Source organism: Achromobacter sp. D10 (assembly GCF_035282245.1).
Lineage (GTDB): Bacteria > Pseudomonadota > Gammaproteobacteria > Burkholderiales > Burkholderiaceae_B > Achromobacter > Achromobacter insolitus.
Genome location: NZ_JAYJLE010000012.1, coordinates 57,672 through 115,342 on the forward strand (window position 1 = coordinate 57,672; position 57,671 = coordinate 115,342).

Here is a 57,671-nt window from a genome sequence, read left to right on the forward strand (position 1 = left end):
CCATGTATGGTCTCGATGCCATCAAACCCCGCATCGGCCAGCGCGCGGCGCAACAGATGAACCTGGCTGCGCAACGCATCCGAAGAAGGTGGTTCGTTGCCCCACAGCGTGGACTCCAGCTCTTCACGCGACACCACCCTTCCGGGCTCGCGCAATAGCGCCTCGATGATGAGGCCCGCCTTGCGCGTGAGGTGCACAGGGTTGCCGTTGACGGACACCTCGCGGTTGCGGGTGTCGAATGACAACGGGCCAAAGGCCCGAACCGAATCCACGGTCGCACCCTTGGCGCGTTGGATCAGCGCGATCAGGCGCGCCTCGACCTCCAGCAACGCGAAGGGCTTGGTCAAGTAGTCATCCGCGCCATGCGAGAAACCCGCCAGCTTGTCTTCGAGGCTGTCGCGGGCGGTCAGCATCAGCACGGGCACGTCCGCCCGCATGTCGTTGCGCAGCGTGTGCAGCACCGCATTGCCGTCCATGCCCGGCAGGCCGATGTCCAGGATAAGCGCGTCGAAGCGCTGCTCTTTCAGGCGCGCCAACGCGGCCGGACCGGAATAGGCGGCATCCGGCAGGAAGCCGCGCGCTTCCAGGAAGGTATACAGGTTGCCGGCGATGACGGGGTCGTCCTCGACGACCAACACCCGGTAATTCGCGCCTGCCGCGGGACTGGTTGCCATGGTTGCGTTCCCTGTGCGCGGTCAGGTGCGCAGCACCTTGCCCGGATTCATCAGCCCTTGCGGGTCCAGCGCGCGCTTGATCCGCCGCATCAGATCCAGTTCTACCGCGCTCTTGTAGCGAGGCAATTCGTCGAGCTTGAGCTGGCCCACGCCGTGCTCCGCGCTGATCGAGCCCTGATGCGCATGCACGCTGTCGTGCACTACGCCGTAGATGTCGCCTTGCAGCGCCAGCAGTTCGGCCTCGGTCTGCCCCGGCGCATGGGCCACGTTGTAGTGCAGGTTGCCGTCGCCAAGATGGCCGAAGATCACATGGCGCACGCCTGGAAAACGCGCCTGCAGCAAGGCGTTCGTCTTGTGCACAAAACCGGCGATCGCGGAGATCGGGATGGACACGTCATGCTTGACGGACTTGCCCAGTTCCGCCTCGGCCAGCGGGATGCTTTCGCGCAGATGCCAGAGCGCCTTGCTTTGCGCCACATTCGCGGCGATGGCCGCGTCGTTGACCAGTCCACTTTCGATGGCCTCGCCAAGCACGGTTTCGAAACGTTCGCGCGCGTGGGCCTCGCTTTCGCTGTCGGACAGTTCCAAAAGGGCAAACCATGGAGACGCGGCGGAGTCCCCATCAAAGGGCAGCCGCTGCTGCGGAAACAGACGCACCACCGCCTGCAGGCATGCGCCGCTCATGAGTTCGAATCCGGTCAGCGCGGCGCCAAAGCCAGCACGGGCGCGCGACAGCAGTTCGACGGCCTGGTCGATGCCGTCCAGCGTCAGCAATGCCGTGCACGAAGCCACCGGCCTGGGAAACAGCTTCAATGTGGCGGCGGTAATAATGCCCAGCGTGCCTTCGCTGCCGATGTACAAGTCGCGCAGATCGTAGCCGGTGTTGTCCTTGCGCAAGCCGCGCAGGCCGTTCCAGATCTCGCCTTCGGCGGTCACGACCTCCAGGCCCAGCGTCAGGTCGCGCGTGTTGCCATAGCGCAGCACCTGCGTGCCGCCCGCGTTGGTCGCGAGGTTGCCGCCGATGGTGCAGCTGCCTTCGGCAGCCAGACTCAGCGGGAACAGCCTGCCGGCGGCGGCCGCGGCCTCCTGCACCGCCTGCAGCACGCAGCCCGCTTCCACGGTAATCGTGTCGTTGTCGGTATCCAGGGCGCGCACGGCCGTCAGCCGTGTGGTGGACAGGATCACCGCAGTGCCGGACAGGTCGGGCGTGGCGCCGCCGCAAAGGCCGGTATTGCCGCCCTGCGGCACCACCGGCACGCCGTGCCGGGCGCACAGTTTCACTGCCGCCGCCACTTTCTCGGTGGAGCCTGGACGGATCACGGCCAGCGCGGCCCCTCGATAGCGGCGACGCCAATCCAGCACATAAGTATCGGCATCCGTGCCCGTCAGCACGTGGGAAGCGCCCAGAAGGGACTGTAGATCGCTCAGCAAGGTCATATGCGCCGCACAAGTAAGGCCTGGACGCGCCCAGGCTTGGGATGTGCGGTCTATTGTAGGGGCTGAAAGCCCGCCTTGGCCGCAGCGCGGCGGACTGTCGGAGTCCGCCGGCAAACCGGGGTCAACCGACAGCCTGATCCAGCCGCGTGCCCGTCAGGCCCGAGCAATAGGCCCGCGAGGCGATGCGGTTCATGAGAAAGGCGCGGTCGACGCCGGCGGGCCCGGGCATTTCCGACAAGGCGCGATAGGCGCGGCGCAGGACCTCGCCCCGGGTCGCGCCGCAGACCAGCAGCCGTGTGCAGGGCAGACGGCGGTCCACGCAGCCGTCGATGCGCACTTCCAGCGCATGGGCCGCAACGGGTTCGCAGTCGTCCACCGCCGCACCCGAATGGGCCTGCGCCTGCGCGCTGATCACGCGAAACACGCCGCTGCGGTCGTCCAGCGCGAAGGCAACGGTACCCATGCCCTGCCAGCCGCGGTCCCGCGCCACGTCGGCAGCCACGGTGCGCAATGCGCTTTCCACGGAAACCGGCAACTGGGGGGCCGGGCATTCGGCAATCAGGACGCGAGCATCGCGCCATACGCAGCGCTCCCAGGCACGGCCTGTCACCAGCCCGCCCGATTCGGAAACGACTACATGGATATCCAGCCGGCGTTCGCGGCCCGCGGCCGGCCCGGCATGGTCCGTGGGCGGGCCTCGCCGGTTTGAGGCGCCCCTGGATGACATGACTGTAGAAACTTTGGCGCCCATGGCCCCTCCCGGTCTTTCTGCTTGCATAGCAAGCGTATCACCTTCGGAGGACGAGCAAGTTTTATGCCATGCGCAACACCCAGCGCAAGGCCTGCAAACGCCGGCTCGCGCCGCACCGAAACAAGGCGCGCGCCCCTGCCTGCGCACCAGATCAGGGCGCATGCGTGCCAAGGCGCGAGCCCGAAAATGCCCTACACCGTCTGCCGGATCAAGGCGCAGCGCCAATGGGGGATAATTCCGGTTTAATCCTTTGCCAGGCGCCTTTTGATATGCGGGTTTACCAGAACCCCCAGAATGCGCCCGCAACCCTCTCAAGGAATCGCCGTGGGCAACAACACGCAATTTCCGGGCTCGGTGTTCAAGGCCTATGACATCCGCGGCACCGTGCCCGACCTGATCGACGCCCGTTTTGCCCGTGCCCTGGGCTCGGCGCTGGCGGCCCGCGCACGCGAACAAGGCGTGCAGACGCTGGTCGTCGGGCGCGACGGCCGCCTGAGCAGCGAAATGCTGTCGGTGGCGCTGCAGGAGGGCATGCTGGAGGGCGGCGTGGACACCCTGGACATCGGAATGGTGCCCACCCCCCTGGTCTATTTCGCCGCCAACGTCATGCAGACGGGCTCGGGCGTCGCCATCACGGGCAGCCACAACCCGCCGAAGTACAACGGCTTCAAGATGATGATGGGCGGCCGCGCGCTCTACGGCGAAGACGTGCAGGCGCTCGCGGCGAGCATGAATGGCGCGGCCAGCGCCCCGGCGGCGGGACCCGGCGTGCGCCGCCAACTGGACCTGGTGGCCGCCTACATCGCGCGCGTGGCCTCGGGCATCAAGCTGGCGCGGCCCATGAAGATCGCCATCGACTGCGGCAACGGCGTCGCGGGCGCGGTTGCCCCCGCCCTGTTCCGCGCCCTGGGTTGCGAAGTCACCGAGCTCTTCTGCGAAGTGGACGGCACCTTCCCCAACCACCATCCCGACCCTGCCGAACCCAAGAACCTGCAGGACCTGATCAAGTGCGTGGCCGAGACCGACTGCGAACTGGGGCTGGCGTTCGACGGCGACGGCGATCGCCTCGGCGTGGTCACCAAATCGGGGCAGATCGTCTGGCCAGACCGCCAACTGGTGCTGTTCGCCCGCGATGTGCTGGATCGCAATCCGGGCGCCACCATCATCTACGATGTGAAGTGCAGCCGCCACGTGGGCCTTTCCATCGAGGCGGCCGGCGGCGTTCCGCTAATGTGGAAAACGGGGCATTCCCTGGTCAAGGCCAAGCTTGCCGAGACCGGCGCGCCGCTGGCGGGCGAAATGAGCGGCCACATATTCTTCAAGGAACGCTGGTACGGCTTCGATGATGGCCTCTATACCGGTGCCCGCCTGCTGGAGATCGTGTCGCGCTTCGACGACCCCTGCGCCGCCCTGGAAGCGCTGCCGCAAGACGTCTCCACGCCCGAGCTGAAGCTGGAAATGGAAGAAGGCCAGCCCTTCACCCTGGTACAGGCCCTGCAAGAGCGGGGACAATTTCCCGGCGCCCACCGCGTGCTCACCATCGACGGCGTGCGCGCGGAGTATCCGGACGGTTTCGGCCTGGCGCGCCCGTCCAACACCACGCCCGTCGTCGTGCTGCGATTCGAAGCACAAACGCCCGAGGCATTGGAACGCATACAGGCCGACTTCCGGCGTGAACTGCACAAGCTCGCGCCGCAAGCCAAACTGCCTTTCTAGATTTCCCTATGTCCCTATCGAACAGCCCAGCCTGGAAACAGTTCACCGCGGCCACGCTTGCCGCGCCCTGCCGCGGCGAACAATTGCGCCTCATCAATGCCCCCGGATTGCGCCTGGACCTGAGCGCGCAAGCGTATTCACCGGACTTGCGAGCCGCAGAGGCAGCCCTGCTGGAACAACAGGGCTTTGAGGCCGCCCGAGCCTGCCTGTTCGATGGCGGCAATGCCAATTGGACCGAGGAACGCCCTGCCTGGCATACGGCCTTGCGCGCGGCCCAGCCGCCCGCCCGGGTAGGCAAGGCCGTGCTGGCCGAGCGCGAACGCATACGCGAATTCGTACGCCAGGCCGACGCGGCCGGGCGGTATGGCAGCGTATTGCACCTGGGCATCGGTGGCAGCGATTGGGGTCCCCGGCTGGTCACGCGCGCACTGCGCCATGGCGGAGCCCGGCGCGAAGTGCGCTTCGCGTCCAATGTGGACTCGCATTCGGTGGCGGACGCGATGAGCCGGCTGGACCCGCACGATACCCTGATCATCGTCGCCTCCAAGTCGTTCACCACCACCGAGCCGCTGGCCAACGCCGAAGTCGCCATGAACTGGCTGCGCGACGCCGGCGTGGCCGATCCGATCAAGCAGGTCGTGGCCGTCACCGCCAACGTCGAGGCGGCGTTGAATCTAGGCATCCTTCCGGACCATATCTTCCAGATCTGGGATTGGGTGGGCGGGCGCTATTCGCTGTGGTCCGCCATCAGCCTGCCGGTCGCGCTTGCCTTGGGCATTGAGGTGTTCGACCAGTTGCTGGCCGGCGCCGCGGCCATGGACGAGCACTTCCGCACCGCGCCCATCGAGGAAAACGCCCCGGTCCAGCTGGCGCTGGCAGGCGTCGTGAACCGCAGCGTGCTGGGCTACGACTCCCTGGTGATCGCGCCCTACGATTCGCGGCTGTATCACATCGTGCCTTGGGCACAGCAGCTGGAAATGGAATCGCTGGGCAAGGTCGCCACGGCGGACGGCAGCCCCGCCGGGGTACCTACGGGACCCGCCGTCTGGGGCATGTCCGGCACGGATTGCCAGCACACCTTCTTCCAATGGCTGCACCAGGACACCCGGGGCGCCCCCGTCGACTTTATCCTGTGTGAACAACCGGATCATGCCTATGCCCGGCACCATGAGCTGCTGATCGCCAATTGCCTGGCGCAGCGTTCCGCACTGCTGCGCGGCAAATCCTTTGAAGAAGCGCTGGCGGAAACCTCCGCCATCGAAAGCGACCCGGACCGCGCGCGGCTGCTGGCGCAGCATCGCGTCCACCCGGGCGGACGGCCATCATCGCTGATAGTGCTGCCGCATCTGGAGGCCTACACCCTGGGCGCGCTACTGGCGCTTTACGAACACAAGGTGTTCACGCAGGGCGTGGTGTGGGGCATCAACCCCTTTGACCAATGGGGCGTGGAGTTCGGCAAAGCGCTGGCCAAGGGCATCATGCATGAGCTGAATTCGCCCCAGGCCAGCCAGCAGGATCCTTCCACCCGCTTCTGGATCGACGCCATCTCGCGCCGCCCTTGATTCCTGGCCCATGCCGGCCAGGCACCGGCCCTTCGACGTCAAGCGCTGAGCTGGTCGTAGATTTCCACGTGAATGCGCGCGACGCGCTCGATGTTGAACTCGCGCTCGGCCAGCGCCCTGCCGGCCGCGCCCATGGACTGGCGCAAGGCTGGATCCTCGGCCAGGCGGGCGATGGCGTCCGCCAGTGCCTGCGCATCGCGCACCGGCACGAGCAGTCCGGTCTCGCCGGGCTCGATCGCATCCCGGCAGCCAGGAACATCGGTCGTCACGACCGCCCGGCCACAAGCCGCGGCCTCGATCAGTGACTTAGGCAGTCCTTCGCGATAGGACGGCAGCACCGCGATATGCGAAGCCGCGTACAGCGCGGCCACGTCGGAACGTTCCCCCAGCGCGCGCACGCAGCCTTCACGCTGCCAGGCGTCCACGTCCTCTTGTGTCGCCGAAGCCGGATTGCCTGCGTCCACGCCGCCAACCATCTGCATGGTCACGGGCAGGCCGCGCTCCTTCAGCAGCCTTGCCGCCTGCACGAATTCCTGCACGCCTTTGTCGCGCAGCAAGCGCGCCACCATGGTCACCACGACAGGCGGCGCCGCCTGCTCGGGCAGGGCACGATACTCGTCGAGGTCCACGCCCGCGCCCCGGATGATGACAATCTGGGCATCGCGCACCGCACCGAGCGACTTGAGCATGTCGCGGTCGCTGGCATTCTGGAAAATCACGCGGCTGTTGGGATGGCCCAGCGCCAGCCGGTACAGGCGCGCAACCACGGCGCGCACCAGCTTCATCTTCAGCGAATTGGACAGGAACACGAAGCCCAGCCCGGAAATCGCCGCGACCATGCCCGGCACGCGCGCCACCCGCGCTGCGATGCCGCCGTAAAGCACGGGCTTGATCGTGACCAGATGCACGATTTGCGGCCGCAGACGGCGGAATAGCCGTATCAAGGCCAGCAACGTGCTCAGCTCCTGCAACGGATGCTTGCCGCTGCGCGTCATCGGAATCACGTGATGCGTCATGCCCAGCGCCTGGATGTCGGCTACGGCCGGGCCGTCCATCGTCGCAACATGGACGTCGTACCCAGCCTGTTGCGCGGCCAAGGCCACCGGCACGCGGTGCGACATGAAGAAGGCGGGGTTGTTGACGACAAACAGCAGGCGGCGCCCGGTGCTCATGCTTGCACTCCTGAGATGCGGCGCCATACCGCGATGTAGCTTTGCACCATGCGCGCTATGTCGAAATTTTCCAGCACGCGGGCGCGGCCCGCTTCGCCTGCGCGCTCGCGGCCGCGCGCAGCCACCTCGCGCAAGGCCGTTTCAATGCCGCGGGCCAGTGCCTCGGGCTGCTCGGGCGGCACCACCACCCCAGCATCGCCAACGATGTAGGCGGCGTCACCCACGTCTGTCACGACGCAATAGACACCGCAGGCCATGGCTTCCGCGACCACATTGGGAAACCCTTCCGCGCAACTGGACAGGACGTGCAGGTCCAGCCCGTTCATCGCGGCGGGCACGTCGTCGCTAGGCCCGGCCAGCACCAGCCGATCACGCAGACCCAGCTTGTCTACCAGAGCGCTCAGTTCTGCGTTATCCGTATCCATGCCTCGGCCTATCAGCACGCAGCGCAAGCCCGCATCGCGGCCGTCGCGCACCAGCGCGGCGATGGCGCGCAACAGGTTGGCATGGTCTTTGAGGGGATCCCAGCGGGCCACGCAGCCAATGGCTGGCACGTCCTGCGGCACGCCCCATTGCGCGCGCACCCGCGAACGGGCCTCGGCATTGGGCGCGTAGCGCGACAGGTCGTAGCCGTTGGCAATCACCACCATGCGTGCGCGGTCGTAGCCCTTATCGGCATGCCGTTCCGCCGATTTCTGGGCTGCGCACACGATCGCCTTGGGTATGCGTCCGGACAGCAACGCGCACGCCCGCAACACCATGCGCGCTGAGCGGCTGCTGCGCTCCAGGTGTTCGCCGGAATTGCGTATGCCCCAGGCAATGGCGCGCACGCCCGCCAGGCGCGCAGCCAAGCCGCCGATCAGGTCGGCGTGATACATCCAGGTCTGCACCGCGTCGGGACGTTCCGCGGCGACAAGCGCGCGCAGGGCCAGAAAGCCGCCCAGGCTGACGCGTCCGCGTTTCATGCCCAGCACGTGCACGGCCACGCCGGCCGCTCGCAGGCGTTCGCCATAGATGCCCTCGTCGGTCAGCGACACGACGACATGTTCCACGTTTGCTTCGGGATAGGTCGCCAGGCGGAACAGCACCGATTCCGCGCCCCCCTGTCCCAGCCCGGTAATGATGTGCAGAACGCGCAACGGGCGAGCGCTCATCGCCCCTCCCGCACGGCATCGAACAATTCATCCCACTCTGCCAGCACGCTGGCCAGCGCATAGCGCTGCCGCACCGCGGCGGCTCCGCGCATGCCCAGTTGTTGCCGCAGGGATATGTCTTCAAGCAGGCGGCGCAAGGCATCGCGCAGGGCGTCGCGATTGCCGGCGGGCACCAGCAGGGCGTCTTCGCCGTCGCGCGTCATCTCGCGCGGCCCGCTGGGACAATCGAACGCCACGCAAGGCAGTCCCAGCGACATCGCCTCCAGCAAGACATTCGGAAAGCCCTCCACCAGCGAGCTCAGCACGAAAGCCTGCCCGCGCGCCAGCTCTTCCCAAGGCTCCTCGGTGCGGCCGGGCAGGCTGATGCGCGACTGCAGGCCCAGGCGCGCGACCTGCTGTTCCAGCGCGCCGCGTTCAGGCCCTTCGCCCCAGATGCGCAGGTTCCAATCCGGAAAATCCGGCGCCAACTGCGCGAAAACGTCGATCAGCAGGTCGAATTGCTTGTCGGGGACCAGCCGGCCCATCGCCAGCAGTTCGCGGGGACCGCCGTCTTCGCGCTGCCGCACGAACGGCCCGTCAAGCAAAGGCGCCGGCAAGGGATTGGGAATGACGGCCAGACGCTTGATGCCGGGCACCTGCCGCCCGAACGGGCCGGCAGTATCTTCCGCCTGCACCGTCACCATGTCGGCGCGGGGATACAGAATGCGGCGCAGTTTGCGCCACACCGTGCCCGTGGTGGTTTCGGCCAAGGGATTGGTCCGCTCGCAGACAATCAGCGGCACGCCCAGCCCGCGGGTGGCGAGAATGGCGGCCACGTTGACGTTGGTCAGGAAAGACACCACCACATCTGGCCGGGAGTCGCGGATATGCCGGCGCAGCGCCAGCAGGCGCTTGAACGCGGCCATCGGGCCAGACACCCGCGTGCCGGCCAGGTCCGCCAGCCATGCGAGTTCGACCTTGTCCGACAGCGGGTAGAAGCAGGTGCCCTTGGACGAGTAGGTGGGCGTCAGGATGACGGAATCCCCGCGTTCGGCCCACGCATTGACCAGCGTGGCGGCAACCCGCTCCGCGCCGCCCGCATGCATGGAACTGACCAGCATCAAGATTTTCATGCGTCAAAGACTCCCAACCGATCCTCCCTGATCCTTGTTGCCGCGATAGCGGTCAAGCCAGGCTTGCATCATCAGCACACCCCACAGGTGGCTGTCCCAGTTCCGATGGCCCGAAGTGTGTTCGCGCCACTTGCGCAGGATGGGCTCGGGTTCAAACCAGCCCTCCTGGCGCAGCCGCGACGGATCCAGCAGCGCATCGGCCCATTCGCGCAGCGGTCCGCGCAGCCAGGCAGCCAGCGGCACGGCAAACCCGCGCTTGGGGCGGTCCACCAGCGCCTGCGGCACGTGGCGATGGAGCACCTGGCGCAGCAGCCACTTGCCCGTATTGCCACGCACCTTGTACTGGTGCGGCAGGCTCCAGGCGAATTCATATACGCGATGATCGATCAGCGGCACGCGCGTTTCCAGGCTGACGGCCATGGCGGCGCGATCCACCTTGACCAGGATGTCGTCGGGCAGGTAGGTCACCGTGTCCAGCTTCATCATGGCCTCGAAGGTGGACCCTTGCATTGCCCGCGCGAATTCAGACACAGGTTCCACGCCGCCCTTCACCACGCTGGAAGGATCGGACCAATAGGACACGAACAAGCGATAGAACTCGCCCTTCGTGTCGGCGCGCAGCAGTTCGCCCAGTTTGCCGACCTTGCCGCGCCACGCCCCACGGCCCGGCAGATGGGTCGAAGCGCTGAGCAGCGCGCCAGCGGGCTTGCGCAGCAAGGCAGGCACGCGCTCGCATTGCTGCCACCAGTTGTTCACGCGGAAATACCGCGAATAACCGCCGAACAGTTCGTCCCCGCCATCGCCGGACAGCGCCACCGTGACGTGCTGGCGCGCCATGCGCGTGACGAGCGACGTGGGGATCTGCGACGAATCCGCGAACGGCTCGTCGTACATGTCGGCCAGCGAGGGCACCACGGCCAACGCGTCTTCAGCGGTCACGTAGAGCTCGGTATGGTCCGTGCCCAGGTGCGTAGCCACGGCTTTGGCGTGTTGCGCCTCGTCGTAGCCTTTCTCGTGAAAGCCGATGGCGAACGTACGCACTGGCTGCGAGCTCTGCGCCTGCATCAGGGCCACGATGGTGGAGGAATCGATCCCGCCCGACAGAAATGCGCCCAGGCTCACGTCCGACAGCATCTGGCCACCTACGGCCTTGGACAACACGCCCTCCAGCGCATCGGTGGCCTGCGCGTCGGATTCGAACGACAGCAGGGATTGGGCGGAGGTATCTGCGGCCTCGCGAGCCGACCAGTACACGCGCGGCTCGGGCATGCGGCGGCTGCGGGTATCGTCGGCGGTGAACTCGACCCAGGTCCCCGGCGGCAGCTTGGCAATGCCCTGGTAAATGGACTGCGGCGCCGGGATGTAGTTGTGCCGCATGAACGACGCCAGCGCGTTGCGATTGAGTTCGCGGCCGAAACCAGGAATCGGCATCAGGCCTTTGAGTTCGGAGGCAAACACCAACTCCGCGCCGGAATAGCCGTAATACAGCGGCTTTTCGCCCATGCGGTCGCGCGCCAGCATCAGTTTGCGCGAGGCGCGGTCCCACAACGCGATGGCGAACATGCCCACCGCGGCCTGCAAGGTGGCCTCGATGCCCAGGGCGGTGAACCCCGCCAGCAGCGTTTCCGTGTCGGAATGGCCGCGCCAGGACGGTGCCAGCGCCGATTGCTCGAGCTGCTTGCGGATGTCCAGGTGGTTGTAGATCTCGCCGTTGAACACCATGACATAGCGGCCGCAGGCCGACGTCATGGGCTGATGGCCCGCCTCGGTCAGGTCGAGGATGGCCAGGCGCACGTGCGCCAGCGCCAGCTCGGCCTCGGTATCTTCCCAGAAGCCGTTGCTGTCGGGCCCGCGGTGGCGGATGCGGCGGCAGCTTTCCGCCAGCACCTGCGCCTTGTTCCCGATAGGGCCCCAAATCCCGACTATTCCGCACATGATGAAGTTCTCGTTGTCACTGTAGCAACGGCGCGATGCGCGGCCTCAGCGGCCGGATCCACGCACGCCGTCAAAAAGTTCTTGCCATTTCTGCAGCACGCGCTCGGCCGAAAAGCGGTCGCGCACGTCGGTCGCCGCCTGCGCCATGCGCCTGCGGTCCGTGTCATTTTTCATGACGGCATCCAACGCCTTGCACAGCGCCGACACATCGCCATTGGGGCGCACCAGCACCCCGTCTACGCCTTCTCGTACGATCTCGCGCGGCCCGGTGTCGCAGTCGAACGAGACGGCGGCGAGCCCGCTCGCCATGGATTCCAGCAAGGTGTTGGACAGCCCCTCGAAGCGCGAAGTCAGCACGTACAGGTCTGCGCTTTCGTACCAGTCGCCGACGTTGCCCGCGCGTCCCGGCATGAAAATGCGCGACGCGAGGCCTGCCGCGCGTACCTGCGCCTCTAGTGCGGGCCGCTCGTCGCCCTCGCCCAGGATAACCAGATCCCAGTCCGGATGCGACGCCGCCAATGGCGCGTAGGCCTGGATCAGGAGGTCGAATCCCTTGTCGGCGTGCAGGCGGCCCACCGCGAGCAGGCGCTTGCGGCCGTCTCCCGACACGGGCGTGAGAATGGGCTCGGCGCGCGGCAAGGGAAAGTGCACCGGGTTGGGAATGACCGCCAGTCTGCTGCCCGGCACATGCTGCGCGAGCCAATCGGCCGTGCCCCGCGTCAAGGCGACCACACGAGCCGCTCGCGGGTAGGTCAGCCGGCGCAGGCGCTGCCAGAACCCCGACAGCGTCTGGGAAGGCGGATGCGTGTGTTCGGTCGCAATCACGCGGCATGGCAGGCCCGCGCAGGCCAGGACCGACAGCACCGAAGCCGTCGTCATCATGGCCAGCACGATATCCGGACGGAAGGCCTTGACCACGCGGCGCAAGGCCCGCACTCGCTGGACATTGCTCCAGATGCCGCGCAAGCCCCCGCCCTCGCCCGCCGTATGCAATACCTCGCGGCGCACCTGGGGGTGCAGGGTATAGACGTCGCCCTCGGCGCTTGCCTGCGTCACCACCATTACCTCGCGGCCCATGCCAGCCCAATGCGCGCTCAGGTCGGCGGCTACACGTTCCGCGCCCCCGCCATGCAGAGAGTGGATGAACAGCAGGATGCGCGGCGCCGGGCCGGTATCGGTGACGGGCATTCAATCGGCCTCTTTGGGTTCAGCCTTGCGCATGGCCACCGCGAGGTAGCACGCGAAGGACAACAGATACATGAGGCTGGTCGCCAGCATGATGCCTGCGGCTCCCATCCTGGGTGCCAGCACGGTATTCAAGACCGCCTTCAGGGCAAAATTGGCGACGGCGATGGCGGCCATCACCCGGTAGCGGTTCTGGCTGGCCAGCAGTTGCACCAGGATCAGTACGCCGAAGTAGAACGGCAGTTGCAGCAGCCCCCAGCGCAATACATGCGCCACGGCCTGCGTGTTCTCGGCGGTAAAGGCGCCGCGCTGGAACAGGACCGACACGCCCCAAGGCGCCAGCACCCAGCCCACGGCCACCGCAACGCCTCCGGCGGCCACCATCAGCACCGACCATTTGAGCGCCATGGCGCGCGCGCGGCCGGTATCGCCACGCGCCTGCACATCGGCCAGCACCGGCAGGGCTGCGCGGCCCACCGACACCGCGCCTATGCCCAGCAGCAAGGACAGCAGCCGGCTGGCATAGCCCAGCGTGGCGTTGGCGTTCGCACCCAGGTTGGCAGCGGCGTACTGATCGAGCGGACCGACAAAGCTCATGGCGACCTGGCCGATCAGCATGACGCCCGCCGCGCTCAGCAGTTCGGGCCAGTGTGGCGATTGCAGCGAGAACCGGGGCGCGCCCCAGAATCCGCCATCGGCGCGCGCCGCCAGCCATGCCAGCCAGACGGTCTGGATGGCGTAGCCCACCAGCGTGCCCCACAGCAGCGGCCCGACGCCATCGGCGCTGGCGGCCAGCATCACCCAAGCCAGCGTCGCCACGGCGGGCACACTGTCCAGCAAGGTATTGACGTGCCTTTCCTGCGCCCGCAGCCGGGCCGCGCTGATGCCCGCGATGAGCAACAGCGCCGACACCGGCGCAAAGGCAACAAGCAGTTGACCCGTCATGTCGCCCACGCGGGCCGACAGACCCTGCCCCAGCATGCCGAGCACGTGCGGCCAGGCAAACCAGGTCAGCAACGCCAGCGCGATACCCGCAGCGGCCACCCAGCCCTGCAATTCGCTGATGAATTGGTTTCTTTCGGCGACATCGGCGCGGCGCAGCCGCACCAGCACCGGAATCAAGACCACCGACAACACGCCCACGATGGTGACCGGCAACCAGCTGGCCATGGTCATCGTGAATTGGTAGGCGTCCACGGCGTCGCTGACGCCGTAGCGGTACGCCACCGCCATCTCCTTGATGGCGCCGGCGGCCTTGCCCAGCAGCAGGAACACCGCCACCCGGAAGGCGCCCTTGAAAATGCGCTGGTGGTCCGGGTGGATGCTGCCGAGTTTTCTGACGAGTGCTTTCAAATCAACGCAGGAATTGCGTGTACCAGGGCATGGCCACTTCCAGGCCTTGCAGCACGGTATGCGTCGGTTCGTAGCCCAGCAAGCGGCCCGCCTTGCTGACGTCCGCCTGCGAGTGACGCACGTCGCCCGCGCGGAAGTCGGCGTAGACCGGCTTCTTGCCATAAGCCACGCCCTGGGTCCCCAGCGTCTGCACCAGGAAGCCGAACAGCTGGTTCAGGGTGCTGCGGCCGCTGACCGCGACGTTGTAGACCTGGTTGCGGCCTTCCGGCGCGGCCATGGCCGCGAGGATGTTGGCTTGCACCGCGTTGTCCACGAAGCAGAAATCGCGGCTGGTCTCGCCATCGCCGTTGATGGTGACGTCCTCGTTCTGGATCATCGCGGCCGTCCACTTGGGGATCACGGCCGCATAGGCGCCATTGGGATTCTGGCGCTTGCCGAACACGTTGAAGTAGCGCAGGCCGACCGTCTCGAAACCGTAGGAACGCGCGAACACATCCGCGTACAGTTCATTGACGTATTTGGTGACCGCGTACGGCGACAAGGGCTTGCCGATGTTTTCCTCGACCTTGGGCAGCGCCGGATGGTCGCCGTAGGTCGAGCTGGAAGCCGCATAGACGAAGGATTTGACTTCGGCATCACGCGCTGCGACCAGCATGTTCAGGAAGCCGCCGATATTCACCTCGTTGGTGGTGATCGGGTCCTTCAGCGAACGCGGCACCGAACCCAGCGCAGCCTGGTGCAGCACAAAGTCCACGCCCTGCACCGCGCGGCGGCAGGCTTCCAGGTCGCGGATATCGCCTTCGATGAAGCTGAAGCGCGCCCACTGCTCGGGCGTAACCGAATTGCGCACTTCGTCCAGGTTGTGCTGAAAGCCCGTGGCGAAGTTGTCCAGGCCCGTCACGGTCTGGTTCAGCTTCAACAGGGTTTCCAGCAAGTTCGAACCGATGAAGCCGGCGCAGCCGGTCACCAGCCATTTGCGCGGGGCGGCGGACAGTTCCTTCTTGGTGGTCTCAAAGCGTGTAGTCATGCGCGCTCCTTACAGGCGGAGATCCGATTCTTCGGGCGACAGCACGTACTTCAGGTCATAAAGAATGTGGTCCTGCTTACCCAGTTTGCGGATGCCGGCAGCGCCCAGTTCGGCGAATTGATGGTGCGCCACGCCCAGGATGATGGCGTCGTACTTGCCTTGCTCGAGCTTGGCCACCGGGGTGATGCCGTACTCGTGCACGGCCTCTTCCGGGTCGACCCACGGGTCGTACACATCGACCGCGACGTTGTAGTCGCCCAGTTCTTTCACGATGTCGACGATGCGGGTGTTACGCAGGTCGGGGCAGTTTTCCTTGAAGGCCAGGCCCATGACCAGCACGCGGGCGCCCTGCACATGGATGCGGCGCTTGGTCATGGCCTTGACCAGCTGCGACACCACGTAGCCGCCCATCGAGTCGTTCAGGCGGCGGCCAGCCAGGATGATCTCGGGGTGGTAGCCGATGGATTGAGCCTTGTGGGTGAGGTAGTACGGGTCCACGCCAATGCAGTGGCCGCCCACCAGGCCCGGACGGAACGGCAGGAAGTTCCATTTGGTGCCGGCGGCCTGCAGCACGGCTTCCGTATCGATGCCCATCTTGTTGAAGATCAGGGCCAATTCGTTGATCAGCGCGATGTTCACGTCACGCTGCGTGTTCTCGATCACCTTGGCGGCCTCGGCCACGCGGATGCTGGAAGCCTTGTGCGTGCCGGCGGTGATGATCTGCTTGTACAGTTGGTCAACCAGCTCGGCCACTTCAGGCGTGGAACCCGAAGTGACTTTCTTGATCGTGCTGACGCGGTGCGCCTTGTCGCCCGGGTTGATGCGCTCGGGGCTGTAGCCGGCGTAGAAGTCCACGTTGAACTTCAGGCCCGACACGCGCTCCAGCACCGGCACGCAGTCTTCTTCCGTGGCGCCAGGATAGACGGTGGATTCGTAGATGACGATGTCGCCGCGCTTGAGCACGGCACCGATGGTCTCGCTGGCCTTGACCAGCGGGGTCAGGTCCGGCTGCTTGTATTCGTCGATGGGGGTCGGCACGGTCACGATGTACACGTTGGCCTGGCCCAGCACGGCGCGGTCGGCCGTGTAGCTCAGCTGGGTCGCTTCCTTCAGCTCTTCGTCGCTGACTTCCAGCGTGTGATCATGACCCGCCTTGAGCGCGTCGATGCGGCGCGTATTGATATCGAATCCGATGACCGAACGCTTCTTGCCGAACTCCACTGCCAGGGGCAGGCCGACATAGCCCAGGCCGACAACAGCGAGTTTCACATCTTGAATTCGCAACATAACTCTCCCTTCGCCGCAGAACGATTACGGCATTTCAAATATGGTCGGGTAATTAAAAAAAGAGATTACCGAGCCCCCGGCGGCAATCGCCGGGGCGCCCAAAACTAATCGGAAGTCCGCAAAACGGAAGGCAGCAGCAGCCAGCCCGGCCGGCGCCAGGACACCAGGCGCGCGTACAGCCAGATATAGACAGCGGCGAACACCGCCAGACTGGCGCACAGCGCCCATGCGTTGTCCCACCAAATGGTGGCCGGGACCAGGCCAATCAACGCCAACACCCACATGTAGGGCGAAGCCAGCGCGTTGCACAGCGCCGGCACCGCATGCCTGCGGCCTCGGCTGAACGTGACCCGGACCAGACGGCGGAACACCAACTGATGCAGGTGCAAGGCGTCCGGCTGGTCGACCGGCACTCCCCGCTTGAAGCGGCGGCGCCAGATCGAGAAACCGGTTTCGAAGACGGGGTAGAACAGCACCGCCAACGCGTAGAACGGCGACACCGAGGGATTGCGTACCACCAGCAATACCGCCAGCTCAGCCAGCATGAAGCCCAGGAAGTACGCACCGCCATCGCCCAGGAACACGCGTCCGAACGGGAAATTCCAGACCAGGAAGCCCAGCGTGGCCGAAGCCAGCGCCGCCGCCACCAGGAAAATCGGCACGTCGCCCACCTGCAGCGCCACGAGGCTGATCGATACCGCCATCAGCGTGGCCACCATGCCGGCCAGGCCATTCATGCCGTCAACGATATTCAGCGCGTGTGTACAGCCGCCCACCGCGAACATGGTGAACAGCAGCGACACCGGCCAGAAGGACAGCACATAGTCCACGGGCGCCATGCCGACTCGGCTGACGCCGCCCAGCAACCACCAGGCGATTGCGGCGGACAGGAAAGCCGCCAACAGACGCTTGCTGGCCCCGATGTCCTTGGTAATGTCTTCGAGCAGGCCCGCCACGAACACAGGCAGCGCCGCGACGAACAGCGCGGGCCACAGCCAGGTCAACGTCATGTTGCTGGGCCCCAGGACCAGCAGGCCCGCCAGCGTGCCCGCAAGGACGGCCAGCCCGCCGACGCGAGGCGTGGCGCGGGAATGGTTGGCTTGGGGCTTGTTGAGGTCGCTGTCGCCGGTGAAGGCGCCATGCCAGCGCTCCGACGCCACGATGAGTCCCCCCACCATGAATGCGACCACGCAAATGTACAGCCAGGTCACCGAATCACCTCTGGTTGGTCTATCGAGACAGGCCCGCCATTATCGGAGGCAGGTGTAACGCCCATATATGGGAGGGATAAGGAAGTGCAATTCACCGGCACAGAACGTAACGCCCCGCGCCTGGCCGCCAGCCCCAAGCCGGAAGTGCGGCTTTGCTGGACGGGAACGACAAAACCGCGATTGCGCGGAAATAGGGGTTTCATGGAAATGATTGTAGAACTTTCCGCTCCGGCGCACGCGAAATATCCAAGGGAAAACGCGAAGTCCTCCCTATGGAGGAAGCGCTGGCGAGCGCCGTTGGAAACGCGCAGCCCCTATTAAAATAGGGACACATTTGAACAACCGAAAAAAAAGCCCGAGATCGTGAGATCTCGGGCTAAATCCACCAAAGGAGGAGGGTGGAGGAGACAACCGTGGCATGTTGGGAGCTGGCCTTCCGCTCGCTACGCTTTCGGGGTTTTGCACCGCGCCGACTGCGTTTCAACATCCGATGAGTGAATAGTACCGAGGTTTTTTGTGCGATGCAAGAATTTTTTTAGCCCATCGCACAAGAGATTTTTTTCGTTGCGTTTTTGCCGCAAAGGCTCAGTTGCCCCTCTGGAAACCCGCGCCAATCAATGCCTGTGCCAAAAACCGGGTTTTTGCCGAATGGGTAAACCCGACCGGGGCTTACCCTAGCTCGCATCGGGTAATCCCGCTCTGGATTTTGCACAGAAACGGTGCGCGAGGCACCAAGTTGCATCGCTTTTTGCGCATTGCAACATTTTGCTTTCCAGGCGTTTCAGACCCAGTAGGCGGTCGTCGTCATGACCTTGGACATGGCCCGCATCGCAGCCTTCACGGGCGTGGGCAGCGGCACACCGCCCGCCGCTTCCGCGCTGGCGCGATGCTGCGCTTCGTCCTCTTTCATCTTTTGGACGATCTGGCGGGAGCGCTCGTCCTGCACCGGCAAGGTGCGCAGGTGTTCTTCCAGATGTGCTTCGACCTGCTTCTCGGTTTCCGCCATGAAGCCCAGATTACGGGGCACGCCGGCATAGCTGGCCAGCACGCCGAGCGCGAAAGAGCCCGCATACCACAGCGGATTCAGCAGGCTGGGACGACTGCCTAGCTCGGTAAGCCGCTGGTTGCACCAGACCAGGTGATCCACTTCCTCGGACGCGGCGTTCTGCAGCAGCGCCCGGGGCGCGGGTTCCCGGCACACCGACGCCTGCCCCCGGTACAGCGCCTGGGCGCAGACCTCTCCCACATGGTTCACGCGCATCAGCCCTGCCGCATGGCGCTTTTCCTGGGCCGACAGGGCTTGCGGCGCCTCGTGGGCGGTCGCGGGATAAGGCCGGCCTGCCGTGGCGCTGCCGGACAGCACTCGCAACGCGCGGTCCGCCTCGGCCAGCAGGGCATCTACAGGACTAATGCGGCGCAGGAAAGAAACGGGGCTGGGTCGGGACAGAGCGGTGGACATAAGCAACTCCTCGGCAAGGCTGGCGCACACCCCTGTTGCGGGGCGGGGCTCTCATGCCTGGAATTGTACGCAACAGGTATCATCAGCCATTGACTGCGCTCAAGCTCAAGGACACGACAACATGGAATGCACGATCGACTGGGGCGGCCCCAACGGCATGCTCTTTACCGCCAGCACCGGCAGCGGCCACGTGGCCGTCATGGACGGCGCCGTGGACGGTGGCGGACACAACCTTGCCCCCCGGCCCATGGAAATGCTGCTGGCCGGCACCGGCGGCTGCACCGCGTACGACGTGGTGCTGATCCTCAAGCGTGGGCGCCACGCCGTCAGCGGCTGCAGCGTCAAGCTCCAGGCCGACCGCGCCGATACCGACCCCAAGGTCTTCACGCGCATCCATTTCGCCTTCACCGTGACCGGCCGCAACCTGCCGCGCGCCGCGGTCGAGCGCGCGGTGCAGTTGTCGCACGAAAAATACTGCTCGGCCTCGGCCATGCTGGAGAAAACCGCCGCGCTGACCTTTTCGGTCGAGATCGTCGACACCCAGGAAGCGCCGGCCGCCGCCTGAACCCGCGCCCGCGTGGTGTAATTCGTCTATCCCTAACTTATAAGCGCCGCCGCGATGCGTTCGCGGCGGCTGTCTGCGTCACCCGCCGGGCGAGCGTGCGCAAGGACCGCCATGAAACAATACCTGGACCTCGTTCAATCCATCCTGGACACCGGCGCGTGGCAGGAAAACCGCACGGGCATACGCACCCTGAGCATGCCGGGCGCGTCGCTGCGCTTTGACCTGCAAAAAGGCTTTCCCGCGGTCACGACCAAGAAGCTGGCGTTCAAGTCCGCCATCGGCGAAATGATGGGCTTCCTGCGCGCCTCGCGCAGCGCCGCGGAGTTCCGCGAACTCGGCTGCAAGGTCTGGGACCAGAATGCCAACGAGAACAGCCAGTGGCTGGCCAACCCGTATCGCGAAGGTCCCGACGACCTGGGCCCGGTATATGGCGTCCAGTGGCGCCAATGGCCGGCCTACAAAATGCTGGACGCCAGCCGCCCGGCGCAGATTGCCGACGCCCTGTCGCGCGGCTACTCCAAAGTGGCGGATCTGGAGGAAGGCGGCGTTCAGAAGGTGCTGCTCTATAAAGCAGTGGACCAGTTGCGGCAATGCCTGGACACCATCCATGAACGTCCGGGCGACCGACGCATCCTGTTCCATGGCTGGAACTGGGCCCAGATCGAGGAAATGGCGCTCCCTCCTTGCCACCTGCTCTACCAGTTCCTGCCGAACGCGACCACGCGCGAAATCTCCCTGTGCCTGTACATCCGCTCCAACGATGTCGGCCTGGGAACGCCGTTCAACCTCACCGAGGGCGCGGCCCTGCTGCACCTCGTCGGCCGCCTGACGGGCTACACGCCGCGCTGGTTCACGTATTTCATCGGCGACGCGCACATCTACGAAAACCATCTGCCGATGCTGCGCGAACAGCTCACCCGCGAGCCCTACGAGGCCCCCAGGCTGGTCCTGTCCGACCGGATTCCCGATTTCGCGGTCACCGGGCGCTACGAGCCCGAATGGCTGGAAAAAGTGGAACCGAGCGATTTCTCGCTGGCCGGCTACACCCACCACGCCCCCCTCACCGCCGCTATGGCCGTCTAGGACCTAGGCGGGCAGCCGCCCCGGCGGCTGTCTCGGAAATGGCCACGGCGGCAAGCGCCCTGGGGAGGTCACCTTCCCCAAGGCGATCCTGCCAGCGCGCTCGAGGCCGCAAGTGAAGATTGGTGAGCTTCTGGAAGCGCGTTTTCGGTATAACCCATCCCTTAGCCATGGACGCGCGTCCAGAATGCCCTGCGCGCCCTTGCTTCCGACCGGCACCTGCCGCGCCGTGCCTGTCGCTCGCCGCGAAACCGGGCACCCCGCCCGGCAGCACCATCCGCCGGCCTTGCCCTGCCGCACCCCCTTCCCAGAAAAGAGAGCACGTGCATCACCAGCGTCGACCGCGGAACTCTGTTTTGCGACCGACTTGCAACCATAGACTACCAATTGAATTGATATGAAGCCCCCGCGGCGGCAGTATGCGCCCAGGCCAGGACCTCACAAATGCTCGTCGGAACTTATAACCCTTCGCTCGTCCTCGTATCTCTAGGAGTCGCCATCCTGGCGTCGTACACGGCGTTGGGCATGGCCAACCGCGTCAGGGCATCGAATGGACTGCCCAGCGCGCGCTATTGGCTGGCGGGCGGCGCCTTCGCGATGGGTGTCGGCATCTGGTCCATGCATTTCGTCGGCATGCTGGCCTTCAGCCTGCCCATTCCCATGGGCTATGACCTGCCCCTGACCGTCCTGTCGCTGGTCATCGCCATCGGCTGCTCGGCCTTCGCGCTCTGGACCGTAAGCAAGGATGAACTGCCGCGGCGGCGGCTGGTGATCGGCGCCCTGCTGATGGGCGCGGGCATCGCGGCGATGCACTACCTCGGCATGGCCGCCATGCTCATGGCGCCCGGCATCATCTACGACCCCAAGTGGTTCGCGCTGTCCATCGCGATTGCCGTGGCCGCTTCCGGCGCGGCGCTGTGGATCACCTATCGACTGCGCCACGGCGGGCCTCGCGTGGCCTGGTCGCGGCCGCTGGCGGCCGTGATCATGGGCATCGCCATCGTGGGCATGCACTACACCGGCATGGCCGCCGCCGGATTCCCTGCCGACAGCATCTGCATGGCGGCCAACAGCGGCATCTCGGCGGGCTGGCTGGCCATCGCCGTCACCGCGGTGACGCTGAGCGTCCTGGCCATCGCCCTGCTGGTCGCGGTGCTGGACAACCGCCTGGAGGCTCGCACCTCGGCCCTGGCCTCTTCGCTGGCCGAGGCCAATGAGGAACTGGTGCAACTGGCGCTGCACGACACCCTGACCAAATTGCCCAACCGCATCCTGCTGGAAGACCGGCTGGAGCAGGCCATCGAAAGCGCCAGCCGCCGCAAGGGCTACTTCGCGGTGTTGTTCTTCGACCTGGACGGCTTCAAGGCGGTCAACGACGCCTATGGACACCATACCGGCGACGCCCTGCTGATCGATCTGGCGCAACGCATCCGCCAGACCTTGCGCACGCAGGATACGGTCGCGCGCCTGGGCGGCGACGAATTCATCGTGCTCAGTGAAGTGATCGAACCCACCGACGCCGCCAACGTGGCCGACCGCCTGATCGATGCCATCGCCCGCCCCGTCACCGTATACGGCCATGAAGTCCTGGTGACCTCCAGCGTGGGCATCGCCATCTACCCGAACGACGGCGAGGACACCCACGCCCTGCTGACCAACGCGGACGCGGCGATGTACCACGCCAAGCGCCTGGGCGGCACCGGCTACAGCTTCTTCGAGCCGTCCATGAACGCGGATGCGCACGAGCAGATCGAATTGCTGCACGACTTGCGCCTGGCGCAGGAACGCAATCAGCTCGTCCTGCATTACCAGCCCAAGTACGAGGCGCCCGCCGGCCCCATCATCGGCGCCGAGGCGCTGCTGCGCTGGAACCACCCGACGCGCGGCCTGGTGGGTCCCGACCAGTTCATCCCCACGGCAGAAAAAACCGGACTGATCCTGTCCATCGGCGAATGGGTGATCAACGAAGCCTGCCGCCAGATGCGGGAATGGATCAACGCCGGCCAGGGCCACTGGACCATCGCCGTGAATATTTCGGCGCTGCAGTTCGCCCACGCCAGCCTGGTGGAAACGGTGCGCACGGCGCTGGAACGCCACGGCGTTCCGCCCGCCTGCCTGACGCTGGAAGTCACCGAATCCACTGCGATGCGCGACGCCGAAGCCAGCCTGGCCGTACTTAAGCGCCTGTCGAACCTGGGCGTGACGATCTCCATCGACGACTTCGGCACCGGCTACTCCAGCCTGCTCTACCTGAAGCGGCTCCCCGCGACCGAGCTGAAGATCGACCGGGGCTTCGTCAACCAGCTGGAAAACGACAACGAGGATGCCGCCATCGTGTCGGCCATCGTCGCGCTGGCGCAGCAGCTCAACCTGCGCATTGTGGCCGAAGGCGTGGAAACGCCGGCGCAGCAGAAGTTCCTGACCGGCCTGGGTTGCGATTCGCTGCAGGGCTTCCTGCTGGGCAAACCCATGCCCGCGACCGAGTTCCTGGAGCATGCAGTGGAGTGACGGGGCTGCGCGGCGCGGACCGCCGCGCAAATTTGCTACGCTTGCCGTAGCCAACCGGCCGAACCTTTACCGCCCCGATCCGCATGCCCGCCAGCCTTACTCTCATCGTTGCCTACTCCACCAATCGCGTCATCGGACGCGACAACGCCCTGCCCTGGAAGCTGCCGGGCGATCTGGCGCACTTCAAGCGCAGCACCCTGGGCCATCCCATCATCATGGGCCGCAAGACCTGGGACTCGCTGGGCCGGCCGCTGCCCGGCCGCAGCAATATCGTGATCAGCCGCAATCCCGGTTTCACCGCGGCGGGCGCCATCGTGGTCCCGTCGCTGGAGGCGGCAGTCCAGGCCTGCGGCGATATCGACGCGGCCTTTGTGATCGGTGGCGCGCAGATCTATGTGCAGGCCCTGCCCTTGGCCGCGCGCGTGCTGGCCACGGAAGTCCGCGCCGACGTCGAAGGCGACGCTTTTTTCCCGCTGCTGCCCGCCTTCCAATGGAAGGAAACGTCGCGAGAAGCCCAGCCGGCAGAAAACGGCTACGAATACGATTTCGTGACTTACGAGCGGCAGTGACTCAGGCCGCCGCCCCGGCATTGCGCACGAAACGCCAGAGGGCGGGAGCCTCGGAGTACGCCACGTTGAACCGGACCCAGGGAGTATCGGCCTCGTCCGCCTCGAAGTAGGAGCCGGGAGCCAGCCAGATACCGTCCTTGAGCGCCAGCTCGGCCAGGCCGTTGGCGCCGCGCTCGCGCCACTGCCCGGCCACCTTGGCCCACAGGAACAGGCCTCCCTGCGGCCGCCCATAGATCTGGAACCCATGCTGCGCCATTAGTTCAGCCACGCCCGCATGGGCTGCCGCCAGGCGCTCGCGGGTGCGCGCGATATGGGCGCGGTAGCGGCCTTCGCGGATGACCTGGTGGACGATCCGCTCCATGATTTCCGGCGAGGTCAGGCCCACCGCCATTTTGGTGCGCGCGATGTCGCGCGTCAGGTCGCGGTGCGCCACCACATAGCCCACCCGCACCGACGGACTGATGACCTTGGAGTACCCGCCCAGGTAGACCACGCGCCGCGCGCCGTCCAGGGCGGCCAGCATGGGCGTGACGCCCGGCGCCAGTTCACGCGAGATATCGTCTTCGATCACCCACAGGCCATGCCGCTCGGCCGCCTGCAGGATGCGAAAGGCGTTGGCCATGCTGATGCTTGCGCCAGAGGGATTCTGCAACGCCGTATTGATGAACAGCGCCCTGGGCCGGTGGCGCGCCACCGCCGTTTCGAGCGCGTCGCAGTCCAGCCCGTCCAGCGTGCGGGGCACGGGCACCGCGCGCAGCCCGGCCAGGCGCAGCATCTGCAGCAGGTTGGCATAGGCGGGCTGCTCCACCAACACGGTATCCCCCGGCCGCAGCAAAGTGCGTATCACCATGTCCAGGCCATGCGTCACGCCCTGGGTCAGCAGGACCTGCGAGGCCTCGACCTCCATGCCCTGCGTGCTCAGGCTGGCAGCAATGGTCTCGCGCAGCGGCGCATAGCCATAGGGATGGCCGTAGTTCGCGATGCGCATGGCCGGCACCCGCCCCATATGGCGCAGGGCCATGTGCAGTCCTTCTTCGTTCAGCCATTCGCCCGGCAGCCACCCGCAGCCCGATTTGATGGGAATGGAATGGTCCGCGAAGATATCCGACAGCAGCCAGCCGGCATTCAGGCGCGGCGGCTCCCAGGAGGGCGGCTGGCTCGGACGCGCCGGGGCGTCCGGCGTGGCGACCCGATAGCCCGCACCCGGCCGCGCCGCCAGCCAGCCCTGCGACACCAGCCGGCTATAGGCACTGGCCACCGTAAAGGTGCTGACTTCGTATTGGCGCGCGAACTCACGCACCGAAGGTAGGGACATACCCGGACGCAGCGTCTGTTCTTCGATGGCGCGCAATATGGCGGCGACCAGTTGCTCGACCAAGGTCTGCGCCTGTCCCCGGCCCCGGGCGCGGTTGGGCTGAAAATCGATCACGGCATTAACTGTACAGTTGTGTCGTTTACAACTATACAGTTAGCCGCATTTGCGCGGATCGTATATTTTCATTCCCCCCGGGACGCACCAGAATCGTTTCAATCCCGCTGGCTGCACAACCGTCGCCCAAGTCCAGCGCTTGTCCGTCCCCTGGAGCCGCCATGAACGCCCCCGACAAACTGCCCGACCTGTCCCATCTCTGGATGCCCTTCACTGCCAACAAGCAGTTCAAGGCCCACCCGCGCATGCTCGCGACCGCCAAGGGCATGTATTACACCTCGACCGATGGCCGCCAGATCCTGGACGGCACCGCCGGACTGTGGTGCGTCAACGCCGGCCATGGCCGCGAGGAAATCGTCGAGGCCATCTCCCGCCAGGCAGGCGTGATGGACTACGCGCCGGGCTTCCAGCTGGGCCACCCGCTGGCCTTCGAAGCCGCGACCGCCGTCGCCGGCATGATGCCCCAGGGCCTGGACCGCGTCTTCTTCACGAACTCCGGCTCCGAATCCGTAGACACCTGCCTGAAGATCGCCCTGGCCTATCACCGCGCCCGCGGCGAAGGCCAGCGTACCCGCCTGATCGGCCGCGAACGCGGCTACCACGGCGTGGGCTTCGGCGGCATCTCGGTCGGCGGCATCTCTACCAACCGCAAGACCTTCTCGGGCGCCCTGCTGCCCGCCGTGGACCACCTGCCGCATACGCACAACCTCGAGCAGAATGCCTATTCCAAGGGCCAGCCCGCCTGGGGCGCGCACCTGGCCGACGAGCTGGAGCGCATTGTCGCCCTGCACGATCCCTCCACCATTGCCGCGGTCATCGTCGAACCGATGGCGGGCTCGACCGGCGTGCTGATCCCGCCCAAGGGCTATCTGGAAAAGCTGCGCGAAATCACCGCGAAGCACGGCATCCTGCTGATCTTCGACGAAGTCATCACCGCCTACGGCCGCCTGGGCGCCGCCACCGCGTCGGACTTCTTCGGCGTCACGCCGGACATCATCGCCATGGCCAAGGGCGTGAGCAATGCCGCCGTGCCCGCAGGCGCGGTCGCGGTCAGGCGCGAAGTGCATGACGCCATCGTCAACGGCCCGGCCGGCGGCATCGAGTTCTTCCACGGCTACACCTATTCGGCGCACCCGCTGGCCGCGGCTGCCATCCTGGCCACCCTGGACATCTACCGCCGCGAAAATCTGTTCGAACGCGCCCGCAAGCTGTCCGGCGCCTTCCAGGATGCCGCCCACAGCCTTAAGGGCGCGCCGCACGTCATCGACGTGCGCAACCTGGGCCTGGTCTGCGGCATCGAACTGTCGTCGCGCGCCGGCGCTCCTGGCGCTCGCGCCGCCGAAGTCTTCCAGAAGTGCTTCGACAGCGGCCTGATGGTGCGCTACACCGGCGACATCATCGCGATCTCGCCCCCGCTCATCATCGAAGAGGCACAGATCGGCCAGATCTTCGAACAGATCGGCCGTGTGCTGAAGGAAGTCGCCTGATTGCCCGCCGCCCCGCGAGGGGCGGCTTTTCAGCCTGGGCGGCCCTGGGCCGCCCTCCGGCATTTTTCAAAGCCCCAGATTCGAGCGTTCCCTCATGAAGAAGATCCCTCATTTCATCAACGGCCAACACTACGACGGCCGCAGCAACCGCTACGCCGACGGTTTCAACCCCGCGACCGGCGAGGTCGCCTCTTCCGTGCCGCTGGCGTCCAATGACGAAGTGGCTCTGGCCGTGGCCGCCGCCAAGGCCGCGTTTCCCGCCTGGTCGGAAACGCCCGCGCTCAAGCGCGCGCGCATCCTGTTCAATTTCAAGGCGCTGCTGGACAAACACCAGGACGAGCTGGCCGAACTGATCACCCGCGAGCATGGCAAGGTCTTCTCCGACGCCAAGGGCGAGGTCACGCGCGGAATTGAAATCGTGGAATTCGCCTGCGGCATCCCGCAACTGCTCAAGGGGCAATACTCCGACCAGATCGGGGGCGGCATCGACAACTGGAGCATGCGGCAGGCCCTGGGCGTCGTGGCCGGCATCACCCCGTTCAACTTCCCGATGATGGTGCCTTGCTGGATGTTCCCCGTGGCCATCGCCTGCGGCAACACCTTCGTGCTGAAACCCTCCGAGCGCGACCCTTCGGCCTCCGTGCGCCTGGCGGAACTGCTGACGGAAGCGGGCTTGCCCGAAGGCGTCTTCAACGTGGTCCACGGCGACAAGCAATCGGTGGACGCGCTGATCGCGCATCCGGACGTCGAGGCCCTGTCCTTCGTCGGATCTACGCCGATCGCCGAATACATCTACGCGGAAGGCACCCGCCGCGGCAAGCGCGTGCAGGCGCTGGGCGGCGCCAAGAATCACATGGTGGTCATGCCCGATGCCGACCTGGACCAGGTTACCGACGCCCTGATGGGCGCGGCCTACGGCTCCGCCGGCGAACGCTGCATGGCCATCTCGGTGGCCGTGGCCGTGGGCGACGTGGCCGACAAGGTCGTCGAACGCCTGACCCCGCGCGTCAAGGCGCTGGTGGTCAAGGACGGCATGCAGGGCGATGCCGAAATGGGCCCGCTGGTTACCTCGCAGCATCGCGGCAAGGTGGTGGGCTACATCGAGGATGGCGTCGCGGCGGGCGCCACACTGGTGGTCGACGGCCGCGGCCTGAAAGTGCCGGGCAACGAAAAGGGCTTCTTCCTGGGCGGCACGCTGTTCGACCACGTTAAGCCCACCATGAACATCTACCGCGAAGAAATCTTCGGACCGGTGCTGTGCATCGTGCGCGTGCCCGATTTCGCCTCGGCAGTGGAGCTGATCAATGCCCATGAGTTCGGCAATGGCGTCGCCTGCTTCACGTCCGATGGCGGCGTGGCGCGCGCCTTCGCCCGCCAGATCAAGGTCGGCATGGTGGGCATCAACGTGCCTATCCCCGTGCCCATGGCCTGGCACTCCTTTGGCGGCTGGAAGCGCTCGCTGTTCGGCGACCACCATGCCTACGGCGAAGAAGGCATCCGCTTCTATTCTCGCTACAAGAGCGTGATGCAGCGCTGGCCCGACAGCATTGCCAAGGGCGCGGAATTCACCATGCCTGTCGCTAAGTGAGGGTCCCCCCCCCGAAGCGCTGCGCGCTTCCCCCCCAGGGGGGCATGCCTGCGGACCGGCAAAGCCGGATCCGCGGCATCCCGATCGGAATGCGACGAACTGGTTTCGTGGCATCACGATGTGGGGCGATGAGTCGGCTGCGTGGCATCACGACGGGGTGCACCGAGCCGGATCCGCGCGACCCCGCTGCGAAAGGTCTTGCCAGTTAGTTGCGTTGTGCCCGTCTGCGACGGGAACTGAAATGGGCGCGGCGTAGCTGCGTCTTCCTCATATCAAAAATGACAAGGGGAATCCTGATGCGCATCGGGATAGGCGGCTTTCAGCACGAAACCAATACGTTTGCGCCTTCGCGCGCGGCGTGGGAAGACTTTGCCGAGAAAGGCGGCGGCTGGCCCAAGCTGGTCAGCGGGCCGGCGATGTTCCAGGCGGTCGCGGGCGCCAACATACCGGTGGCGGGCTTCATTGAGGCCATGGGGCGGCACACGCTGCTGCCCACCACCTGGGCCGCGGCCAGCCCCTCCGGTCCGGTCACCAAGGACGCTTTCGAACGCATCAGCGCGATGATCCTGCAGGGCCTGTCGCAGGCGCTGCCGCTGGACGGCGTCTATCTGGACCTGCACGGCGCAATGGTCACCGAGCATCTGGACGACGGCGAGGGCGAACTGCTCCGCCGCGTGCGCGAGCTGGTGGGACCGGACGTGCCTGTCGTGGCCAGCCTGGACCTGCATGCCAACGTGACCCGCGCCATGGTGCGCCACGCAGACGCCCTGGTCTGCTATCGCACCTATCCGCACATCGACATGGCCGAAACCGGGCAACGCGCCGCCGGACTGCTGTCCTCGCGGTTGGCCGGCACGCCCCGGCCCCATGTGGCGCTGCGCTCGCTGCCCTATCTGATTTCGCTTTGCTGGCAGTCCACGGACATAGAGCCGTCGCGCAGCCTGTACCAGTTGGTGGGCGATATCGAAACGCGCGGTGCGCTGAGCGTATCGTTTGCCACGGGTTTTCCCGCAGCCGACTTCCCCGAATGCGCGCCCGCCGTGTGGGCTTACGGGAACACGCAGGCCGAAGCCGACGCGGCGGCCGACGCCATGACGCGCGCGGTGCTCAACGCGGAACGCGATTTCGGCGGCAAACTCTACACGCCCGATGAAGCCGTGCAGGAAGCCATGCGTCTGGCGCGCGACGCCAGCAAGCCCGTGGTGATCGCCGACGCGCAAGACAATCCAGGCGCTGGCGGCAGCTCGGACACCACCGGCATCTTGCGGGCCCTGATCCGGCACGACGCGCGCGACACCGCCATCGGCCTCATCGTCGACCCCGCGGCCGCGCTTGCGGCCCATCGCGCGGGCGCGGGAAACAAGGTACGCATTGCATTGGGTGGACACTCGGGTATTCCCGACGACGAACCGCTGGACACCGAGTTCATCGTCGAGAAAACTTCAGATGGACGCTTCGATACGCACGGCGCGTTCTACCGCGGCTTCCACATGGACCTGGGTCCCAGCGCCTGCCTGCGCATAGGCGGTGTACGCATCATCGTCGCGTCGAACAAGGTGCAGATGGCCGACCAGGAAATGTTCCGTTTCGCCGGCGTTGAACCGCGGCGCGCCGCTATCCTGGTGGTCAAGAGTTCGGCGCACTTCCGCGCGGATTTCACCGGCATTGCGCAAACGATCCTGGTCTGCGCGGCCCCGGGCTCCATGCTGATGGATGCGGCAAAACAACCATGGACACGGTTGCGTCCCGGCATCAGAATGGCGCCTTGCGGACCGGTCTTTTCCGGCCGGTCGGCTACCGCCTGAACCTCGCACGCCGCCCTCGCGCGGCGGATTAACGACGCAGCGGCGCGATGGCGCCGCTCATTACGCATCAAGGGGAACATTCATGCTGAAGTACGTCCGAGCGGCCGCGCTGGCCGGCGCCACCCTGATGATGGCTCATGGCGCCTACGCCGAGACCGTCATCAAATCGGTGATGCACTCGCCTCTGCGCCTGACCGATCCGCATGCCACCACCGCGTACATCACGACGTGGCACGGCTACATGATCTACGACACTCTGCTGGCCACCGACGCCGACAACAAGATCCAGCCGCAGATGCTTGAAAAGTGGGAAGTCTCGCCGGATGGCAAGACCTACACCATGACCTTGCGCGACGGCCAGAAATGGCACGACGGCAAGCCGGTGACTTCCGAGGACTGCGTCGCCTCGATCAAGCGCTGGGCCGCGGGCGACGGCATGGGCCGCACCCTGCTCAAGTTCACCGACAAGATCGAAGTCATCGACGACAAGAATTTCCGCATCGTCATGAAAGAGCCCACGGACCTGGCGCTGCGCGCCCTGTCCAAGCCCACCGGCACCGCGCCCTTCATGATGCCCAAGCGCATCGCCGAACAAGCCATCGGCCAGCCCATCACCGACATGACCGGCTCGGGTCCGTTCAAGGTCATCGAGTTCAAGCCGGGCGTGAAGACGGTCTACGCCAAGAACGCCGACTACGTGCCGCGCAAGGAACCCGCTAGCGGGCTGGCTGGCGGCAAGGTGGTCAACGTCGACAAGGTCGAATGGGACGTCATGCCCGACGCGCTGACCACCGCCAATGCCTTGCTGGGCGGCGAAATCGACTTCGTCGAACAATTCCCTTATGACCTGTTGCCGATGATCGAAGGCAACAAGGATCTGAAGGAAGAGTCGCTCAGCCCGGTCGGCTACTTCACGATGTACCGCTTCAACTTCAAGTACCCGCCCTTCAACAACAAGAAGGTACGCCAGGCCGCGATGTACGCCATCGGCCAGGAAGACGTGATGAAGGCGCTGGTGGGCAATCCGAAGTACTGGAAGACCTGCGCCTCGCTGTGGGGTTGCGGCACGCCGCTGGAAAGCGACATCGGCAAGGACATGGTCGTGCCGTCGAACATCGAGAAGGCCAAGGCGCTCCTGAAGGAAGCCGGCTACGACAACACGCCCATCCTGGTCATGCACGCAACCGACGTCGGCACCCTGTCGGCCCAGCCGGTCGTGATGGCCCAGGCGTTGCGCAAGGCGGGCTTCAACGTCAACCTCGCCGCGATGGACTGGCAGAGCGTGGCCACGCGGCGCGCCTCGAAGGCCGCGCCTGCGGAAGGCGGCTGGAACATCCACAACACCAACTGGTACGCGACCGACGTGATGGACCCCGTCCGTTCTGCGCCGGCCGCGGCCAACGGCGACAACGCCTGGTTCGGCTGGCCCGACTTCCCCCAGATCGAAGAACTGCGCACCAAGATGGCGCTGACCTCCGACCCGGCGGAACAGAAGAAGATCGCCGAGGAAGTGCAGCGCATCGGTATCGACGAAGGCCTGTACGTGCCGCTGGGCCAGATGTCCGTGCCCACCGTCTACTCGACCAAGCTCTCGGGCCTGGTGCACGCGCCGGTGTTCGCGTTCTGGAACGTCAAGAAAGCCCCTTGACGGGCAGTAGTTAGGGGGAATTACATGCTGGCATTTGTCTCACGCCGGCTCCTCGCGACCATCCCCGTTCTGGTGATGGTCGCGGTGGTGGTCTTCGCGATATTGCGTTTCAGCCCGGGAGATCCGGCCATCATCATGGCGGGCGACGGCGCCACGCCCGAACGTATCGTCCAGATACGCCAGACGATGGGCCTGGACCAACCGGTCATCAAGCAGTTCTTCATCTGGGGCGGCAAGCTCCTGCAAGGCGACCTGGGCACTTCGCTCATGTCGGGCGTGCCGGTCACCAAGCTCATCGGACAACGCCTCGAACCGTCTCTCAGCCTGGCGGTGCTGACCCTGGTGTTCACGCTGATCGTCGCCATCCCGCTGGGCGTGCTGGCAGCCTGGCGGCAAGGCAAGCTGCTGGACCGCGCCGTGATGGGCTTTTCGGTGCTGGGTTTCTCGGTGCCGGTGTTCGTCACGGGCTACGTGCTGATCTGGCTTTTCGCCATCAAGCTGGGATGGTTCAACGTGCAGGGCTACGCTCCCCTGGACAAGGGCTTCTGGCCGTACCTGCACCGCCTCATCCTGCCTTCGCTGGCCCTGTCCACGGTCTACGTGGCCCTGATCGCGCGCATCACGCGCACCAGCGTCATCGAGGTCATGGGCGAGGACTTCATCCGCACGGCGCGCTCCAAGGGCCTGGGCGAGACCGGAGTGCTGCTGGGCCATGCACTGCGCAACGCCGCCGTGCCCATCGCCACCGTCGTGGGCCTGGGCATCGCGCTGCTGATCAGCGGCGTGGTCGTGACCGAATCGGTATTCAACATCCCCGGCCTGGGCCGGCTGGTGGTGGAAGCCGTGCTCGCGCGGGACTACCCGGTCATCCAGGGCCTGACGCTCTTCTTCGCGTTCGTCTACGTGTTCATCAACCTGGTTGTCGATTGCGCCTACACGGTGTTCGACCCGCGGATCAGATACTAGGGGCCGACCCATGCAAACGCCAACCGACGCCGCCGACCTCCCCGGCGGCGGGAATCCCCAAGTCACGGCCTGGCGGCAAGTCCGTCAGGGGCTCAAGAGCTGGCCGGTCATGCTGGCGCTGATAGTGCTGCTGGCGGTCGTCGTCATCGCGCTGTTCGCGCCGCTGCTTGGCACCGTCGACCCCACCCTCATCAACCCCGGCGCGCGCCTCAAGCCGCCCTTCTCCGACTATCTGCTGGGCACCGACGCATTCGGCCGCGACGTCTGGTCGCGCGTGGCCTACGGCGCGCGGATCTCGCTGATCGCGGGCCTGGGCGCGGCGCTTGTCAGCGTCGCCATCGGGCTGGTCATCGGCGTGATCGCAGGCTGGTTCCGCTCGCTGGACGGACTGATCATGCGCACCATGGACGCGATCATGGCCATCCCCGGCATCCTGCTGGCGATCGCCCTGGTTTCCGTCACGGGCGCCAGCATCACGACCGTGCTCGTCGCCATCACCATTCCGGAGATTCCGCGCGTGGTGCGGCTGGTGCGCGGCCAGATCCTGACCGTGCGCGGTGAACCCTATGTCGAGGCGGCGCTGGCCCTGGGCACGCCGCTGCCGCTGCTGCTCTGGCGCCACATGGTGCCCAGCACGATCGCGCCGTTGACGGTGCAGGGCACGTATGTCTTCGCATCCGCCATGCTTACCGAAGCCATCCTGAGCTTCCTGGGCGCAGGGATCCCTCCCGAGATCGCCTCCTGGGGCAACATCATGTCCGAAGGACGCATGTACTTCCGCATGCTGCCGGGACTGATCCTGTTCCCCGGCCTGTTCCTGTCGCTGACCGTGCTCAGCGTAAACATCCTGGGCGACGCCCTGCGCGACGCGCTGGACCCGAAAATGGTGCGCAGGATCTGATGCCGATGACCTATTCCCCCACTCCCCCCGCGGGCGATACCTCGTCCGCCATCCTGGCCATCCGCAACCTCTCGGTCGAAGTCGCCGGCGCGGGCAACCGTGTCGTGCGCAACCTGAGCCTGGACGTGCATGCCGGCGAGACCGTATGCGTGGTCGGCGAATCCGGTTCGGGCAAATCCGTCACTTCGCTGGCCGTCATGGGCCTGCTGCCGCCCGGCGTACTGGGCGTGAGCGCCGGCTCGATCCGCGTGGAAGGCGAAGACGTGGTCACGGCCACGCAGCGCCGCCTGCGCGAGATGCGCGCCACGCGCATGGCCATGGTGTTCCAGGAACCCATGACCGCGCTGAACCCCGTGCATACCGTGGGCAAGCAGGTCGACGAAGTGCTGCGCCTGCACCGCAAGCAGATGTCTGCCGCGCAACGCCGCGCCAAGGTGCTGGACATGTTCCGGTCCGTGCATCTGCCTGATGTGGAACGCATCTTCGAGGCCTATCCGCACCAGTTGTCGGGCGGTCAGCGGCAACGCATCGTCATTGCCATGGCGCTGATCCTCGAACCCAAGTTGCTGATCGCGGACGAACCGACGACGGCGCTGGATGTCACGACGCAGAAGCAGATCCTGGCGCTCATCAAGGAACTGCAGGTCAAGCACAAGACCGCGGTGCTGTTTATCACGCACGACTTCGGCGTCGTGGCCGAGATATCGGACCGCATCGTGGTGATGAACCGCGGCGACCTGATCGAAAGCGGCACGCGCAACGAGATCCTGGCCGAGCCCAAGCAGTCCTATACGCGCCGCCTGGTGTCGTCCGTGCCCAGCCTGGTGCCATCGCGCCGCGAAGCCCCCGCCGGCATGCCGGTGCTGCACGTCAAGGGACTGGGCCGCACCTACGGCACCAAGAGTTCGCTGTTCTCGCGCCAGGCGGCGCGCAACGTGATCGCAGCCGCGGACGTCAACCTGACGCTGCGCAAAGGCGAAATCCTGGGCATCGTGGGCGAGTCCGGCTCAGGCAAGTCGACCGTCGCGCGCTGCATAGTGCGCCTGATCGAGCCCACCGCGGGCCACATGATGATGGGCGGCGAAGACCTCAGCACCCTGTCCGGCTCGGCGCTGCGCCCGGTGCGCCGCCGCATCCAGATCGTGTTCCAGGATCCATACCGTTCGCTGAATCCGCGCCGCACGGTCGGCGAATCCATCATCGAGGGCCTGCTGAACTTCGGCGTGGCTCGCGAGCAGGCCTTGAAGCGGGCCGGCGAAACCCTCAGCGTCGTGGGCCTGAGCCCCGACGCCATGAACCGCTACCCGCACCAGTTCTCCGGTGGCCAGCGCCAACGCATCTGCATCGCGCGCGCCCTGGTCATGGACCCTGAAGTCCTGGTGGCCGACGAGGCCGTGTCCGCGCTGGACGTATCCGTGCAGGCACAGGTACTGGAACTGCTGGAGCAAGTGCGCCAACGCACCGGCGTGGGCGTGTTGTTCATCACCCATGACCTGCGGGTGGCCGCGCAGATCTGCGACACCATCATGGTGATGCAACGCGGCAAGGTCGTGGAAACCGGCTCTGCGGAGACCGTGCTGACCGAACCGCGCCACGAGTACACACGGGCCTTGATCGACGCCGCCCCCGGGCGCGACTGGGACTTCCGCAACTTCCGGCCGGTCGCGGCCGGCCCAAGCCACACCGCCGCGCCCTGAAGCGCCCGGAGCCCGTACACACACTGGAACCGAAATGCCGCAACCGCATGAACTGACCGCCGTGGAGATGCTCCAGGCATACCGCGACAAGAGTCTCTCGCCCGTCGAAGTGACCCGTGCAGTACTGGACCACATCGGGCGCTGGGAGCCTCGGCTCAAGGCCACCTACGCGCTGGACCCGGACGGGGCGCTGGCGATGGCCCGTGCCTCCGAAGCCCGCTGGATGAAAGGCGAACCGCAGTCAACCGGCGGCTACACGCTGGATGGAGTGCCCGCCACCATCAAGGAAAACATCGCCACGCGTGGCGTCCCGGTGCCCTTGGGCACGGCAGCCACCGAGCTCAACCCGGCCGCCGCCGATGCCCCGCCCGCTGCCCGCATGCGCGAAGCCGGCGCGGTATTGCTGGGCAAGACCACCATGCCCGATTTCGGCATGCTGTCGTCGGGCCTGTCGAGCTTCCATGAGCTGACCCGCAATCCCTGGGACCTGTCCAAGAATCCGGGCGGCTCCAGCGCTGGCGCCGGTGCCGCGGCCGCCGCGGGCTACGGCCCGCTGCACATCGGCACCGATATCGGCGGCTCGGTGCGCCTGCCGGCGGCCTGGTGCGGCATTGCCACGCTCAAGCCCAGCCTGGGCCGCATCCCCATCGATCCTCCGTTCATGGGCCGCTGCGCGGGCCCCATGACGCGCACCGTCACCGACTCGGCGCTGATGATGGGGGTCCTGTCCCAGCCCGACACGCGCGATCACATGAGCCTGCCTTACCAGGACTTCGACTGGCTGGACCTGCAACGCGACCTGCGCGGCGTGCGCATAGGCCTGCTGATGGACGCGGGCTGCGGCCTGCCCCTGGATCCTGAGATACGCGAGGCGGTCGAGGCCGCGGCCCGCGCCTTCGAGGCCGCCGGCGCCATCGTGACGCCGATGCAGCCCTGGATGACACCGGCCATGCTGGAAGGCGTGGACCGCTTCTGGCGCACGCGCTCGGCCATCGACCTTGCCGCCCTGCCGCAAGAACGCCGCGACAAGATCCTGCCCTTCATCCGTACCTGGGCGGAAAGCGGCGGCGGCCAATCCGGCGAAGCCGTGTTCCGCAGTTACTACGAGACCATCAACGTGCGCGCCAAGACGGTAGCGGCCTGCGCGCCCTACGATTACGTGCTGTCGCCCGTGGCGCCGGTCGTCGCGTACAACGCCGAATGGCCGTCGCCCACCAACGAAGTCGCGACCACCATGCACCACATCGGCTTCACGCTTCCCTACAACATGAGCGAGCAGCCCGCGGCATCCGTCAACTGCGGCTACACCAAGGCGGGCCTGCCCATAGGCCTGCAAATCGCCGGCGCGCGCTTCGACGACCTGGGTGTGCTGCGCATGGCGCGCGCTTGGGAAACCATGCGGCCCGAGCAACACCCCTGGCCCCAGCCTCCCCAGGCGGCCTGACCGACTCTCCACAGCAAACCCACAGGAATCCCCATGCGTTGGCTTTTGGCAATGATCAAGCACGAGACGAACACGTTTTCGCCCGTGCCCACTCCGCTCGAACGCTTTTTCCGCGGCAATCCCGAGGTCCTGGCCGGCGAACGCGCCATCAAGGCCTACGAAAACACCGACAGCGGGCTGGGCGGCTATATAGAAGTGGCTCGCCGCGAAGGCGCCGAAATCGTGCTGCCCGTCGCGGCTGAATCCTGGCCCAGCGGCCCCGCCAGCGCCCAGACCCACGAACAGCTGTGCAAGCTGGTCCTGGATGAGGTCAAGCGCGGCGGCTACGACGCCATCCTGCTGGACCTGCACGGCGCCATGGTCGCCGAGGGCGTGGAGGATGCCGAGGGCGACCTGCTGCTGCGCCTACGCGAAATCGATCCGCACACGCCCGTGGCGGTGACGCTGGACATGCACGCCAACATCTATGAAGACATCGTCAAGCACGCGACGGTCATCAGTGGCTTTCATACCTACCCGCACGTAGACATCCGCGCCGCGGGCCTGCGTGCCGCGGATGTCATTGCGCGTACCTTGAAGGGCGAGATCAAGCCCGTGATGTCCTGGGGCAACAAGCCCATGCTGCCGCACATCATGTGCCAGGGCACCCACGCGGCGCCCAACAAGCCCCTGCAGGAACGTTGCAAGGAACTCGAAGCCGGCGGCGTGCTGGCCGCCTCGGTCTTCGTCGGGTTCCCGCATGCCGACATCCGCGAAGCCGGCCTGAGCGCCGTGGTCTGTACGGACGGCAACCTGGCCGACGCGCAGCGCCATCGAGACGAATTGCTGGACCGCGCCTGGACCGGCCGCGCCGACTGGGTGTTCCACCCGGAACCGCTGGCCCCCACCATTACACGTGCCAAGGCCATCGAACAAGGCCCCGTCGTGCTGCTGGACCACTACGACAACACGGGTTCCGGCGGCACGATGGACACTACCGCCGTGCTGGCCGAGGTACTGCGCCAGGAACTCGAAAACGTGGTGTTCTATGCCATCTGCGACCCGCAGGCAGCGCAGCAAGCGGCTGCCGCCGGGGTGGGGCAGACCATTACGATCAAGCTGGGCGGCAAAATGGCCATGCCCGCCATCAAAGAATCCAGCGAGCCGCTCGAAGTCACCGGTCGCGTCAAGCTGGTGTTCGACGGCGTCTACCTGAACCGCGGCCCCATGTACCGCGGCGTGCGCAACGACACCGGCCTGACCGTCGTGATCGACACGGGCCGCGTGGAAATCGTGGTGGTATCCCGCCACCAGGAACCCTTCGACATCAATTGCCTGCTGTCGGCCGGCATCGACCCGCTGCAAAAGCGCTATGTCGTGCTCAAGAGCCGGGTCCACTGGCGCGCGGGCTTCTCCGACATGGCGACGCACGTGATCGAATGCACTGGTGTGGGGGTCACCACCTCGGACTACGGCCAGCTTGAGTTCAAGCACGTACGCCGTCCGATCTACCCGTTGGATCCGATGTAATTCCCCGCTGCAGTCGTTTTCCCTGGAAAGCCGGCGCCAGCGCGCCGGCTTTCATTTTGAAATCTTCTGTAACTGCGAGCGAGCTCAGATGCCCATCTGCCTCGGTATACTCGCCGCGGGCCTTACAGGCCGATGAATACGCGTATTCCGATGGCGGGCGCCAGCAACGGCGTCCGGCGGCCAGAAGCAGCCGCGTATCACCGGGTATGACTCGATAATCAACGATACAAGCAGAACGATGAAAAAGAGCGTAGCGATCACCCTCGGCGTGGTCATAGTGGGAGCGGGAAGCTGGGTCGGGGCCACGTGGTACACCGGCAAGCGCATCGAGGAAAGCTCGCAGCGCCATCTGGCAGAAGCCAATGAAAAACTGGCAAAGATCACGCCTCTGTTCGGTCTGCGCATCGATCAGCTGAAGTATGAGCGCGGCCTGTTCTCGACGCAGGCGCGCTATGGCCTGTCGCTGGTCAAGGGCGACAAGGACGCCGATGATCTGCCCGCAGGCATGATCGAGTTCGATGCAACCATCGAACACGGCCCCTTCCCCAAGAGCGCCCTGGCACGCGGCGCCATCGCTCCAAAGTTGGCTTTCACGCACGCTGAACTCGCCAAGACCGACAACATCAAGGAACTGTTCGAGCTGACCAATGGCGTGGTGCCGCTGTCCGCCGACGCGCTCATCAGTTTCGGCGGCTACTCCACCTCCACCGCCAATATCGCGCCCATGAAGGTCACGCAGGACGGCAACGCCGTCGACTTCAGCGGCATGGAGATCAACGGCACCTTCGACCGCGCGCAGCAAGCCGTCACGGCGCACGCGCTGGTGGAAAAGCTCTCGGTGGATGGCGAAAAAACCCGCGACCCGGTCAAAGTGCTGATGTCCGGCCTGACGATGGACGTGAACAGCCGGATGGGCAAGTTCGGCCTGTCCATCGGCGATTCGAGCGTCAAGCTCAAGCGCCTGGACGTGGCCAAGACCGATGACGACATCAAGTTCTCGCTGGACAACCTGGGCTACGGCGTCAAGCTGGGCGAAGACGACAAGAACGTCAATGTCGAAGCCTCCTACCAGACCGGCAACATCACGCTGAACGACGTGGCGCTGGGCAACGGCCAGGCCGTGATCAAGCTCGCCAAGCTGGACGGCGCCGCCATCAAGCAACTGTCGGACACCTACAACCAGATCGTGCGCCAGTACATGCTGGGCGCCACCGACGAAGGCCTGAAAGACGAGCAGTTCGACGCCGTGCTGGAAAATGCCGGCAAGCTGCTCAATGGCAACCCCACTTTCAGCATCGACCCGATCAGCTGGAAAACCGACAAGGGCGAAAGCAAGCTGACCTTTGCGCTGGACCTGACCAATCCGCCCAACGTCAAGGATCTGACGCCGCAGGAGATCATGGTCAAGGCCATCAAGCAGATCGATGCCACCCTGGTCATTTCCAAGCCCATGGTGCGCGACCTGATCGTGCAGTACGGCGTCAAAAAGCAAGGCATGACTGCTGAACAGGCCGCCACCGAAGCCGACGACCAGATGCGTTCGATGTCCGGCATGGCCGAAATGCTCAACGTCGGCAAGAACGACGGCGACAACATCATCGGCAAGTTCCACTTCGCCGACGGCATGGGCGACCTGAACGGCCAGAAGATCCCGGCCGACGAGCTGTTCGCGGGCCTGCTGGGCGCGACCGGCATGGACGACGACATGGACGGCATGGAAGAGGAAGGCGAGCCGGCAGAAGGTGCGGAACTGGCCGCCCCCACTGAAGCCGCATCCGTCGCCGGCTACATGCAGGACTTCGACCTGGACACCGTAACGGCGATGCTGGACGACATGTCCTACGCTCCCCGCAAGCAGGATGGCGACGAAGGTCCCGTGCTGGTCCTGGATCCGGGCAGCACCGGCGCCAGCGACCTGCGCGTCGAGTTCCTCTGCAACGACTTCACCGAAAAGTGCCATGACCTGGTGGTGACCGCGACCTACAGCGGCAAGAAGCCGGTCTCGCTCAAGGCCATCAACGCCTGGAACCAGGAATACCGCTGGACGCGCGCCTACCTGGATGACAAGAACCGCGCCGTGCTGCAGATGGACATGAACTCGGAAGGCGGGATCGGCAAGGAAAACCTGCAGATCATGCTCAACACGTTCTTCAGCATCGCGGAAGACTTCTCCGTCACCAGCAAGGCCGCGCCGGCCAAGTAAGCGCCAAGCCCTGCGCAGGATGAAAAAAATCCCCCATCTTCTGGATGGGGGATTTTTTTTTCCGCCGGGCCGCCCCAAGGCAAAAGCGCCCCCTCGGGGGGCAGCTAGCCAAAGGCGCAGCGTGGGGGCATTTTTTTTCCGCCGGGCCGCCCCAAGGCAAAAAGCGCCCCCTCGGGGGGCAGCTAGCCAAAGGCGCAGCGTGGGGGCATTTTTTTCCGCCGGGCCGCCCCAAGGCAAAAAGCGCCCCCTCGGGGGGCAGCTAGCCAAAGGCGCAGCGTGGGGGCATTTTTTTCCGCCGGGCCGCCCCAAGGCAAAAAGCGCCCCCTCGGGGGGCAGCTAGCCAAAGGCGCAGCGTGGGGGCATTTTTTTCCGCCGGGCCGCCCCAAGGCAAAAAGCGCCCCCTCGGGGGGCAGCTAGCCAAAGGCGCAGCGTGGGGGCGTTTTTTTGCCGCCGGGCCGCCCCAAGGCAAAAGCGCCCCCTCGGGGGGCAGCTAGCCAAAGGCGCAGCGTGGGGGCATTTTTTTCCGCCTGGCCTTGCTCTCCGTGCTTACGCGTAGGCTTCGATGGGCAGGCAGGCGCACACCAGGTTGCGGTCGCCATAGGCGTTGTCCACGCGGGCTACCGGCGGCCAGTACTTGGCATCGCGCAGCGACGCCACCGGATAGGCGGCCTGCTGGCGCGGATAGTCGTGCAGCCATTCTTCGGCCAGCAGCATCTGCGCGGTGTGCGGCGCGTTCTTCAGGACGTTGTCCTCGCGGTCGCGTTCGCCACGCTCGACCTGGGCGATTTCCTCGCGGATCGAAATCATCGCGTCGATGAAGCGATCCAGCTCGGCGATGCCTTCCGATTCGGTCGGCTCGACCATCAGCGTGCCGGCCACCGGGAAGCTCATGGTAGGCGCATGGAAACCGTAGTCCATCAGGCGCTTGGCGATGTCTTCGGCGCTGATGCCGCTGGTTTCCTTGAGCGGACGCACATCGAGAATGCACTCGTGCGCCACGCGGCCGTTGCGGCCCGCGTACAGGACCGGGTAATGGTCGCGCAGACGAGTGGCGATGTAGTTGGCGTTCAGGATGGCGACTTCGGTTGCGCGGCGCAGGCCGTCGGCGCCCATCAGCGAGATGTACACGAACGGAATGGGCAGGATGCCGGCGGAGCCGAACGGCGCAGCCGACACGGGGCCCACCTTGGCGTCGCCGGGCAGCTTGCCTTGCTCGTTCACCACGCCCGGCAGATACGGCGCCAGGTGCGCGCGCACCGCCACCGGGCCCACGCCGGGGCCGCCGCCGCCGTGCGGGATGCAGAAGGTCTTGTGCAGGTTCAAGTGGGACACGTCCGAACCGAACTTGCCCGGCTGGGCCACGCCCACCATCGCGTTCATGTTGGCGCCATCCAGGTACACCTGGCCGCCGGCCTTGTGCACCAGATCGCAGATCTCGGTGACGGCTTCCTCGAATACGCCGTGCGTGGACGGGTACGTGATCATCAGGGCGGCCAGCTTGTCGCCCACCTGTTCGATCTTGGCGCGCAGATCGGCCAGATCGACGTTGCCGTTGGCGTCGGACGCCACCACCACCACGTCCATGCCGGCCAATTGCGCCGATGCCGGGTTGGTGCCGTGCGCCGACGACGGGATCAGGCAGATGTTGCGCTGATGCTGGCCGTTGGCCTGGTGGTAGCCGCGAATGGCCAAGAGGCCGGCGTACTCACCCTGCGCGCCGGAGTTGGGCTGCAGGCTGATGTTGTCGTAGCCGGTGATTTCGCACAGCGCGGCCGACAGGCGATCGATCAGTTCGTTGTAACCCTGGCTTTGCGCGGCGGGCGCGAACGGGTGGATCAACGCGAACTCGGGCCACGTGATGGGAATCATCTCGGCGGTGGCGTTGAGCTTCATGGTGCACGAGCCCAGCGGAATCATGGTGCGGTCCAGCGCCAGGTCCTTGTCGGCCAGCTTGCGCAGGTAGCGCAGCATGTCGGTTTCCGACTGCACGCTGGAGAACACCGGGTGCTTCAGGATGGCGCTTTCGCGCGTCACTGCGGCAGGAATGCCGCCCGCGGCGGCCGCGTCGAGCGCGTCGATGTCGAGCTCGACGTCGTCGCGTTCCAGGCCTGCAGCGAAAACGTTGACCAGCGCCTGCAGGTCAGCCACGGTCACGGTCTCGTCCAGAGACACCGCCAGGCGGGCGCCGTCGACACGGCGCAGGTTGATGTGCGCGCAATCGGCCGCGGTCAGGATGGCCGGGGTGGCGGCGCCGGTTTCCAGCAGCAGCGTGTCGAAGAAGGTGTCATTGACGACCTTCACACCCAGCTTGACCAGTTCGGCGCGCAGGATTGCGGTACTGCGCTGCACGCGCTCGGCGATGCGGCGGATGCCGACAGGGCCGTGCCACACGGCGTACATGCCGGCCATCACGGCCAGCAGCACTTGCGCGGTGCAGATATTGGAGGTGGCTTTCTCGCGGCGGATGTGCTGTTCGCGCGTTTGCAGCGCCAGACGCATCGCCGGGTTGCCCTGCGCATCCTTGGACACGCCGACCAGGCGGCCGGCCATGTTGCGCTTGAAGGCGTCCTTGCAGGCCATGAAGCCGGCATGCGGGCCGCCAAAGCCGAAGGGCACGCCAAAACGCTGCGCCGAACCGATAGCGATGTCCGCGCCCCACTCGCCCGGCGCGGCCAGCAGGGCCAGCGCCAGCAGATCCGTGGCGACGGCCACGATGGCGCCTTGTGCATGCGCGGCGTCGGCCAGCTTGCGGTAGTCAGCCACCGAGCCGGTGCTGTGCGGATATTGCAGCAGCACGCCGAAGCACTCGGGCAGGCCTTCGGCCTCGTCGCCGACGGTGATTTCGATATCCAGGCCTTCGGCCCGCGTGCGCACGACTTCGATGGTCTGGGGATGCACGTGGCGCGAAATGAAGAACACCGTGCTCTTCGACTTGGCGCTGCGGCGCGCCAGCGTCATGGCTTCCGCGGCGGCGGTGCTTTCATCCAGCAGCGAGGCGTTGGAAATATCCAGGCCGGTCAGGTCGGCGACCATGGTCTGGTAGTTCAGCAGAGCCTCCAGGCGGCCCTGCGAAATCTCGGGCTGGTAAGGCGTGTAGGCCGTGTACCAGGCGGGATTCTCAAGAATGTTGCGCAACACCACGTTCGGCGTCTGCGTACCGTAATACCCCTGGCCGATGTAGCTGCGGTAGACCTTGTTGCGGCCGGCGATCTGCTTCAGCTCGGCCAGCACGTCGGTTTCGCTGCGCGAAGCGGGCAGCGCCAGCGGAGCCTGGCTGCGGATCTTGGGCGGCACGACTTCTTCGATCAGGGCGTCCAGGCTGGCGCTGCCGATGACGGCAAGCATGGCGGCCTGGTCGGCGTCGGAAGGGCCGATATGGCGGGGGATGAAGTCGGTATGGGTGTCTAGGGCGCGCGACATGGGGAGATCTCGGGATAGCGGGTGTCGTCGGAGGACGGACGGTGTTGCATCTTGAGCAACGGGCGCGGAGCCTGTGCCTCCGCGCCCGTTGCCTACAAGCGGCTTAGCCGTTGGCGACGGCTTCGTAGCCAGCGGCGTCGAGCAACTTGTCGGCGTCCGCGGCATTGACCGGCTTGATCTTGAAGATCCAGGCGGTGAAAGCCGATTCGTTGATCAGGTTGGGGTTGTTTTCCAGCTCTTCGTTGAACGCGACGATCTCGCCGGCCACGGGAGCGTAGATGTCCGAAGCGGCCTTGACCGACTCGACCACGCCCGCGGTTTCACCGGCGTTCAGCTTCGCGCCGACCTTCACGTCGCCAACGAAGACCAGGTCACCCAATTGATCCTGGGCGGTATCGGTGATGCCGACGACGAACACATCGCCCTCGGCTTTGACCCATTCATGGGACTCGGTGTACTTGCGATCGGTGGGCAGACTCATGGGAACTCCTGAGGGAATGCGGGTAGATGAATGGTGTTGCGCGCCTCGCGCGGGCGACCGTCGCCCAGGGGGCCGGCGGCTCGCGCGAAGCTTCGAGTTTACGAGTGTTCGACCGCTTTGCCGTTACGCACGAACGGCAATTTGCAAGCCAGGGCCGGCACCCATTTGCCGCGGATGTCGACCTCGACCGTGTCACCCGGCTTCACGCCTTGCGGCAGGCGGGCGAAACCGATGGAGACGCCCAAGGTAGGCGACATGGTGCCGCTGGTGAGTTCGCCCATGCCGTCCTTGGTGCGCACGGCCATGTGCGCGCGCATGACGCCGCGCTCTTGCAGCTTCAGGCCGATGAAGGCGGCGGGGGTGGCGAATTGCTCCAGCGCGTCGCGGCCAATGAAGCGGCGCTCGGCGTTCTTCAGGGAGACGGTCCAGGTCAGGCCGGCCTGGTCGGGCTGGGTCAGCTCGTCCATGTCCTGGCCATAGAGATTCATGCCGGCTTCCAGGCGCAGCGTATCGCGCGCGCCCAGCCCGCAGGGACGCACGCCCTGGGCAACCAGATCGCGCCACAACTGCACGACCTCGGTAGCGGGCAGCACGATCTCAAAGCCGTCTTCACCGGTGTAGCCGGTACGGGCCACCAGGGTGTCGTCGCCAACGCGGGCGGCCACGAAGGGGGTCAGCGGCTCGCTGGCGACCTGCCATGCCGGGCGGGCAGCCCAGACCTTGGCGCGGGCGTTCGGGCCCTGCACGGCCACCATGGCCAGATCGCGGCGCGGCGTAATGGCGACGTCGAACTGGCCAGCCTGCTTGACGCGCTGCATCCAGGCCACGTCCTTGTCGGCCGTGCCGGCGTTGACCACGACGCGCCATTCGTCGGCGGCGAAGAAGTAGATGATCAGGTCGTCGATGACGCCGCCTTGCGGATTCAGCATGCAGCTGTACAGCGCCTTGCCCGGCACGGTCAGCTTGGCCACGTCGTTGGCGACCAGGCGTTGCAGGAACGCGAAAGCGTCCGGGCCGGCCACGTCGACGTTCAGCATGTGCGACACGTCGAACATGCCGGCGTCCTGGCGCACGGCATGGTGTTCTTCCAGCTGCGAACCGTAGGCCAGCGGCATGTCCCAGCCGCCGAAATCGACCATTCGGGCGCCAGAGGCGATGTGTTCTTCGGCCAGCGGGGTGCGTTTGAGGGTTGCGGACATGCGCGGAAACTCCGGGGCGGCAATGTTGCCAGGGTTACGGAATGCCTGTGGTGCGTAACGGCCTGCGCCGGCACTACGGCTGAATCTTCCGCCCCTCTGTCCTTTTGCCTGAGAGTTGCCCCGCGTGGCGGGTTTGCACCTTCGGCGCCTGGGCTGCTCGACATGTCCCTATTTCAGGGGCGGCGCCAGGTCTCTCCAGAGTGCTGTTTTGCCGCGTCCACATGGTGAAAACCGGGACGGAGCAAGCATGGGCGGTATGGGTTACCTGAGCGATTCCGGGCGAATTGCGCCTTCGGCGGCGGCCGGACGTACAGGCCGCTCTCTCCCGCAACATGCGTGACAGCGGCGCAAGCATACAACGAAAGCCGCAGCCAGGGAATGCCCCGCCCTTGCGGCCTGCCCGCGTCTTTGCGGGCCCGGTGCTAGCCCAGCGCCGTGTCCAGCAGCATCATCAACACGAATCCCAGCATCAGCCCGCAGGTCGCGTAAACCTCATGCCCCTTGCGATGCGATTCCGGAATGATTTCGTGGCTGATCACGAACAGCATGGCGCCGGCGGCAAAGCCCAGCCCCCAGGGCAGCAGCGGTTCGGACCAACCGACCACGGCCGCGCCCAGCACGGCGCCCAGGGGTTCGACCAACCCCGACAACATGCCCAACGCCACCGCGAACGCGCGCTGGTAACCCGCGGCCAGCAGCGCCACCGCCACCACCAGCCCCTCGGGAATGTCCTGGATCGCAATTCCGGTGGCCAGCGCGGTGCCGCGCATGGCGTCGTTGCCCGCGTAACCCACGCCGATGGCCAGGCCCTCGGGCAGATTATGGAGAGTGATGGCAAAGACAAACAGCCAGGTGCGGCGCAGACGGTGGGCCTCGATGCCTTCCCTGCCCTTGATGAAGTGCTCATGCGGCAGGGTGCGGTCCATAAGCAACAGCACGGCAGCCCCCAGCAGCACGGCGGCGCCCACGGTCAAGCCGGCGCCCCAGGGACCGTAGCCCAGGTCGCGGCTTGCGGCGATGCCTGGCGCCACCAACGAAAATGCGCTGGCCGCCAGCATGACGCCGGCCCCGAAGCCGAACATGCTGTCCTGCATTTTCTGCGGAATGCTGCGGGCGAACAGAATGGGCACGGTACCCAGCGCCGTGGCCGCGGCGGCCACCAGCCCGCCCAGGAGGGCATCGGCCACGTGCGGCGCGCGCACGTCCAGATAGGCCCACAGCTGGTGCAGGCCCAGGCAGGCCACCAATACCGCCAACGTCCACACGCTAATGCTGGTGGCCGCTGGCCGCACGCGATGACGGCTGAAGGTGTTCATGTGCCGCTGCCTCCTTGCGAGAGATGCGCTCAGCGCCGAGCCGCCGCGTAGCGGCGCGCCACTTCAGGCCAGTTCACGACATTGTAGAAGGCGCCGATGTACTCCGGCCTACGGTTCTGATACTTGAGGTAATAGGCGTGCTCCCACACGTCCAGGCCCAGGATGGGCGTGTTGCCCTGCATCAGCGGACTGTCCTGGTTGGCGCTGCTTTCGACCGTCAGCTTGCCCGCGGGCGTGACGGAGAGCCAGGCCCAGCCGCTGCCGAAACGCGTGAGCGCGGCCTTGGTAAAGGCGTCGCGGAAGGCCGCCAGCCCGCCCAGGTCCGCTTCGATAGCCCCGGCCAACTCGCCGTCCGGCTCGCCGCCGCCTTCGGGTGACATGACGGACCAGAACAGGCTGTGGTTCGCATGGCCGCCGCCATGGTTGCGCACGGCACCGCGGACGGCTTCAGGCAGCTGTTCCAGCCGCGCCACCAAGGATTCGACCGGTTCATCGGTCGCAATACCCGCGCCTTCCAGCGCGGCGTTCAGGCTATTGACGTAGGTCTGATGGTGCTTGCTGTGGTGGATCTCCATCGTCATCGCATCGATATGAGGCTCCAGGGCGTCGTAGGCGTATGGTAGGGGCGGAAGGGTGTAGGCCATGAATGTCTCCGTGGGATCCGCCCTCTCTCAGAGGCCAGATCAATATCGAAAACATAAATGATAAGTATTTTTATTTGATATCACAACGGCAAGCTTCCAATGCCTGCCATAGCGCCGACCTATCGGCGCCCTGGCCTTGTCGTTACAGCGCCTTGCCGCAAGCGACCCCGGAGGCCCACGCCCACTGGAAGTTGTAGCCGCCCAGCCAGCCCGTGACGTCCACGGCTTCGCCGATGAAATACAGCCCGGCGGTGGTCTTGGCCTGCATGGACTTCTGGTCCAGTCCGCGCGTATCCACCCCGCCGCGCATCACTTCGGCCTTTTTGTAGCCAGCGGTGCCGCTGGGCACCAGAGTCCATTGATGGATATCCTGCGCCAGCGCGCGCAAGGTCTTGTCCGGTGCGTCCGCCAGCCGCAGCGATGCCAGTCCAGGTTTGCCGCCCTGCTCGGCCAGGTGCAGCCAACGGTCGGCCAGACGCTTGGGCCAGAGGCCCGCCAGCACGGTATGCAGCTGTTGCCGGTTGCCGGACTTGGACGCCAGCAGTTCTTCGGCCAGATCGCGGCCTGGCGCCAGATCGACCACGATCGGTTCGCCGGGTTTCCAGTAACTGGATATCTGCAGAATGGCCGGGCCGGACAGGCCACGGTGCGTAAAAAGCAGGTCTTCGAGGAATTCGCCGCGGGTCTTGCCTTGCCCGGTGTGCAAATTGACTTCCAGGGCTACGCCGGACAATTCCGCCAGGGGCTGCCATTGCGCGGCATCGAAGGTCAGCGGCACCAGCGCGGGCCGCGGCTCCACCACCTTCAGGCCAAACTGCCGCGCGATCTTCAGGCCGAAATCCGTGGCGCCGAGCTGGGGAATCGCCATGCCGCCGGTGGCCACCACCAGCTTGGCGGCGCGGATCGGCCCCTGGCTGGTGCGTAGTTCGAAACCTTGTTCGCCATGACCGATCTCGGCCACCGAACACCCCATCCGCCATTGCACTCCGCCCGCGTCGCATTCCGCGCGCAGCATCTCGATAATGGATTCGCTGGAGTCATTGCAGAACAGCTGACCACGATGCTTCTCGTGCCAGGGGATATGGTGGCGCTTCATCAGCGCCAGGAAATCCTGCGGCGTATAGCCCGCCAATGCCGATCGGCAGAAATGCGGGTTCTCGGAGAGGAAATTGGCGGGGCCGGCGCCGATATTGGTGAAATTGCAGCGGCCCCCGCCAGAAATGCGGATTTTCTCCGCCAGGCGCTCGGCATGGTCGACCAGCACCACGCGCAAACCGCGCTGGCCAGCGACCGCGGCACACATCATGCCAGCGGCGCCGGCGCCGAGCACTGCTACATCGAACATCAGTCTTCGATCAGGCAGTCGACGTAGTAACGCTTTTCGCCATCCGGCCCCACTTCATCGGCAAGGCCGTGGATGTAGGTTTCAAAGCCCGGGAAGCGCTGGTTGAACTCGCGCGCGAACTGCAGGTACTGGACGATGGTGCGGTTGAAGCGTTCGCCCGGAATCAGCAGCGGGATGCCCGGAGGATACGGCGTCAGCAGCACGCCGGTAACGCGGCCTTCCAGCTTGTCGATGTCGACGCGCTCGACTTCGCGATGCGCCATGCGCGCAAACGCGTCGGACGGCTTCAGCGCCGGCACCATGTCGCTCAGGTACATCTCCGTGGTCAGGCGGGCCACGTCGCGCTCGCGGTAGGCTTCGTGGATCTGCTGGCACAGGTCGCGCAGGCCCATGCGCTCATAGCGGCGATGGTCGCGGCAGAATTCAGGCAGGATGCGCCACAGCGGCTGATTGCGGTCGTAATCGTCCTTGAACTGCTGCAGGGCGGTCAGCAGCGTGTTCCAGCGGCCCTTGGTGATGCCGATGGTGAACAGGATGAAGAACGAATACAGGCCGGTCTTCTCGACCACCACGCCGTGCTCGGTCAGGTACTTGGAGACCAGCGCGGCCGGGATGCCGGTTTCACCGAAGCTGCCCGACATGTCCAGCCCCGGAGTGATGATGGTGGCCTTGATCGGGTCCAGCATGTTGAAGCCTTCAGCCATTTCGCCGAAGCCGTGCCAGTGGTCGTTGGATTCAAGTATCCATTCATCGCGATTGCCGATGCCTTCGGCGACCAGGCGGTTCGGGCCCCAGACCTTGAACCACCAGTCGTTCTTGCCGAACTCGGATTCCACCTTGCGCATGGCGCGGCGGAAGTCCAGGGCTTCGCGGATGCTTTCCTCGACCAGCGCAGTGCCTCCCGGCGGCTCCATCATGGCGGCGGCCACGTCGCAGGACGCGATGATCGCGTACTGGGGCGAGGTGGACGTGTGCATGAGATAGGCTTCGTTGAAGACATTGCGGTCGAGCTTGCGGGTCTCGGACTCCTGCACGATGATCTGCGAGGCCTGCGAAATGCCGGCCAGCAGCTTGTGCGTGGAGTGCGTGGCGAACACCATGGCATCCTGGCTGCGCGGGCGGTCCTGCCCGATGGCGTGCATGTCCTGGTAGAACTCGTGGAACGAGGCGTGCGGCAGCCACGCTTCGTCGAAGTGCAGCGTATCGACATAGCTGCCCAGTTCTTTCTTGATCATTTCCACGTTGTAGATGACGCCGTCGTACGTGCTCTGCGTCAGCGTCAGGATGCGCGGATTCTTGTTGACCGCTTCGCGCGCGAAGGGATTGGCTTCAATCTTCTTGCGGATGCTCTCAGGGCTGAACTCTTCCAGCGGAATCGGGCCAATGATGCCCAGGTGGTTGCGCGTGGGGCGCAGGAACACCGGGATCGCGCCCGTCATCGTGATGGCGTGCAGGATCGACTTGTGGCAGTTGCGGTCCACCACCACCACGTCGCCAGCAGCCACGTTGGCATGCCACACCACCTTGTTGGAGGTGGAGGTGCCGTTGGTGACGAAGAAGCAGTGGTCGGCATGGAAAATACGCGCCGCATTCAGTTCGGATTCGGCCACGGGACCGGTGTGATCCAGCAGTTGGCCCAGTTCGTCCACGGCGTTGCAGACGTCGGCGCGCAGCATGTTCTCGCCGAAGAACTGGTGGAACATCTGGCCCACAGGGCTCTTCAGGAACGCCACGCCGCCGGAGTGGCCGGGGCAGTGCCAGGAATACGAGCCGTCCTGCGCGTACTTGACCAGCTCGCGGAAGAACGGCGGCGGCAGGCTGTCGACGTAGCTACGGGCTTCGCGGATGATGTGGCGCGCCACGAATTCGGGCGTGTCCTCGAACATGTGGATGAAGCCGTGCAGTTCGCGCAGGATGTCGTTCGGGATGTGCTCGGAGGTACGCGTCTCGCCATACAGGTAGATGGGGATGTCGGCGTTGCGGAAGCGCAGCTCGCCGATGAAGGCGCGCAGGTTCTTGATGGCGCTGGCCACGTCCTCGGGCGAATCCACGTCGAACTCTTCGTCGTCGATCGACAGGATGAAGGCACTGGCCCGGCTCTGCTGCTGGGCGAACGAGCTCAGGTCGCCATAACTGGTCACCCCGATCACCTCGACGCCCTCGGCCTCGATCGCCGCGGACAGGGCGCGGATACCCAGACCGGACGCGTTCTCGGAACGGTAGTCTTCGTCGATGATGAAAATGGGGAAGCGGAATTTCATGCAGGCGCTCCTGGGGGCAAGGCGGGTTCGGACGCGAATCGCGGCGCGAGTGTACTTCTAGTAAAAATCCGCCTGATGACAGACGGCGCGAGCACCCGCCAGGGCGGCGGGAATGGCCGAATTGTAGGACTGTTTTTCTTACAGTCCTAAGGGAAATCCCGGAAAGGCCCCGAAAGCCGCGGACGGCCGTTGTCATCGCGCCAAAAGCGGCCGCTTTCAGCACAGAGACATCGGCCGCGCGGGGGAGCAACCCCGGCGCGGGAAGAGCCGGGATGCTAGCGGATGGTGCGAGCCTCGCCCGCCTGCAACGCGGTCAGGAACTGCTCGAAATAAGGCGGGATGGCCTCGGCTGACCCGTAGCGGATGCGCCGTTCGACCTTGGCGATGGCGCCGAAGCAGACTTCGGTGCCGGGATCGCCGCAGACCAGCACCACGGGGTCCTCGTCGTCACAGACTTCGTACAGGCCGCCGTGCGCGCGGCGTCCCACCTCGTAGAGATAGGCGGCTGCACCGACAGTTTGCATGGGGGTGAGAGGCAAGGTGCCGACGTGGGCGGCCTCGAGCGCTTCGTCCAGCGCATGGACGCTGGACGGTGTGTAGTCCAGCACGGCGCCGGTTGGACCGGCTGCCTGGACGAAGTCCTGCGCGGCACCCGCCACGCGCGCCACGAACTCTTCCTGGACTTCGTCGCGCTTGGCGTCCTGGTTTATCTTGAGGAAACCGAACATCATTGGCTCCTTTGTGAAAACCGCAAGCGGCGTTAAGACCATTATAGGCAGCGCGTCCCTCTATACTGCCCAAACCGCAACCGAACGTTCCCAATTCCCAACACTTGCCGCCGATGCTCCCTCCCCTGGTCCGACGCCTGATTCCCTCCGATGCCGCGGCGCTGCGCCAATTACGCCTGGACGCCCTGGTGGAAACCCCTGAATCGTTCGGATCGAGTTACGAAGAGGAACACACGCTGACATTGGAGGACATCCGCACCTGGATCCAGCCCTCGGACGACAGCGCGATGTTCGGGGTATTCCACGGCGAGGTCCTGGCCGGCATGGTCGGCGTGGGCCGGCAGCGCAAACTGAAGATGCGCCACAAGGCGCATATCTGGAGCATGTACGTGGCGCCGTCGCATCGCGGCCAAGGCCTGGCCCGGCAGTTGATGCAGGCGGCGATCACCCACGCAGCGGGCATGCGCGGCATCCGCCAGGTGCAGTTGAGCGTGACCGCCAACAACCTGGCCGCCACCGCGCTGTATCTCAGCCTGGGATTCACGGAGTATGGACGCGAGCGCGAAGCGCTGTGCGTGAACGGCGAACTCTACGATGAAGCGTTGATGGCGCTGCCGCTGGACGGCAAATAGCCCGGCGGATTCACGCCGCGCTCGGCCGCCGCCGCGTGCTGTAGGCCCGCACCTGATTCCGGCCGCCGCCCTTGGCCTGGTAGAGCGCCTGGTCGGCCGCCTTGATCACCGACTCCGGCGCGCGCAGGGCTTCGCTGCGCTCAGCCACGCCGATGCTGACCGTCACCCGCAGCGGGCGCGCATTGCGGGCATCGCGTCCGCCGCGGCGGCGCAGGCCGATCTGGTCCGCTTTGGGACGCGCCGGCTTGTCGCGCAGCCGCATGTGGTAGGCCTCGATGGCGCGCCGGACGCTTTCAAGGTGCGGCATGCTTTCCGCAGCGGTCTTGCCCGGAAACACCAGCGTGAATTCCTCGCCGCCATAGCGATAGGCCCGGCCGCCGCCAGGCACGCGCCGCAGCTGGGCAGCCACCATGCGCAATACCTGGTCGCCCACATCGTGCCCATGGGTGTCGTTGAACGCCTTGAAGTTGTCGACGTCGGCCATCGCCAGGGTATAGACGCGGCCCATGCGCTGCAGCCTTTCGTTCAGCGCGCGCCGGCCGGGCAGGCCCGTGAGCTCGTCGCGAAACGCCATGTGGAAGCCTTCGTGCGCCAGCGAGACGCACAGCGCCGTCAAGGCCGCGGTGGACATCAGCGCCAATTCGACGGGATGCTCGGCCCCGCGCGGCAAGGCCCACGCCATGCAGACAAAGCCCAGCCACTGCCCGGCCTGCTGCGGACGCCCATAGCGCAGAAGCAGCAGCGTCAGCGTCAGGCCCGTGGCCAGCAGCGCGATCAGCCCTTCGATGGGTACGCTCAGGTGCGCCAGCCTGCCCTGCACGGACAGCATGCCGAGCAGATCGGCCATGCCGTCCTTGCCGGCGAGCGCGATAGCCGCCGCGCCGGCCGCGATGAGGCCGATGCGGGCGGCCAGGTCCAGCAACATGCTGGAGCGTTCGGACCACAGGGCGTTGATGGTGTAGGCCAATGACCACCAGGCCAGCACCGGCCCCACGGCCCAGGGCGCATCCCGGGCCAGCGCCGGCCAGGCCGCGGTGGCCGCCAGCACGCTGAGCATCAGCACCATGGTCTGCGCGCGCTGGTACATCAGGCACACGGCAACGCCGATCAGCGCCATCACCCAGGGCACGAACGGCACGATTTGCGTCAGGGCTGGCGGCCATTCCCGCCACAGCAGCAGCCCCACCGCCGCGGCCACGGGCAGCGCAGGGTAGAACAACAGAGGCAGCCAGGGGATATGGGGGTAACGCACGGATCGGGGCTTTTCTAACGCTTGCGGAAATGACGTCGCCAAATCGGCAAACACATGTACTGTCATTTACGGACGCGGCAGTGGTGTTCTTTAGCGCGTTTACACGCAACACCGGACGCGGCGGCCATGATATGTTTTCCGCCTCCACCCAGCGGACGATCCCCGAATGCGCATCCTGGTCAACATCGACGTTCCCGATCTGGAACACGCCATCGACTTCTACCACCGCGCTTTCGGCCTGACGCTGCGACGCAGGCTGGGACCGAAGGCGGCCGAAATGCTGGGCGCCGAGGCGCCCATCTACCTACTGGAAAAAGCGGCGGGCACGCCAGCCGCCGGCGCGACACGCCAACCTCGCGACTACGCGCGCCACTGGACGCCGGTGCACCTGGACGTGGTGGTGGAGGACGCAGACCGCGCAGTGCAACAGGCCGTGGCTGCCGGCGCGCGCCTGGAAGATCCCGCCGTCTCGCACGCCTGGGGCCGCATCGCGCATCTGAGCGACCCCTACGGACACGGCATCTGCATCCTGCAGTTCCTGGGCCGGGGCTACGACGAGGTGGCAACGCCGCAACTGCGGTACTCGCCCGTCTCGGAGGCCGACTTCGAGGATCTGCTGGCGCTGCGCATCGAAGCCATGCGCGAGAGCCTGGAACGCCTGGGACGCTTCGATCCGCAACGCGCGCGCTCGCGCCTGCGCAGCACATTCCGGCCCGAACATACCTGGTCCATCGAGCGGGATGACCAACGGATAGGCTTCTACGCCCTGCGTCCGGATGGCGACGGTTTACGCCTGGACCACCTGTACATCCGCCCTGCCGCGCAAGGCCTCGGACTGGGCGCGCAGGTCTTGGGGCGCATCCTGCAGGAGGCCGACAGCCGCGGGCTGCCGGTAAGCCTGAGCGCGCTGCGCGACAGCGATTCGAACCGCTTCTATCGCCGTCACGGATTCGTCCAGACCGGCGAAAGCGAATGGGATATCGACTACCTGCGCCCGGCGCCCGGAAAAGCGGACTGAGGTTTCAGGTACGCGGCAGGGTCACGCCACGCTGGCCCTGGTACTTGCCGCCGCGGTCACGGTAGGACGTCTCGCAGACCTCGTCGCTTTCCAGGAACAGCATTTGCGCGCAGCCCTCGCCGGCATAGATCTTGGCCGGCAGCGGCGTGGTGTTCGAGAACTCCAGCGTGACGTGGCCTTCCCATTCGGGTTCCAGCGGCGTGACGTTGACGATGATGCCGCAGCGCGCGTAGGTGCTCTTGCCCAGGCAGACCGTCAGGACGCTGCGCGGGATGCGGAAATACTCGACCGTGCGCGCCAGCGCGAAGGAATTGGGCGGAATGATGCAGACATCGCCCTTGAAATCCACGAACGAGCCTTCGTCGAAGTTCTTGGGATCGACGATGGTGGAATTGATGTTCGTGAAGATCTTGAACTCGTCGGCGCAGCGCACGTCGTAGCCGTAGCTGCTGGTGCCGTAGCTGACGATGCGCCCGCCATTGGCTGTGCGGACCTGCCCTGCCTCGAAGGGTTCGATCATGCCGGCTTCGGCCTGGCGGCGGATCCAGCGGTCGCTTTTGATGCTCATGGTGGGAATGGTGCTAGGGAATGGAACGGACGCCATTTTATCCCGAGCGCGGGCGCGCTGCCGGAGACGGCCGGACGGAAGGCTCCCGCCCGGCTTCGTCTCAGTTGCCCCAGAAGGTCCGGTAGACCAGCGCAATCCCGTTGACCGCCCCGCCCTTCAGGTCCACCGACAGTCCGCGCGCCAGCCGGTAGCTGGCCCGGCCCACGGTATCGGTGCCAGACAGCGCCTGCTCGACGCTCAGGGTGATGCCGTTGGCGAAGGTCTTGCTGGCCACCAGGAATTGCGTGGCCAGCTGGCTGTCGCTGTCGCGGTTCACGTCGCCGGCCACCGTGCGGTCCGGCAGGATGCTGCCCGAACTGCCAATGTTGCCCGTCTTGATGCTGACGTCGTCCAGGCCGAATTGCTTATAGAAGGGCTGCCCGCCCCCAAGCAGCGCCGTGCCCACGGACATCAGCAGCGCGGCGTCGCCACCGCTTTCGTCCGGGCCGCGGCCCAGCAGCAGCCAGGACAGTTTTTCCACGTCGCTGACGTCCGGGTAGGACACCAGGTCGATGCGCGGCCGCTGCGCGGTGCCGACCACCTTGACGCCCGCCTCGACCTGTTCGCCCGTGCGCAGCGCCTCGATGTCGAGCAACGGATTGTCCAGGCGGCCCTGGAAGGTCAGCGTGCCGCGGCTCAGCCGCAGCTTCTGGCCGTAGGCCTCGATGCCGCCGCCGCGGGTGCGCAGCGCGCCCACGCCGGTCAGCCGGCCGTCCTGCAGCAGGATCTGGATGGAGCCCAGCAGGCCGGCGTCCAGCCCCATGCCGGTGATGTAGAAGCGCGGCCCCATGTCGAACTTCAGGTTCATGCTGGTCTGTAGCGGCGTGGAGACCGTGCCGGGATCGTCGCCCGGCCGACGTACCTTGACGTCGTCGTCCAGCGACGGCACCCCTTGGAGGATCTCCAGGCTGAACCAGCCTGCGTCCGCCTTCAGGTCGCCCACGATATCGATGCGCGGCATGGCTGCCTTCACGTCGATGACGCCGGACACCATGGCGTAACGGTCCGAGCGCTGTAACGCCGGGAAGCGGTACAGCGTCAGCCGGATGTCACCGCCGCCGTCGATGAAATTCCATTGTCCCTTGGCCTCGGCGTAGCCGCCCTTGGCCTCGGGATTGGTCGTGATCCATTCCTTGGTGCGCCATTCGGCCGGCATCACGCGCAGCGAAGCCGGGAAACGCAGGCTCTCCAGCACCACCCGGTCCCCGTCCAGGCGAGCGGACAACGTGCCGTCGATAAGCCGCACACCGTCGTCGATCCGCACCACGCGCAGCTTGTCGCCGCGGATGTTGCCGCTGGCTGCCCATTTCCCCGCCAGCGTCCCCTGGGCTTCCAGATTGGCCTTGACGGTCCCGCCAACCTCCATCGAATCCCCTACGAACAGACTGACCCAGGCCAGGTCGGCGATGTCGGCGTCCAGTTTGGCTCGCAGCGGTTGCCGCGGGTCCAGCGCCATGCCGCCCTTGGCGTCGACCACCAGCACGGCCGTGCCGGTACCGTTGATGACGCCCATCTTGTCGGTCGCCAGGTTGACCTTGGCGTCCAGGCGGCTGGCGTTGGCGGAGGTCGGCGTGGCGGTCAGGTCGAGCACCAATGTCTTCAGCCCCAGCGGAATGGGAGGGTCGCCCGGTATCAGCAGGTCGCCTTCGCGGCGCGCAATGCGTGCCTTGCCGCCGAGCCGACCGTCGAACTTCAGGTCCCACAACACGTCCAGCGCAATGCGGCGCTGACCCTCCGGCACCATGGCGTTCACGCGGCTTGGTCGCTTGCCCAGCTTGGCGGCGGCTTCGGGGTCGATGGCGCCGATTACCTGCCGCGCCATGGCGGCAGTGATCACCAGGTTGTCGGCCTGGCCTGCGGTTTCCCAACGCTTGCCGCCTCCCCGCGACCCTCGGTGCGCCAGGACCACGCGTTCCTTGCCGGGCAAGGTCAGACTCAGCGCCGTCTGCCCGACCTGCCACTGCCATTGCGGCTCCACGGCGGAGGGCACGTAGGCCAACGAGACCGGCCGATCCACCCCCACGGCAAAACCGGCGGTCTCCGCCGTCAAACGCGAGAACGAACCGCGCCATCCGGAGAGGGCGGCATCGGGCGTGCCGGCCTGCCCCTTGCCCCAGGCGCCAGTGAAAGCAATGTTGGCCTTGGCGGGGGCCTCCCCCAGCACGCCCGGCCGCGGCTTGGGCGGCGTATAGCCGGCCGAAAGCTCGCCGCGGTGCGCGGCCAGCGTCCCTGCCAGCTTGCCCTTCAATTCCGCGCCACCGGGAATGCCGGGCCAGAATGCGTCCAGCTGGGGCGCCTTGGCATCCAGGGTCAGCGCGCCGTCCTTGGCGTCCA

At 65.9% G+C, this 57,671-nt stretch carries 43 protein-coding genes and 2 riboswitches (2 of these 45 cut by a window edge); of the genes, 18 read left to right on the forward strand and 25 right to left on the reverse strand.

What is annotated here, in order from left to right; all coding sequences use genetic code 11:
* From VCS63_RS24325 to VCS63_RS24335, 3 genes are all read right to left on the reverse strand, one after another.
* A protein-coding gene (locus VCS63_RS24325; RefSeq protein ID WP_042795150.1) for a response regulator transcription factor crosses the window boundary here: on the reverse strand, window positions 1-674 show its 5' portion. 43 nt of this gene lie to the left of the window's left edge; the window shows 674 of its 717 coding nt (coding positions 1-674); its start codon is at window positions 672-674; the stop codon falls past the left edge of the window.
* A gap of 21 nt (window positions 675-695) precedes the next feature.
* The gene (locus tag VCS63_RS24330; RefSeq protein WP_323881220.1) at window positions 696-2,111 is read right to left on the reverse strand and encodes an FAD-binding oxidoreductase; all 1,416 of its coding nucleotides are present in this window, start codon (window positions 2,109-2,111) and stop codon (window positions 696-698) included.
* Between the two features lie 121 nt (window positions 2,112-2,232).
* Window positions 2,233-2,862, reverse strand: coding sequence for a BPTD_3102 family carboxylase-like protein (locus VCS63_RS24335; protein WP_042795152.1), 630 nt, complete (start codon window positions 2,860-2,862; stop codon window positions 2,233-2,235).
* Between the two features lie 294 nt (window positions 2,863-3,156).
* On the opposite strand from VCS63_RS24335, the gene VCS63_RS24340 reads away from it, so the two are divergent.
* Both VCS63_RS24340 and pgi read left to right on the forward strand, forming a co-directional pair.
* Window positions 3,157-4,578, forward strand: coding sequence for a phosphomannomutase/phosphoglucomutase (locus VCS63_RS24340; protein ID WP_323881222.1), 1,422 nt, complete (start codon window positions 3,157-3,159; stop codon window positions 4,576-4,578).
* An 8-nt stretch (window positions 4,579-4,586) separates the two neighbouring features.
* The gene (pgi, locus tag VCS63_RS24345; RefSeq protein ID WP_323881224.1) at window positions 4,587-6,140 is read left to right on the forward strand and encodes a glucose-6-phosphate isomerase; all 1,554 of its coding nucleotides are present in this window, start codon (window positions 4,587-4,589) and stop codon (window positions 6,138-6,140) included.
* 38 nt (window positions 6,141-6,178) lie between these two features.
* Here pgi and VCS63_RS24350 read toward each other — a convergent pair whose 3' ends face one another.
* From VCS63_RS24350 to coq7, 10 genes are all read right to left on the reverse strand, one after another.
* Window positions 6,179-7,312: a glycosyltransferase family 4 protein gene (locus VCS63_RS24350; protein ID WP_323881226.1), complete on the reverse strand. Its 1,134-nt coding sequence runs from the start codon at window positions 7,310-7,312 to the stop codon at window positions 6,179-6,181.
* Window positions 7,309-8,466 (reverse strand): glycosyltransferase family 4 protein, encoded by a 1,158-nt coding sequence (locus VCS63_RS24355; protein ID WP_323881228.1) that lies wholly within the window; start codon window positions 8,464-8,466, stop codon window positions 7,309-7,311. The genes VCS63_RS24350 and VCS63_RS24355 overlap by 4 nt, the downstream gene beginning before the upstream one ends.
* The gene (locus VCS63_RS24360; RefSeq protein WP_308022584.1) at window positions 8,463-9,578 is read right to left on the reverse strand and encodes a glycosyltransferase family 4 protein; all 1,116 of its coding nucleotides are present in this window, start codon (window positions 9,576-9,578) and stop codon (window positions 8,463-8,465) included. The genes VCS63_RS24355 and VCS63_RS24360 overlap by 4 nt, the downstream gene beginning before the upstream one ends.
* Window positions 9,579-9,581: 3 nt before the next feature.
* The gene (gene asnB, locus VCS63_RS24365; protein WP_175200607.1) at window positions 9,582-11,513 is read right to left on the reverse strand and encodes an asparagine synthase (glutamine-hydrolyzing); all 1,932 of its coding nucleotides are present in this window, start codon (window positions 11,511-11,513) and stop codon (window positions 9,582-9,584) included.
* Between the two features lie 45 nt (window positions 11,514-11,558).
* On the reverse strand, window positions 11,559-12,701 hold the full coding sequence (locus tag VCS63_RS24370) for a glycosyltransferase family 4 protein (RefSeq protein ID WP_323881231.1): 1,143 nt from the start codon (window positions 12,699-12,701) through the stop codon (window positions 11,559-11,561).
* On the reverse strand, window positions 12,702-14,051 hold the full coding sequence (gene murJ, locus VCS63_RS24375) for a murein biosynthesis integral membrane protein MurJ (RefSeq protein ID WP_063642842.1): 1,350 nt from the start codon (window positions 14,049-14,051) through the stop codon (window positions 12,702-12,704). It abuts the gene before it with no gap.
* 1 nt (window position 14,052) lies between these two features.
* Complete coding sequence (locus VCS63_RS24380; protein WP_042795160.1) at window positions 14,053-15,078, reverse strand: SDR family oxidoreductase; 1,026 nt, start codon at window positions 15,076-15,078, stop codon at window positions 14,053-14,055.
* Between the two features lie 9 nt (window positions 15,079-15,087).
* Window positions 15,088-16,365, reverse strand: coding sequence for a Vi polysaccharide biosynthesis UDP-N-acetylglucosamine C-6 dehydrogenase TviB (tviB, locus tag VCS63_RS24385; protein WP_042795161.1), 1,278 nt, complete (start codon window positions 16,363-16,365; stop codon window positions 15,088-15,090).
* A gap of 104 nt (window positions 16,366-16,469) precedes the next feature.
* Window positions 16,470-17,576: an MraY family glycosyltransferase gene (locus tag VCS63_RS24390; RefSeq protein ID WP_042795162.1), complete on the reverse strand. Its 1,107-nt coding sequence runs from the start codon at window positions 17,574-17,576 to the stop codon at window positions 16,470-16,472.
* 781 nt (window positions 17,577-18,357) lie between these two features.
* Entirely contained in the window at window positions 18,358-19,035 is a 678-nt protein-coding gene (gene coq7 / locus VCS63_RS24395; RefSeq protein WP_280133518.1) for a 2-polyprenyl-3-methyl-6-methoxy-1,4-benzoquinone monooxygenase, read from the reverse strand.
* A 121-nt stretch (window positions 19,036-19,156) separates the two neighbouring features.
* Here coq7 and VCS63_RS24400 point away from each other — a divergent pair, with 121 nt between their 5' ends.
* The 4 genes from VCS63_RS24400 to VCS63_RS24415 all read left to right on the forward strand — a co-directional run bounded on the left by VCS63_RS24400 (window position 19,157) and on the right by VCS63_RS24415 (window position 23,757).
* The gene (locus VCS63_RS24400) at window positions 19,157-19,600 is read left to right on the forward strand and encodes an OsmC family protein (protein ID WP_042795164.1); all 444 of its coding nucleotides are present in this window, start codon (window positions 19,157-19,159) and stop codon (window positions 19,598-19,600) included.
* A gap of 111 nt (window positions 19,601-19,711) precedes the next feature.
* The gene (locus VCS63_RS24405; protein ID WP_323881234.1) at window positions 19,712-20,683 is read left to right on the forward strand and encodes a thymidylate synthase; all 972 of its coding nucleotides are present in this window, start codon (window positions 19,712-19,714) and stop codon (window positions 20,681-20,683) included.
* Between the two features lie 441 nt (window positions 20,684-21,124).
* The gene (locus VCS63_RS24410; protein ID WP_063642845.1) at window positions 21,125-23,188 is read left to right on the forward strand and encodes a putative bifunctional diguanylate cyclase/phosphodiesterase; all 2,064 of its coding nucleotides are present in this window, start codon (window positions 21,125-21,127) and stop codon (window positions 23,186-23,188) included.
* An 83-nt stretch (window positions 23,189-23,271) separates the two neighbouring features.
* Window positions 23,272-23,757, forward strand: a complete 486-nt coding sequence (locus VCS63_RS24415; RefSeq protein ID WP_063959971.1) for a dihydrofolate reductase — start codon at window positions 23,272-23,274, stop codon at window positions 23,755-23,757.
* 1 nt (window position 23,758) lies between these two features.
* Here VCS63_RS24415 and VCS63_RS24420 read toward each other — a convergent pair whose 3' ends face one another.
* On the reverse strand, window positions 23,759-25,186 hold the full coding sequence (locus VCS63_RS24420; protein WP_308023082.1) for a PLP-dependent aminotransferase family protein: 1,428 nt from the start codon (window positions 25,184-25,186) through the stop codon (window positions 23,759-23,761).
* Between the two features lie 161 nt (window positions 25,187-25,347).
* Here VCS63_RS24420 and VCS63_RS24425 point away from each other — a divergent pair, with 161 nt between their 5' ends.
* From VCS63_RS24425 to VCS63_RS24470, 10 genes are all read left to right on the forward strand, one after another.
* Complete coding sequence (locus tag VCS63_RS24425) at window positions 25,348-26,673, forward strand: aspartate aminotransferase family protein (RefSeq protein ID WP_175200601.1); 1,326 nt, start codon at window positions 25,348-25,350, stop codon at window positions 26,671-26,673.
* Window positions 26,674-26,767: 94 nt separating this feature from the next.
* Complete coding sequence (locus VCS63_RS24430; RefSeq protein WP_076815524.1) at window positions 26,768-28,261, forward strand: CoA-acylating methylmalonate-semialdehyde dehydrogenase; 1,494 nt, start codon at window positions 26,768-26,770, stop codon at window positions 28,259-28,261.
* A 296-nt stretch (window positions 28,262-28,557) separates the two neighbouring features.
* Complete coding sequence (locus tag VCS63_RS24435; protein WP_323881236.1) at window positions 28,558-30,066, forward strand: M81 family metallopeptidase; 1,509 nt, start codon at window positions 28,558-28,560, stop codon at window positions 30,064-30,066.
* 82 nt (window positions 30,067-30,148) lie between these two features.
* A complete protein-coding gene (locus VCS63_RS24440; RefSeq protein ID WP_042795171.1) occupies window positions 30,149-31,714 on the forward strand; it encodes an ABC transporter substrate-binding protein in 1,566 nt (521 codons plus the stop codon).
* A gap of 24 nt (window positions 31,715-31,738) precedes the next feature.
* A complete protein-coding gene (locus tag VCS63_RS24445; RefSeq protein WP_042795172.1) occupies window positions 31,739-32,680 on the forward strand; it encodes an ABC transporter permease in 942 nt (313 codons plus the stop codon).
* A gap of 10 nt (window positions 32,681-32,690) precedes the next feature.
* Window positions 32,691-33,581 carry an ABC transporter permease gene (locus VCS63_RS24450; RefSeq protein ID WP_323881238.1) on the forward strand — a complete coding sequence of 297 codons (891 nt, stop codon included), beginning with the start codon at window positions 32,691-32,693 and terminating at the stop codon, window positions 33,579-33,581.
* A 5-nt stretch (window positions 33,582-33,586) separates the two neighbouring features.
* Complete coding sequence (locus VCS63_RS24455) at window positions 33,587-35,278, forward strand: ABC transporter ATP-binding protein (RefSeq protein WP_063642851.1); 1,692 nt, start codon at window positions 33,587-33,589, stop codon at window positions 35,276-35,278.
* A 34-nt stretch (window positions 35,279-35,312) separates the two neighbouring features.
* Window positions 35,313-36,722, forward strand: a complete 1,410-nt coding sequence (locus VCS63_RS24460; RefSeq protein WP_063642852.1) for an amidase — start codon at window positions 35,313-35,315, stop codon at window positions 36,720-36,722.
* A 33-nt stretch (window positions 36,723-36,755) separates the two neighbouring features.
* Complete coding sequence (locus VCS63_RS24465) at window positions 36,756-38,231, forward strand: M81 family metallopeptidase (protein ID WP_323881241.1); 1,476 nt, start codon at window positions 36,756-36,758, stop codon at window positions 38,229-38,231.
* A gap of 238 nt (window positions 38,232-38,469) precedes the next feature.
* Complete coding sequence (locus tag VCS63_RS24470; protein ID WP_323881243.1) at window positions 38,470-40,434, forward strand: DUF945 family protein; 1,965 nt, start codon at window positions 38,470-38,472, stop codon at window positions 40,432-40,434.
* Window positions 40,435-40,980: 546 nt separating this feature from the next.
* Here the strand turns inward: VCS63_RS24470 and gcvP are convergent.
* From gcvP to VCS63_RS24510, 8 genes are all read right to left on the reverse strand, one after another.
* Window positions 40,981-43,854, reverse strand: a complete 2,874-nt coding sequence (gene gcvP, locus VCS63_RS24475; RefSeq protein WP_323881244.1) for an aminomethyl-transferring glycine dehydrogenase — start codon at window positions 43,852-43,854, stop codon at window positions 40,981-40,983.
* Between the two features lie 103 nt (window positions 43,855-43,957).
* Window positions 43,958-44,335: a glycine cleavage system protein GcvH gene (gene gcvH, locus VCS63_RS24480; protein ID WP_042795177.1), complete on the reverse strand. Its 378-nt coding sequence runs from the start codon at window positions 44,333-44,335 to the stop codon at window positions 43,958-43,960.
* 98 nt (window positions 44,336-44,433) lie between these two features.
* Window positions 44,434-45,534 carry a glycine cleavage system aminomethyltransferase GcvT gene (gene gcvT / locus VCS63_RS24485; protein ID WP_323881245.1) on the reverse strand — a complete coding sequence of 367 codons (1,101 nt, stop codon included), beginning with the start codon at window positions 45,532-45,534 and terminating at the stop codon, window positions 44,434-44,436.
* Window positions 45,535-45,620: 86 nt separating this feature from the next.
* Window positions 45,621-45,743: riboswitch (glycine riboswitch) on the reverse strand.
* A gap of 33 nt (window positions 45,744-45,776) precedes the next feature.
* A riboswitch (glycine riboswitch) is annotated at window positions 45,777-45,872 on the reverse strand.
* A gap of 84 nt (window positions 45,873-45,956) precedes the next feature.
* Window positions 45,957-46,850 (reverse strand): ZIP family metal transporter, encoded by an 894-nt coding sequence (locus tag VCS63_RS24490; protein WP_323881246.1) that lies wholly within the window; start codon window positions 46,848-46,850, stop codon window positions 45,957-45,959.
* Between the two features lie 29 nt (window positions 46,851-46,879).
* The gene (locus VCS63_RS24495) at window positions 46,880-47,494 is read right to left on the reverse strand and encodes a superoxide dismutase (RefSeq protein WP_042795181.1); all 615 of its coding nucleotides are present in this window, start codon (window positions 47,492-47,494) and stop codon (window positions 46,880-46,882) included.
* Window positions 47,495-47,636: 142 nt separating this feature from the next.
* Window positions 47,637-48,839, reverse strand: a complete 1,203-nt coding sequence (locus VCS63_RS24500; RefSeq protein ID WP_042795182.1) for an NAD(P)/FAD-dependent oxidoreductase — start codon at window positions 48,837-48,839, stop codon at window positions 47,637-47,639.
* Window positions 48,839-51,100, reverse strand: coding sequence for an arginine/lysine/ornithine decarboxylase (locus VCS63_RS24505; RefSeq protein WP_063642858.1), 2,262 nt, complete (start codon window positions 51,098-51,100; stop codon window positions 48,839-48,841). The genes VCS63_RS24500 and VCS63_RS24505 overlap by 1 nt, the downstream gene beginning before the upstream one ends.
* A 275-nt stretch (window positions 51,101-51,375) precedes the next feature.
* Window positions 51,376-51,828: a hypothetical protein gene (locus tag VCS63_RS24510; RefSeq protein ID WP_308024207.1), complete on the reverse strand. Its 453-nt coding sequence runs from the start codon at window positions 51,826-51,828 to the stop codon at window positions 51,376-51,378.
* A gap of 113 nt (window positions 51,829-51,941) precedes the next feature.
* Between VCS63_RS24510 and VCS63_RS24515 the strand changes: the two genes are divergently transcribed.
* The gene (locus VCS63_RS24515; RefSeq protein ID WP_313378071.1) at window positions 51,942-52,460 is read left to right on the forward strand and encodes a GNAT family N-acetyltransferase; all 519 of its coding nucleotides are present in this window, start codon (window positions 51,942-51,944) and stop codon (window positions 52,458-52,460) included.
* Window positions 52,461-52,470: 10 nt separating this feature from the next.
* Here the strand turns inward: VCS63_RS24515 and VCS63_RS24520 are convergent, their stop codons facing one another.
* Window positions 52,471-53,712, reverse strand: coding sequence for a sensor domain-containing diguanylate cyclase (locus VCS63_RS24520; RefSeq protein WP_063642861.1), 1,242 nt, complete (start codon window positions 53,710-53,712; stop codon window positions 52,471-52,473).
* Window positions 53,713-53,878: 166 nt separating this feature from the next.
* Between VCS63_RS24520 and VCS63_RS24525 the strand changes: the two genes are divergently transcribed.
* Complete coding sequence (locus VCS63_RS24525) at window positions 53,879-54,730, forward strand: GNAT family N-acetyltransferase (RefSeq protein WP_323881249.1); 852 nt, start codon at window positions 53,879-53,881, stop codon at window positions 54,728-54,730.
* Between the two features lie 4 nt (window positions 54,731-54,734).
* Here the strand turns inward: VCS63_RS24525 and dcd are convergent, their stop codons facing one another.
* Window positions 54,735-55,298, reverse strand: a complete 564-nt coding sequence (gene dcd, locus VCS63_RS24530) for a dCTP deaminase (RefSeq protein WP_041654363.1) — start codon at window positions 55,296-55,298, stop codon at window positions 54,735-54,737.
* A gap of 100 nt (window positions 55,299-55,398) precedes the next feature.
* Window positions 55,399-57,671, reverse strand: the 3' portion of a protein-coding gene (locus VCS63_RS24535) for a translocation/assembly module TamB domain-containing protein (protein ID WP_416379209.1). The gene runs 1,381 nt beyond the window's last position; 2,273 of the gene's 3,654 nt are visible here — the last part of the coding sequence; its start codon lies beyond the right edge, outside the window; its stop codon occupies window positions 55,399-55,401.

Excerpts from the sequence above, each read along its gene's own strand:
- VCS63_RS24400 (WP_042795164.1), top strand. The coding sequence starts at position 19,157 with ATGGAATGCACGATCGACTGGGGCGGCCCCAACGGCATGCTCTTTACC.
- VCS63_RS24515 (WP_313378071.1), top strand. The coding sequence starts at position 51,942 with ATGCTCCCTCCCCTGGTCCGACGCCTGATTCCCTCCGATGCCGCGGCG.
- VCS63_RS24455 (WP_063642851.1), top strand. The coding sequence starts at position 33,587 with ATGACCTATTCCCCCACTCCCCCCGCGGGCGATACCTCGTCCGCCATC.
- VCS63_RS24450 (WP_323881238.1), top strand. The coding sequence starts at position 32,691 with ATGCAAACGCCAACCGACGCCGCCGACCTCCCCGGCGGCGGGAATCCC.
- VCS63_RS24495 (WP_042795181.1), bottom strand. The coding sequence starts at position 47,494 with ATGGCCTACACCCTTCCGCCCCTACCATACGCCTACGACGCCCTGGAG.
- VCS63_RS24500 (WP_042795182.1), bottom strand. The coding sequence starts at position 48,839 with ATGTTCGATGTAGCAGTGCTCGGCGCCGGCGCCGCTGGCATGATGTGT.
- VCS63_RS24350 (WP_323881226.1), bottom strand. The coding sequence starts at position 7,312 with ATGAGCACCGGGCGCCGCCTGCTGTTTGTCGTCAACAACCCCGCCTTC.
- VCS63_RS24360 (WP_308022584.1), bottom strand. The coding sequence starts at position 9,578 with ATGAAAATCTTGATGCTGGTCAGTTCCATGCATGCGGGCGGCGCGGAG.
- VCS63_RS24410 (WP_063642845.1), top strand. The coding sequence starts at position 21,125 with ATGCTCGTCGGAACTTATAACCCTTCGCTCGTCCTCGTATCTCTAGGA.
- VCS63_RS24355 (WP_323881228.1), bottom strand. The coding sequence starts at position 8,466 with ATGAGCGCTCGCCCGTTGCGCGTTCTGCACATCATTACCGGGCTGGGA.
- VCS63_RS24425 (WP_175200601.1), top strand. The coding sequence starts at position 25,348 with ATGAACGCCCCCGACAAACTGCCCGACCTGTCCCATCTCTGGATGCCC.
- VCS63_RS24465 (WP_323881241.1), top strand. The coding sequence starts at position 36,756 with ATGCGTTGGCTTTTGGCAATGATCAAGCACGAGACGAACACGTTTTCG.
- VCS63_RS24380 (WP_042795160.1), bottom strand. The coding sequence starts at position 15,078 with ATGACTACACGCTTTGAGACCACCAAGAAGGAACTGTCCGCCGCCCCG.
- pgi (WP_323881224.1), top strand. The coding sequence starts at position 4,587 with ATGTCCCTATCGAACAGCCCAGCCTGGAAACAGTTCACCGCGGCCACG.
- VCS63_RS24405 (WP_323881234.1), top strand. The coding sequence starts at position 19,712 with ATGAAACAATACCTGGACCTCGTTCAATCCATCCTGGACACCGGCGCG.
- VCS63_RS24370 (WP_323881231.1), bottom strand. The coding sequence starts at position 12,701 with ATGCCCGTCACCGATACCGGCCCGGCGCCGCGCATCCTGCTGTTCATC.
- dcd (WP_041654363.1), bottom strand. The coding sequence starts at position 55,298 with ATGAGCATCAAAAGCGACCGCTGGATCCGCCGCCAGGCCGAAGCCGGC.
- VCS63_RS24435 (WP_323881236.1), top strand. The coding sequence starts at position 28,558 with ATGCGCATCGGGATAGGCGGCTTTCAGCACGAAACCAATACGTTTGCG.
- VCS63_RS24525 (WP_323881249.1), top strand. The coding sequence starts at position 53,879 with ATGCGCATCCTGGTCAACATCGACGTTCCCGATCTGGAACACGCCATC.
- VCS63_RS24470 (WP_323881243.1), top strand. The coding sequence starts at position 38,470 with ATGAAAAAGAGCGTAGCGATCACCCTCGGCGTGGTCATAGTGGGAGCG.
- VCS63_RS24445 (WP_042795172.1), top strand. The coding sequence starts at position 31,739 with ATGCTGGCATTTGTCTCACGCCGGCTCCTCGCGACCATCCCCGTTCTG.
- VCS63_RS24430 (WP_076815524.1), top strand. The coding sequence starts at position 26,768 with ATGAAGAAGATCCCTCATTTCATCAACGGCCAACACTACGACGGCCGC.
- VCS63_RS24440 (WP_042795171.1), top strand. The coding sequence starts at position 30,149 with ATGCTGAAGTACGTCCGAGCGGCCGCGCTGGCCGGCGCCACCCTGATG.
- coq7 (WP_280133518.1), bottom strand. The coding sequence starts at position 19,035 with ATGTCCACCGCTCTGTCCCGACCCAGCCCCGTTTCTTTCCTGCGCCGC.
- gcvT (WP_323881245.1), bottom strand. The coding sequence starts at position 45,534 with ATGTCCGCAACCCTCAAACGCACCCCGCTGGCCGAAGAACACATCGCC.
- asnB (WP_175200607.1), bottom strand. The coding sequence starts at position 11,513 with ATGTGCGGAATAGTCGGGATTTGGGGCCCTATCGGGAACAAGGCGCAG.
- VCS63_RS24460 (WP_063642852.1), top strand. The coding sequence starts at position 35,313 with ATGCCGCAACCGCATGAACTGACCGCCGTGGAGATGCTCCAGGCATAC.
- VCS63_RS24490 (WP_323881246.1), bottom strand. The coding sequence starts at position 46,850 with ATGAACACCTTCAGCCGTCATCGCGTGCGGCCAGCGGCCACCAGCATT.
- VCS63_RS24510 (WP_308024207.1), bottom strand. The coding sequence starts at position 51,828 with ATGTTCGGTTTCCTCAAGATAAACCAGGACGCCAAGCGCGACGAAGTC.
- VCS63_RS24330 (WP_323881220.1), bottom strand. The coding sequence starts at position 2,111 with ATGACCTTGCTGAGCGATCTACAGTCCCTTCTGGGCGCTTCCCACGTG.
- VCS63_RS24415 (WP_063959971.1), top strand. The coding sequence starts at position 23,272 with ATGCCCGCCAGCCTTACTCTCATCGTTGCCTACTCCACCAATCGCGTC.
- VCS63_RS24335 (WP_042795152.1), bottom strand. The coding sequence starts at position 2,862 with ATGGGCGCCAAAGTTTCTACAGTCATGTCATCCAGGGGCGCCTCAAAC.
- VCS63_RS24505 (WP_063642858.1), bottom strand. The coding sequence starts at position 51,100 with ATGAAATTCCGCTTCCCCATTTTCATCATCGACGAAGACTACCGTTCC.
- gcvH (WP_042795177.1), bottom strand. The coding sequence starts at position 44,335 with ATGAGTCTGCCCACCGATCGCAAGTACACCGAGTCCCATGAATGGGTC.
- tviB (WP_042795161.1), bottom strand. The coding sequence starts at position 16,365 with ATGTTGCGAATTCAAGATGTGAAACTCGCTGTTGTCGGCCTGGGCTAT.
- gcvP (WP_323881244.1), bottom strand. The coding sequence starts at position 43,854 with ATGTCGCGCGCCCTAGACACCCATACCGACTTCATCCCCCGCCATATC.
- VCS63_RS24340 (WP_323881222.1), top strand. The coding sequence starts at position 3,157 with ATGCGCCCGCAACCCTCTCAAGGAATCGCCGTGGGCAACAACACGCAA.